51 protein-coding genes and 1 pseudogene (1 of these 52 cut by a window edge) are annotated in these 57,546 nt (G+C 69.4%); 25 read left to right on the top strand and 27 right to left on the bottom strand.

The window, feature by feature from the left end:
• Positions 1-13 precede the first annotated feature (13 nt).
• Positions 14-538: a hypothetical protein gene (locus GCN81_RS19465; RefSeq protein ID WP_156725885.1), complete on the top strand. Its 525-nt coding sequence runs from the start codon at positions 14-16 to the stop codon at positions 536-538.
• A 72-nt stretch (positions 539-610) separates the two neighbouring features.
• Here GCN81_RS19465 and GCN81_RS19460 read toward each other — a convergent pair whose 3' ends face one another.
• Positions 611-1,294, bottom strand: a complete 684-nt coding sequence (locus GCN81_RS19460; protein WP_156725884.1) for a class I SAM-dependent methyltransferase — start codon at positions 1,292-1,294, stop codon at positions 611-613.
• 26 nt (positions 1,295-1,320) lie between these two features.
• A pseudogene (locus GCN81_RS19455) lies at positions 1,321-1,470 on the bottom strand (DUF397 domain-containing protein); the annotation flags it as partial.
• A gap of 113 nt (positions 1,471-1,583) precedes the next feature.
• On the opposite strand from GCN81_RS19455, the gene GCN81_RS19450 reads away from it, so the two are divergent.
• Positions 1,584-1,961: a DUF6247 family protein gene (locus GCN81_RS19450; protein ID WP_156725883.1), complete on the top strand. Its 378-nt coding sequence runs from the start codon at positions 1,584-1,586 to the stop codon at positions 1,959-1,961.
• Entirely contained in the window at positions 1,958-2,140 is a 183-nt protein-coding gene (locus GCN81_RS19445) for a hypothetical protein (RefSeq protein ID WP_231626853.1), read from the top strand. The genes GCN81_RS19450 and GCN81_RS19445 overlap by 4 nt, the downstream gene beginning before the upstream one ends.
• 309 nt (positions 2,141-2,449) lie before the next feature.
• Here GCN81_RS19445 and GCN81_RS19440 read toward each other — a convergent pair whose 3' ends face one another.
• The 7 genes from GCN81_RS19440 to GCN81_RS19410 form a co-directional block, all read right to left on the bottom strand.
• Complete coding sequence (locus GCN81_RS19440; RefSeq protein WP_156725881.1) at positions 2,450-3,568, bottom strand: ABC transporter ATP-binding protein; 1,119 nt, start codon at positions 3,566-3,568, stop codon at positions 2,450-2,452.
• Positions 3,569-3,582: 14 nt separating this feature from the next.
• Positions 3,583-4,644 (bottom strand): ABC transporter ATP-binding protein, encoded by a 1,062-nt coding sequence (locus GCN81_RS19435; RefSeq protein ID WP_156725880.1) that lies wholly within the window; start codon positions 4,642-4,644, stop codon positions 3,583-3,585.
• A 10-nt stretch (positions 4,645-4,654) separates the two neighbouring features.
• The gene (locus tag GCN81_RS19430) at positions 4,655-5,632 is read right to left on the bottom strand and encodes an ABC transporter permease (RefSeq protein ID WP_156725879.1); all 978 of its coding nucleotides are present in this window, start codon (positions 5,630-5,632) and stop codon (positions 4,655-4,657) included.
• 107 nt (positions 5,633-5,739) lie between these two features.
• The gene (locus GCN81_RS19425; protein WP_156725878.1) at positions 5,740-7,548 is read right to left on the bottom strand and encodes an ABC transporter substrate-binding protein; all 1,809 of its coding nucleotides are present in this window, start codon (positions 7,546-7,548) and stop codon (positions 5,740-5,742) included.
• Between the two features lie 97 nt (positions 7,549-7,645).
• On the bottom strand, positions 7,646-8,683 hold the full coding sequence (locus GCN81_RS19420) for an ABC transporter permease (RefSeq protein ID WP_156725877.1): 1,038 nt from the start codon (positions 8,681-8,683) through the stop codon (positions 7,646-7,648).
• Between the two features lie 872 nt (positions 8,684-9,555).
• Positions 9,556-11,430, bottom strand: a complete 1,875-nt coding sequence (typA, locus tag GCN81_RS19415) for a translational GTPase TypA (RefSeq protein WP_156725876.1) — start codon at positions 11,428-11,430, stop codon at positions 9,556-9,558.
• 237 nt (positions 11,431-11,667) lie between these two features.
• Positions 11,668-14,019 carry an ABC transporter family substrate-binding protein gene (locus GCN81_RS19410; protein ID WP_156725875.1) on the bottom strand — a complete coding sequence of 784 codons (2,352 nt, stop codon included), beginning with the start codon at positions 14,017-14,019 and terminating at the stop codon, positions 11,668-11,670.
• A 326-nt stretch (positions 14,020-14,345) separates the two neighbouring features.
• Here GCN81_RS19410 and GCN81_RS19405 point away from each other — a divergent pair, with 326 nt between their 5' ends.
• The 5 genes from GCN81_RS19405 (at position 14,346) to GCN81_RS19385 (ending at position 20,058) form a co-directional block, all read left to right on the top strand.
• A complete protein-coding gene (locus GCN81_RS19405) occupies positions 14,346-14,669 on the top strand; it encodes a hypothetical protein (protein WP_156725874.1) in 324 nt (107 codons plus the stop codon).
• 78 nt (positions 14,670-14,747) lie between these two features.
• Complete coding sequence (locus GCN81_RS19400) at positions 14,748-15,581, top strand: hypothetical protein (RefSeq protein ID WP_156725873.1); 834 nt, start codon at positions 14,748-14,750, stop codon at positions 15,579-15,581.
• A gap of 27 nt (positions 15,582-15,608) precedes the next feature.
• A complete protein-coding gene (locus tag GCN81_RS19395) occupies positions 15,609-17,573 on the top strand; it encodes a fumarate reductase/succinate dehydrogenase flavoprotein subunit (protein WP_156725872.1) in 1,965 nt (654 codons plus the stop codon).
• On the top strand, positions 17,570-18,355 hold the full coding sequence (locus tag GCN81_RS19390) for a succinate dehydrogenase/fumarate reductase iron-sulfur subunit (protein WP_156725871.1): 786 nt from the start codon (positions 17,570-17,572) through the stop codon (positions 18,353-18,355). The genes GCN81_RS19395 and GCN81_RS19390 overlap by 4 nt, the downstream gene beginning before the upstream one ends.
• 62 nt (positions 18,356-18,417) lie before the next feature.
• The gene (locus tag GCN81_RS19385; RefSeq protein ID WP_156725870.1) at positions 18,418-20,058 is read left to right on the top strand and encodes a GumC domain-containing protein; all 1,641 of its coding nucleotides are present in this window, start codon (positions 18,418-18,420) and stop codon (positions 20,056-20,058) included.
• 79 nt (positions 20,059-20,137) lie between these two features.
• Here the strand turns inward: GCN81_RS19385 and GCN81_RS19380 are convergent, their stop codons facing one another.
• From GCN81_RS19380 to GCN81_RS19350, 7 genes are all read right to left on the bottom strand, one after another.
• Positions 20,138-22,705 carry a SpoIIE family protein phosphatase gene (locus GCN81_RS19380; RefSeq protein WP_156726284.1) on the bottom strand — a complete coding sequence of 856 codons (2,568 nt, stop codon included), beginning with the start codon at positions 22,703-22,705 and terminating at the stop codon, positions 20,138-20,140.
• Between the two features lie 218 nt (positions 22,706-22,923).
• On the bottom strand, positions 22,924-23,325 hold the full coding sequence (locus tag GCN81_RS19375) for an ATP-binding protein (protein WP_325065117.1): 402 nt from the start codon (positions 23,323-23,325) through the stop codon (positions 22,924-22,926).
• A gap of 196 nt (positions 23,326-23,521) precedes the next feature.
• Complete coding sequence (locus GCN81_RS19370; protein ID WP_156725868.1) at positions 23,522-23,923, bottom strand: (deoxy)nucleoside triphosphate pyrophosphohydrolase; 402 nt, start codon at positions 23,921-23,923, stop codon at positions 23,522-23,524.
• A gap of 43 nt (positions 23,924-23,966) precedes the next feature.
• Positions 23,967-24,146, bottom strand: coding sequence for an SPOR domain-containing protein (locus GCN81_RS19365; protein WP_156725867.1), 180 nt, complete (start codon positions 24,144-24,146; stop codon positions 23,967-23,969).
• 293 nt (positions 24,147-24,439) lie between these two features.
• Positions 24,440-25,192, bottom strand: a complete 753-nt coding sequence (locus GCN81_RS19360; RefSeq protein ID WP_156725866.1) for a GntR family transcriptional regulator — start codon at positions 25,190-25,192, stop codon at positions 24,440-24,442.
• 126 nt (positions 25,193-25,318) lie between these two features.
• Positions 25,319-26,260, bottom strand: coding sequence for a DUF4190 domain-containing protein (locus GCN81_RS19355; protein ID WP_156725865.1), 942 nt, complete (start codon positions 26,258-26,260; stop codon positions 25,319-25,321).
• Between the two features lie 187 nt (positions 26,261-26,447).
• On the bottom strand, positions 26,448-28,022 hold the full coding sequence (locus GCN81_RS19350; protein ID WP_156725864.1) for a S8 family peptidase: 1,575 nt from the start codon (positions 28,020-28,022) through the stop codon (positions 26,448-26,450).
• A gap of 275 nt (positions 28,023-28,297) precedes the next feature.
• Between GCN81_RS19350 and GCN81_RS19345 the strand changes: the two genes are divergently transcribed.
• A complete protein-coding gene (locus tag GCN81_RS19345; RefSeq protein ID WP_156725863.1) occupies positions 28,298-29,440 on the top strand; it encodes a pyridoxal-phosphate dependent enzyme in 1,143 nt (380 codons plus the stop codon).
• Between the two features lie 69 nt (positions 29,441-29,509).
• On the opposite strand, the gene GCN81_RS19340 is transcribed toward GCN81_RS19345, so the two are convergent.
• The gene (locus GCN81_RS19340; RefSeq protein WP_156725862.1) at positions 29,510-30,016 is read right to left on the bottom strand and encodes a MarR family winged helix-turn-helix transcriptional regulator; all 507 of its coding nucleotides are present in this window, start codon (positions 30,014-30,016) and stop codon (positions 29,510-29,512) included.
• 117 nt (positions 30,017-30,133) lie between these two features.
• Here GCN81_RS19340 and GCN81_RS19335 point away from each other — a divergent pair, with 117 nt between their 5' ends.
• The 14 genes from GCN81_RS19335 to fabD all read left to right on the top strand — a co-directional run bounded on the left by GCN81_RS19335 (position 30,134) and on the right by fabD (position 43,700).
• The gene (locus GCN81_RS19335; protein WP_156725861.1) at positions 30,134-31,363 is read left to right on the top strand and encodes an MFS transporter; all 1,230 of its coding nucleotides are present in this window, start codon (positions 30,134-30,136) and stop codon (positions 31,361-31,363) included.
• 90 nt (positions 31,364-31,453) lie between these two features.
• On the top strand, positions 31,454-31,951 hold the full coding sequence (acpS, locus tag GCN81_RS19330; protein WP_156725860.1) for a holo-ACP synthase: 498 nt from the start codon (positions 31,454-31,456) through the stop codon (positions 31,949-31,951).
• Positions 31,952-31,953: 2 nt separating this feature from the next.
• On the top strand, positions 31,954-32,415 hold the full coding sequence (locus GCN81_RS19325) for a hotdog domain-containing protein (protein WP_156725859.1): 462 nt from the start codon (positions 31,954-31,956) through the stop codon (positions 32,413-32,415).
• A complete protein-coding gene (locus GCN81_RS19320) occupies positions 32,412-33,698 on the top strand; it encodes a beta-ketoacyl-[acyl-carrier-protein] synthase family protein (RefSeq protein ID WP_156725858.1) in 1,287 nt (428 codons plus the stop codon). The genes GCN81_RS19325 and GCN81_RS19320 overlap by 4 nt, the downstream gene beginning before the upstream one ends.
• Positions 33,695-34,087 carry a 3-hydroxyacyl-ACP dehydratase FabZ family protein gene (locus GCN81_RS19315; protein ID WP_156725857.1) on the top strand — a complete coding sequence of 131 codons (393 nt, stop codon included), beginning with the start codon at positions 33,695-33,697 and terminating at the stop codon, positions 34,085-34,087. Before GCN81_RS19320 ends, GCN81_RS19315 begins: the two co-directional genes overlap by 4 nt.
• Positions 34,084-35,394 (top strand): beta-ketoacyl-[acyl-carrier-protein] synthase family protein, encoded by a 1,311-nt coding sequence (locus GCN81_RS19310; RefSeq protein ID WP_156725856.1) that lies wholly within the window; start codon positions 34,084-34,086, stop codon positions 35,392-35,394. Before GCN81_RS19315 ends, GCN81_RS19310 begins: the two co-directional genes overlap by 4 nt.
• The gene (locus GCN81_RS19305) at positions 35,391-37,874 is read left to right on the top strand and encodes a beta-ketoacyl-[acyl-carrier-protein] synthase family protein (RefSeq protein ID WP_156725855.1); all 2,484 of its coding nucleotides are present in this window, start codon (positions 35,391-35,393) and stop codon (positions 37,872-37,874) included. The genes GCN81_RS19310 and GCN81_RS19305 overlap by 4 nt, the downstream gene beginning before the upstream one ends.
• Entirely contained in the window at positions 37,871-38,647 is a 777-nt protein-coding gene (locus GCN81_RS19300) for a 3-oxoacyl-ACP reductase family protein (RefSeq protein ID WP_231626852.1), read from the top strand. Before GCN81_RS19305 ends, GCN81_RS19300 begins: the two co-directional genes overlap by 4 nt.
• The gene (locus tag GCN81_RS19295; protein WP_156725854.1) at positions 38,644-40,248 is read left to right on the top strand and encodes an acyl-CoA carboxylase subunit beta; all 1,605 of its coding nucleotides are present in this window, start codon (positions 38,644-38,646) and stop codon (positions 40,246-40,248) included. The genes GCN81_RS19300 and GCN81_RS19295 overlap by 4 nt, the downstream gene beginning before the upstream one ends.
• Positions 40,245-40,439 (top strand): acyl-CoA carboxylase epsilon subunit, encoded by a 195-nt coding sequence (locus GCN81_RS19290; RefSeq protein WP_156725853.1) that lies wholly within the window; start codon positions 40,245-40,247, stop codon positions 40,437-40,439. Before GCN81_RS19295 ends, GCN81_RS19290 begins: the two co-directional genes overlap by 4 nt.
• Before the next feature lie 135 nt (positions 40,440-40,574).
• Positions 40,575-40,976: an acyl carrier protein gene (locus GCN81_RS19285; RefSeq protein ID WP_156725852.1), complete on the top strand. Its 402-nt coding sequence runs from the start codon at positions 40,575-40,577 to the stop codon at positions 40,974-40,976.
• A gap of 14 nt (positions 40,977-40,990) precedes the next feature.
• Complete coding sequence (locus GCN81_RS19280; protein ID WP_156725851.1) at positions 40,991-42,076, top strand: 3-oxoacyl-ACP synthase III family protein; 1,086 nt, start codon at positions 40,991-40,993, stop codon at positions 42,074-42,076.
• An 11-nt stretch (positions 42,077-42,087) separates the two neighbouring features.
• Positions 42,088-42,603 carry a flavin reductase family protein gene (locus tag GCN81_RS19275; protein ID WP_156725850.1) on the top strand — a complete coding sequence of 172 codons (516 nt, stop codon included), beginning with the start codon at positions 42,088-42,090 and terminating at the stop codon, positions 42,601-42,603.
• A gap of 131 nt (positions 42,604-42,734) precedes the next feature.
• Positions 42,735-43,700 carry an ACP S-malonyltransferase gene (gene fabD, locus GCN81_RS19270; RefSeq protein WP_156725849.1) on the top strand — a complete coding sequence of 322 codons (966 nt, stop codon included), beginning with the start codon at positions 42,735-42,737 and terminating at the stop codon, positions 43,698-43,700.
• A gap of 308 nt (positions 43,701-44,008) precedes the next feature.
• Here the strand turns inward: fabD and GCN81_RS19265 are convergent, their stop codons facing one another.
• The 6 genes from GCN81_RS19265 to GCN81_RS19240 form a co-directional block, all read right to left on the bottom strand.
• The gene (locus GCN81_RS19265; RefSeq protein ID WP_231626850.1) at positions 44,009-44,686 is read right to left on the bottom strand and encodes an RNA polymerase sigma factor; all 678 of its coding nucleotides are present in this window, start codon (positions 44,684-44,686) and stop codon (positions 44,009-44,011) included.
• 506 nt (positions 44,687-45,192) lie between these two features.
• Entirely contained in the window at positions 45,193-46,566 is a 1,374-nt protein-coding gene (locus GCN81_RS19260; protein ID WP_197287705.1) for a cytochrome P450, read from the bottom strand.
• 2 nt (positions 46,567-46,568) lie between these two features.
• Positions 46,569-47,162: a DUF2867 domain-containing protein gene (locus GCN81_RS19255; protein ID WP_156725847.1), complete on the bottom strand. Its 594-nt coding sequence runs from the start codon at positions 47,160-47,162 to the stop codon at positions 46,569-46,571.
• The gene (locus tag GCN81_RS19250; RefSeq protein WP_156725846.1) at positions 47,159-49,438 is read right to left on the bottom strand and encodes an MMPL family transporter; all 2,280 of its coding nucleotides are present in this window, start codon (positions 49,436-49,438) and stop codon (positions 47,159-47,161) included. The genes GCN81_RS19255 and GCN81_RS19250 overlap by 4 nt, the downstream gene beginning before the upstream one ends.
• A gap of 11 nt (positions 49,439-49,449) precedes the next feature.
• Positions 49,450-50,976 (bottom strand): phytoene desaturase family protein, encoded by a 1,527-nt coding sequence (locus tag GCN81_RS19245; protein ID WP_156725845.1) that lies wholly within the window; start codon positions 50,974-50,976, stop codon positions 49,450-49,452.
• Between the two features lie 194 nt (positions 50,977-51,170).
• Positions 51,171-51,515 carry a Rieske (2Fe-2S) protein gene (locus GCN81_RS19240; protein WP_156725844.1) on the bottom strand — a complete coding sequence of 115 codons (345 nt, stop codon included), beginning with the start codon at positions 51,513-51,515 and terminating at the stop codon, positions 51,171-51,173.
• A gap of 146 nt (positions 51,516-51,661) precedes the next feature.
• Between GCN81_RS19240 and GCN81_RS19235 the strand changes: the two genes are divergently transcribed.
• Both GCN81_RS19235 and GCN81_RS19230 read left to right on the top strand, forming a co-directional pair.
• Positions 51,662-52,342, top strand: a complete 681-nt coding sequence (locus GCN81_RS19235) for a class I SAM-dependent methyltransferase (RefSeq protein WP_231626848.1) — start codon at positions 51,662-51,664, stop codon at positions 52,340-52,342.
• A 176-nt stretch (positions 52,343-52,518) separates the two neighbouring features.
• A complete protein-coding gene (locus GCN81_RS19230) occupies positions 52,519-53,091 on the top strand; it encodes an RICIN domain-containing protein (RefSeq protein ID WP_156725843.1) in 573 nt (190 codons plus the stop codon).
• 213 nt (positions 53,092-53,304) lie between these two features.
• Here GCN81_RS19230 and GCN81_RS19225 read toward each other — a convergent pair whose 3' ends face one another.
• From GCN81_RS19225 to GCN81_RS19210, 4 genes are all read right to left on the bottom strand, one after another.
• Positions 53,305-54,435 carry a tyrosine-type recombinase/integrase gene (locus tag GCN81_RS19225; protein ID WP_231626847.1) on the bottom strand — a complete coding sequence of 377 codons (1,131 nt, stop codon included), beginning with the start codon at positions 54,433-54,435 and terminating at the stop codon, positions 53,305-53,307.
• A gap of 418 nt (positions 54,436-54,853) precedes the next feature.
• Entirely contained in the window at positions 54,854-55,702 is an 849-nt protein-coding gene (locus tag GCN81_RS19220; protein ID WP_156725842.1) for an HNH endonuclease, read from the bottom strand.
• A 20-nt stretch (positions 55,703-55,722) separates the two neighbouring features.
• Positions 55,723-57,246, bottom strand: a complete 1,524-nt coding sequence (locus tag GCN81_RS32495; protein WP_156725841.1) for an ATP-dependent nuclease — start codon at positions 57,244-57,246, stop codon at positions 55,723-55,725.
• Positions 57,247-57,443: 197 nt separating this feature from the next.
• A protein-coding gene (locus tag GCN81_RS19210) for a M48 family metallopeptidase (protein WP_156725840.1) crosses the window boundary here: on the bottom strand, positions 57,444-57,546 show its final stretch. The gene runs 620 nt beyond the window's last position; only the last 103 of its 723 coding nucleotides appear in the window; the start codon falls outside the window, past its right edge; the stop codon is at positions 57,444-57,446.

Genomic DNA, 57,546 nt, shown 5'->3' with positions numbered 1-57,546 from the left:
GGACCGAACCCGCATGCTCTCCGCGATCGCGCCCGCGCTGCGGCGCCCCGGCCTGGCCCTCACCGCGATTCTCGCGGTGCTGTCGGTCGGCCTGCTGGCTCCGGCCTCCGCCACGCCCGCCCCAGGCACGACGGATCGACTCCCGCCACGGCAGCGGCTGGAGGTGATCCTGGCCGACACCGAGGTCGTCTTCGGGAACCCCGACAGCAGGCGGGCGGGGGAGGTCTGGCAGCTGACGCACACCGGCTTCCTGGGCGGTGCGCGGGCCGGGCAGGCGCAGACCCGCATCCGCTTCTTCGACGGCAGGTTCCTGCGGGACGACGCGCTGCAACTCGACGGCCTGGGCGACCTGCTGTTCTCCGGCGCCGCGGACAACGCCGACCTCGCCGGGCCCATGACCCTCGCCGTGACCGGCGGCACCGGACGCTTCAGCGGCGCCGCCGGGCACGTCGACCTCACGCCCACCCGGTTCGAGGGCCGGAACGCCACCAAGCTGGCCTTCCACTTCACCTCCGGGAGAGGCTACGGAAGCCACTGACCCGGACGGCTAGCCCCAGCAACAGCCCAGACCGCGCCATAAGACAACCGGCGGCGCCGGTAATCGGCGGACTTAGGACAGGGGAGCGTCCGCTTTGCCCGAATTCCGTGTCCCAAAGTCTCCAGTCACCCCTCGGCGGGCCAGCAGGTGGGCGTCGAGGAAGCCTCGTTCGGAGGCTGGGTCGTGGAGCAAGCGGGCGAAGGGGACGAGACCGGCATCGGCCAGCAACTCGGCGAAGCGGTCCACCGGCCAGCTGTAGGCGGGCGTCACCTTGTGGTCGAAGCGGACCGGCACCGGTCCGTCGGTCGCGAAGAACGAGACCAGGAGCAGGCCCCCGGGCGCCAGGACACGCACCTGCTCGGCGAGCAGCGCGGGCAATTCCGGGGGCGGCGTGTGGATCATCGAGTAGTGGGCCAGCACGCCGCCGAGCGCGCCGTCCTCGACCGGCAGGGCCTCCATCCGCGCCTCGTCGAACCGCAGCGCCGGATGGGCACGCCGGGCGTGGTCAACCATGGCCGGGGAGAGGTCGAGCCCGAATGCGTGCAGCCCCAGGTCGTGCAGCATGGCCGTCAGATGTCCCGGCCCGCAACCGACATCGGCTGCCCGTGGGTTGCCCGTCCCGCGCACCAACTCGGCGAAGGTGCCGATCATGTTCCGCGAGAACGGCTGTGTCTCCAGCCGGTCAGCGAACATCGACGCGTACAGCTCGACGATCCCGTCGTAGGCCGCCCTGGTCTCGTCCTGATGCTCCACCATGGGAACGAGGCTAACTGGCCTGGGTCTCAGCGGGACCGGTAGTCCCCCTTGCCGCCTGCGACGCTCCGCAGTAGGGCTCGGAGAGCGGTGGGCGTGGTCGCCAGCACCGTTGCTGGCACGTCACTCTCGCGCAGGCGGGGCGCGCCTGACGGCGCTACGGCGACCTCGACACAGTTCTCGGTGCCACCTTCAAAGGGGACCTCGCGTGAGCGCTCAGGCTTCCCGGCCGCCTCTCCAGAACGCTGGCGAGCAGTGGGAAGCCCGGCGTACCGAACCTAAGAGCCCGCGCATGAGCACCGCCGCACACTCCGCCGCCGACGAGCCTGTCACCCCGCAACCCGTCAGCACGCCCGAGGACCTGCGTGCCGCACTCGCGATGCTCGCCCCGGAAGCCCTCACGACCTTCGACGCCGAGCGCGCCGCCGCACTGGAACAGACACGTGAACAGGTCAGCGCCGCCCCCATGCGCCGCTTCGTGGGGCAGTGGGCCGTCTACGTCGCCGTGGAGCGCCATCCGGCTCAGGCCGCCCGCCTACGGGCCCTCGAAGCCCGCGCCTCGACGGTGGGCAGCGTCGAGGAAGCGCGCGCGATCGCGTCCGAGATCGGCCGCATCCTTGACACGGCCTGCGCGGAAGCCGGGATCGAGCGCGGGCAGGGAGTCGCGTGAGCGCCCTCGCCGAGGTCGGTATCGACGTCACAGATATCGGGGAAGGCCCACGCCGTGGAGTCCCTGGGGGCGTACGCCGGGTACCTCTGCTGTCCGACGGCTGGTTCTACGCACTGCCCGTGCCCCGCCTGCGGCTTATCGCGATCACCCGCGTGATCCCACCCTTCAACGAGCTCTAGGGGCTGTCCGGCGGATCAGGCCGGACTGGGCGCTCGGTGCGCTGTCTGTGCTGGTGAGCGGGGCGTGGTGCGTGCAGCTGCAAGGCGGAGGATTGAGGCATCGCGAATGGGGCCTCCCCTGCTCGAGCGGAGCCGAGAGCTTGGGGAAGATGGTGATTGACGACAACGCGGCAGATGCGCGTGCCACGCCCCGCGACCCCGGCATGATCCGCCGGACAGCCCCTAGGCCGCATCGGCCGGGGACGGACTACGGCCCGCCGCCTGGGAACCCCAGATGGCGGGCCGTAGCACGCGGTGACGTGGAAGAGGTCAGTCCTCGGTGTCCTCCAGCGCCGCCAGCGCCGGGTCAAGGATGACGTCCTTGCCGTGGGCCGTCACGATCGGGTCCTCCGGGAAGTGGCAGGCCGTCAGGTGGCCTTCGCTGTTGCCGGAGATCTGGACCAGCGGCGGGTCGTCCGTGGCGCACTTGTCCTGCGCCTTCCAGCAGCGGGTGCGGAAGTGGCAGCCGGACGGCGGGTTGATCGGGGACGGGACGTCGCCCGCGAGACGGATGCGCTCGCGCGGCGGGCCGTCGCCCTCGACCTCCACCTCGGGCACGGCCGAGAGCAGGGCGTGGGTGTACGGGTGGCGTGGGCGGTTGTAGATCGACTCGCGGTCGCCGACCTCCACCACCTTGCCGAGGTACATGACGGCCACGCGCTGCGAGAAGTGCCGGACGACGGCCAGGTCGTGGGCGATGAAGAGGAAGGCGATGCCCATCTCTTCCTGAACCTTCTTGAGAAGGTTCACGACCTGGGCCTGGATCGACACGTCGAGGGCCGAGACCGGCTCGTCGGCGATGATCAGCTTCGGTTCCAGGGCCAGCGCGCGGGCTACGCCGATGCGCTGGCGCTGGCCGCCGGAGAACTCGTGCGGGAAGCGGTTGTAGTGCTCGGGGCTGAGACCGACGGTCTCCAGCAGCTCGCGCACCCGGGTCTCACGGCCACCGGGCGGGTCGATCCCGTTGACCTCCATCGGGCTCTTGATGATGGAGCCGACCGTTTGCCGCGGGTTCAGCGACGAGTACGGGTCCTGGAAGATCATCTGGATCTCGGACCTGATCGGCGCGAGTTCCTTGCGCTTGGCGTGCGTGATGTCCTGGCCCATGTAGGTGATCTTGCCGTCGGTGGGCTCCAGGAGGCGGGTGATCAGGCGTCCGGTGGTGGACTTGCCGCAGCCGGACTCGCCCACCAGCCCGAGGCTCTCCCCCTTGTAGACGGTCAGGTCGACACCGTCCACGGCCTTGACGGCACCGACCTTGCGCTTGAACGGGAAGCCGCCGTAGATCGGGAAGTGCTTGGCCATGCCCTCCACGGTGAGGAGTTCCTCACCCGTGGTGGCAGTCGTGTCCGAGTGACCCTGCTTGGGCAGAGTGACGTTGTCGCTCATGTCTTAGCGTCTCCCTAACCAAGCCTGGGCTTGATCTGATCGATGAAGATGTCCTGCCGCTGGTCCACGGGAAGGTGGCACGCGGCGGCACGCCCGTCGGCGAGCGGCGGCCGCTCACTGGAGCACCGGCCGCCGCCGACCGTGTCCACGTAGGTGCAGCGCGGGTTGAAGGCGCATCCGGTGGGCGGGTTGAGCAGGCTGGGCGGGGAGCCCGGGATCGGCATGAGCTCCTCGTTGATGTCGCCACCGAGGCGCGGCATCGAGCTCAACAGGCCCCAGGTGTACGGGTGCTGGGGAGCCCGCAGGACCTCGCGGACGCTGCCGCGCTCCACGGCCCGGCCCGCGTACATCACCAGCAGGTCGTCGGCCATGTGCGAGATGACGCCCAGGTCGTGCGTGATGAAGACGATCGCCGAGCCGAACTCCTGCTGGAGGTCCTTGAGCAGGTCCAGGATCTGGGCCTGGACGGTCACGTCGAGCGCGGTGGTCGGCTCGTCGGCGATCAGCAGGTCGGGGTCGCAGATCAGAGCCATGGCGATCATGGCGCGCTGGCGCATACCACCGGAGTACTGGTGCGGGTAGTCGTTGAAGCGCATCGCGGGCTGCGGGATACCGACCCTGTCGAGCATCTCGATGGTCCGCGCCTTCGCCTCCTTCTTGGAGGCGCCGGTGTGCTTCATGTACGGCTCGGCGATCTGACGGCCGATGGTGTAGTACGGCGAGAACGCGGTCAGCGGGTCCTGGAAGATCATCGCGACCTTGTTGCCGCGCAGCTTCTCCATGTCCTTCTCGGACGCGGTGGTCAGCTCCTGGCCGTCCAGGACGATCTCGCCCTCGACCGTGGAGGTCTTGGGGTTGTGCAGGCCGAGGACGGTCAGGTTGGTCACGGACTTGCCGGAGCCCGACTCGCCCACGATGCCCAGCGTCTTGCCGCGCTCGACGTCAAAGGAGAGGCCGTCCACCGCTTTGACGATGCCGTCCTCGGTGGAGAACCGCACCCGCAGGTCGCGAACCGAGAGGAAGGCGTCCGACCCGGTCGGGGACGGTGTGTCTTCGGTCTTGGTCAGTGTGGTCACGGTCGTTCTCCTAGGCGAGGCGCACGCGCGGGTCGATGTAGGCGTAGCAGAGGTCCACGATGATGTTCAGGATCAGGATGAAGAACGCTCCGAACATCATCACGCCCATGGTCAGCGGCAGGTCCTTGGTCACCGACGACTCCACGGCGAGACGGCCGATGCCCGCCAGGTCGAAGGTGAACTCGGTGACCACGCCACCGGCGAGCAGCGAACTCAGGTCCATGCCGATGATAGTGACAATCGGGGTGAGCGAACCGCGCCAGGCGTAACGGAAGAAGACGTACTTGCGTCCCATGCCCTTGGCGCGCGCCGTGCGGACGTGCTCCTCCTGGAGCTGTTCGATCATCGTGGAGCGGGACATACGCGTGTACTGCGCGACGAAGATGGTGGCCATCACGGCCCAGGGGATGAGCAGGCCGACCGCCCAGGCGAGCGGGTCCTCGGTGAACTCGTGGTACTTGGGGTTCTCCATCCAGCCCGTTTGGTAGACGAGGAGACCCAGCACGATCGGACCGAGGAAGTAGATCTGGAACGAGCTCAGCACCATCGAGGCGCCACTGACCGTCTTGTCGACCGCGGTACCGCGCTTCCATGCGGCGAGCAGACCCGAGGCCAGGCCCAGGAACAGGAAGATGACCAGGCCGCCGATGGTCAGCGACAGCGTCAGCGGGAACCGGTCCATGATCGAGTCCCAGACGAACTCGCCCGAGGCGAAGGACTGTCCGAGGCAGGGGGCTGGGCAGCTCCCGGCGGCGAAGTCCCGGCCAGCCACGATGCCGACCATGAATTCCCAGAACTGCGTGGTGATGGGTTTGTCGAGGCCGAGGTTCTCTCGGATGACCGCGATGTTCTCCGGTGTGCAGTTCTTGCCACAGGAGAGCGCGGCGAAGTCCTGGGGAACTGTGTAGAACAGGAAGAACGTGAACGCGCCGATCAAGAACATGATCATGACGGCGCCGGTCAACCTGCGGATAAGAAACTGAAGCATGGCGGGCGGCTGCTCTCTTCGGAAGCGGCGGTGGTGAGGGGTGAAGTGGGTCCGTGGGGGTGCGCTCCGCCTGGCGCGCACCCCCACGGATCAGCCGTGGTCAGGCATTACGGCTTCTTCAGGTACAGGTCGTTGATGTTCACGTAGCTCGACTCGGTGCTGTACCGGGCACCGCCGATGTTCGAGCCGAAGAGCTGCAGCTGCTTGGCGTAGTAGATCGGGGCCGCGGGGTTGATCTCCTCGACGATCCGGTGGTGCGCCTGCTCCCAGGTCTTGGCCGCGACCTCGGGCTCCTCGGTCAGCGCCTGCTGGATGAGCTCGTTGACCTTGGGGTCGTTGATGTGGGAGTAGTTCGAGGCACCGTCGGAGATCAGGTCACCGTCGTAGACGGGGGTGACGACCGTGCCCGGGGACGGCCAGTCCTGGCCCCAGCCGGTGATGTAGAGGTCGTACGGGTTCTTGACCTTGCCGATCTGCTCGTAGTACGTGGCAGCGTCGATCGACTTGAGCTGGGGGTCGAAACCGAGCTTCTCCAGCGTGCGCTTGATGATGAGCTTCTGCTTCTCGGCGCGCGGGGAGTTGGCGTGGGCGTAGGTGATCTTGGTGCCTTCCTTGACACCCGCCTCCTTCAGCAGCTCCTTGGCCTTCTTCATGTTGCCCATCGGAGTCTTCGACTTCTCGAACGGGTCGTACTCCGGGTCGTAGCCCGGCAGGGTCGGGGCGAACAGACCACCGGCCAGCTCACCGCCGTACTTGCCGCCGTCGGCCCCGATCATGGACTTGTTCGGGATGGCGTAGGTGATCGCGTCACGGACCTTCTTGTCCTTGACGACGTCCTTGTTGAGGTTGAAGTTCATCTGCCACACGTAGGGCTGGAAGCCCTTGATCGTGCGCTTGTTGACCTCGGGGTCGGAGACGACGTCCTGGATCTGCCCCGGGTCGACGGAGGTCGTGAACTGGATGAAGTTCTTCGCCTCGCCCTGGTCGGCGACCAGACGCTTGGTCTGGCTGGCCTGCTCGACGGTGGTGGTGAAGTCGTAGCCGTCCACGTACTGGTGGCGGACCACGTCCGTCTTCGGGTCCCAGTGAGGGTTCTTCACCATCTTCAGGGACTTGCCGGGCTTACGCTCAGCGATCTTGTACGGGCCCAGCGCGGCCGGGGCCTTGTCGTACTTCTCCTTCGTGTCCCGCTTCTCGGGAACGATGGAGTAACCGGCCATCGCCAGCGCCTGCGGCAGGTCGGGGCGCGGCTGGTCGAAGTGGAAGACGATCGTCTTGTCGTCCGGGGTCTCCAGGACGTCGTCCGGCAGGTGCTTGCCCTTGTACGGGCCGTCCGGCAGCTTCTTGCGGTAGTCCTTGCCGGAGAGCCAGGTCTGGACGAAGCTCGGGCCGTCGAAGATGACCTTCGAGTACATCCGCTCGATGGTGTGGCGGACGTCGGCCGAGGTGATCTCGTTGCCCTCGTCGTCCTTGATGCCGTCCTTGAGGGTGAACGTCCAGGTCTTGCCGCCGTTCGAGGACTGGCCGGAGTCGGTGGCGATGTCACCGACGACGGTCAGGTTGCCGTCCTTGTCCTCGAGGAAGTTGGTCAGCTTGCGGTGGGTGAGCCGGGAGAACTGGCCCGCGTCACTCACGTAGATCTGGCCCGGGTCCAGGTGGCTCAGGTCGGACTGCAGGTAGACACCGATGGTGCCGCCGGACTGGGCTCCGGCCACCTCCTTGGCGGGACCGGTGGAGGCAGCGGCGTCACCGTAGGCGACGGGCTTCGACTGCTTCGCGGCGTCTTCCTTCTTCGCGGAGCCGTCCTTGCCGTTGTCCTTCTTGCCGTTGTCGTTGGAGCAGCCGGTGAGCGCCAGTGAGCCCGCCGCGACGGCGACGACTATGGCGCGCATGGAGCGCGATCGAGTGAGCTTCATGTGCTCGAGCACCTACCTGTCAGATTTGTTTACGAGAACTGCTGCCTGATCCGGTTGCCCGGCGCGAGCGGTGGCAGCCACCACCCGCTGAAGGACGTCACCGTCCGGTCTTGGGGTCAAACGCGTCGCGGACCGAGTCACCGAGAAGGTTGAAGGCCAGGACGAACACGAACAGAGCGATACCCGGGAAGAACATGTACGTGGGGTTCTGCTCGTAGTTCTGGGCACCGATGGCGAACATCCGGCCCCAGTCGGGCGTCGGTTCGACGAAACCGACACCGACGAACGACAGGAACGCGATGGACAGGATGGCGCTGGGCAGCATGTAGGTGCCCTGCACCAGGATCGGAGTGACGATGTTCGGGAGGATCTCCTTGCGGACGATCCGCCACCGGGACGCACCCGAGACCTTGGCGGCCTCGACGAACTCACGCTCGCGCAGCGACAGTACCGAGCTGCGCACCAGACGGGCCATGCCCATCCAGCCGAGGAACCACGTCACCAGGACCATCGCGACGGCGCGTAGATAGGTCGGGGTCTCGTCGGCCGGGTCGACGAACAGGGCGATCACGATCGGCATGAAGGCGATGAAGAACAGCTGGCTCGGGAAGGCCAGGAAGAAGTCCGTGGTCCGCCCCAGCCAGTAGTCGACCTTGCCGCCGAAGAAGCCACTGACCATGCCGATCAGTACGCCGGTGGCCACGCTCAGGAAGGTGATGATGAAGGCCATGAAGAGCGATGTCCGCATGCCGTACAGCAGCATGGTGAACACATCGCGCCCGATGACGGGCTCAACACCGAACCAGAACTCTCCGGACATACCGCCCAGATCGCCGGCAGGCATCTCGAAGTCGTCGAGCAGGAACGGGTAGTCCGGCTCCAGCGCGTACAGCGTGTACGGGTCCTTGCCGTAGAGCCAGGAGATCACCGGCGCCAGCAGCGCGATCGCGAAGTAGGCGATCACCACCCAGGCGCAGACCACGCCCGTACGGTCGCGCTTGAAGCGCGCCCACATCAGCTGGCCAGGCGAGCGGCCGGTATGGCCCTTGGTCTCCTTGCCATCCGCCTTCGACTCGGTCTCTTCGTCCAAGGCAGTGGACGCCTGGGCGTCCTCGGCCTCAACTGGACTCGTCATGATTTGTCCATTTCACAGGTGTTCAGCTGCCAACGACCCCGCGCCGACTGGCAGTTGGAGGATCAAGAGCTACGACACCACTCACCGAAACGCGCGGAGACAAACCCAGGAGGGCATTCTGGTCCGCCGCCCGGAGGGAGGTGAAGCGCTCTGAGGTCACAGATCGGCCGATGGGCCGGGGACCGTCAGAGCAGTCCGCCATGCACGCCAGCGCCGTTCGCCGAGACACACTGGATGAGACCGACCGCGGGTACCACAGGGGACTTCGCGGCCCACTGAGCGCTTGTGGCACTGGACATGGGCTTCCTCCTCTTGAGTCCACTCGTTCATTACGAGAGAAGGTGCCGTTCGCCTGACCGACACCCCTGACGGTCGAGGTAGGCACCTCTAGTGCTCGCGAGTCGACGCTCCCCCACGGCGCGTGACCCATTGACCCGAGCTCTACGCGCTCAACTATTAGCCATCGACTTCCGCCCGACCACAGTGTTTTGGTCTCGGTTCGATCACACCTGCTGGTTACTTCTTCCGAAATATGGACAAACCGATCCGAGATAGATGACCCCGAAACGGACTCGTTACACATCTATCGGTCAGGTAAATCCGACTACCGGACGTCTCGCGACGGAAAACCAGTTGCGGATCGGGCCACGGGGAGTGATCGTTCGTCGCCGACGGCGACAGCCGGCGCTCGTCATCGCGCGCTCGTAGCGCGCGGCACCCCCGGACGCAAACTGGCCCGACTCTACGCCGTGTCGGCGTGGAGTCGGGCCATGTCTGTGAGGAAACTGTGGGTCAAATCTCGCTGCCCACCTGGCAGATCAGTGGTGGGTCAGTGGCAGACCAGTCCGTCTCAGTGGCAGATCGGTGCCAGGTCAGCCGTGCTTGGCCTTGGAGGCCGCGCGGCCGCGCAGCTTCTGGTCCAGGACGACCTTGCGGATACGGACCGTCTCCGGGGTCACCTCGATGCACTCGTCGTCGCGGCAGAACTCCAGGGACTGCTCAAGCGACAGCTTGCGGGCCGGGACCACGTTCTCGGTGGTGTCCGCGGAGGCCGCGCGCATGTTGGTGAGCTTCTTCTCCTTGGTGATGTTCACGTCCATGTCGTCGGCGCGCGAGTTCTCGCCGATGATCATGCCCTCGTAGACCTCGGTGCCCGCCTCGGTGAAGATGACACCGCGCTCCTGCAGGTTGACCATCGCGAACGGCGTCACCGAGCCCGCGCGGTCCGCGACCAGCGAGCCGTTGTGACGGGTGCGCAGGTCGCCGAACCACGGCTCGTGGCCCTCGAAGATGGAGTGCGCGATGCCGGTGCCACGGGTCTGGGTCAGGAACTCCGTACGGAAGCCGATCAGGCCACGGGACGGGACGATCCACTCCATGCGGATCCAGCCCGAGCCGTGGTTGGTCATGGTCTCCATACGGCCCTTACGGGTCGCCATGAGCTGGGTGATGGCGCCGAGGTGCTCCTCGGGGCAGTCGATCGTCATGCGCTCGATCGGCTCGTGCGTCTTGCCGTCGATCTGCTTGGTGACGACCTCCGGCTTGCCGACGGTCAGCTCGAAGCCCTCACGGCGCATCTGCTCGACCAGGATGGCCAGCGCCAGCTCGCCACGGCCCTGGACCTCCCAGGCGTCGGGACGCTCGGTGTTCAGGACGCGGAGCGAGACGTTGCCGATGAGCTCCTTGTCCAGGCGGTCCTTCACCTGACGGGCGGTGACCTTGTGGCCCTTGCCGCCCTTGCCGACCAGCGGCGAGGTGTTCGTACCGATGGTCATGGAGATCGCGGGCTCGTCGACCGTGATCAGCGGCAGCGCGATCGGGTTCTCGGGGTCGGCCAGGGTCTCGCCGATCATGATGTCCGCGATGCCCGCGATAGCGCAGATGTCGCCCGGACCGGCCTTCTCGGCGGGCTTGCGGGTGAGCGCCTCGGTCATCATCAGCTCGGTGATGCGGACGTTGGACTGCGTACCGTCACGCTTGATCCAGGTGACGGTCTGGCCCTTCTTCAGCTCGCCCTGCTCGACGCGGCACAGCGCGATACGGCCGAGGAAGTTGTCCGCGTCGAGGTTGGTGACGTGCGCCTGAAGGGGGGCGCTCTCGTCGTACTCGGGGGCCGGGACGGTCTCCAGGATGGTGGTGAAGAACGGCTCCAGGTTGTCGCTGTCCGCCGGGACGGTGCCGTCCTCGGGCTTGGTCAGCGACGCTACGCCGTCACGGGCGCAGGCGTAGACGATCGGGAACTCGATCTGCTCCTCGGTGGCGTCCAGGTCGAGGAAGAGGTCGTACGTCTCGTCGATGACCTCGGCGATCCGGGAGTCCGGACGGTCGGTCTTGTTGATGCAGAGGATGACCGGCATCTTCGCCTGGAGCGCCTTGCGGAGCACGAAGCGGGTCTGCGGCAGCGGGCCCTCAGACGCGTCGACCAGCAGGACGACGGCGTCCACCATCGACAGACCACGCTCGACCTCGCCACCGAAGTCGGCGTGGCCGGGGGTGTCGATGATGTTGATCGTGATCGGCTCGCCGCCGTCCTTGGGGTGGTACTTCACCGCCGTGTTCTTGGCGAGGATCGTGATGCCCTTCTCACGCTCCAGGTCGTTCGAGTCCATCATCCGGTCGTCGAGGTTCTCAGCGGCGTGGGCGGCGAAGGCCCCGGCCTGCTTGAGCATGCCGTCGACGAGGGTGGTCTTGCCGTGGTCGACGTGGGCGACGATGGCGACGTTACGAATGTCGTGGCGGGTGGGCATACTTGCGGCGCTTCTCCCGGAATCGTGGATGCCACGCGTCCAGTCCGGTACGCGGGCCTCGCCGGGCAGACATGCCACGGCCGTACCCCATCGTACGTCGCCTTGACGGAGGTGGCCTCCGGGGGGCGTGTGAGATGGGGAAAAGCACAGGTCAATGGGTGTGGAAACGAGCTTGCCCGCCGGGTGGACCGGCGGGCAAGCGAATTGAGTGAACTCTGAGCTAAGGGATCTCCTCGCTCAGCCGTTTTCGGGCTTGCCTTCCTTCTTGTCCACCTTCTTGTCCACCTTCTTGGCCGGCTCGCCGCCCTGGGCTGGCTTGGTCCCCGGCTTCAGGAAGCCGATGTCCTGGTAGCGCGGCGACTCGAAGCCGAAGGCGCCCGCGTTCGCCAGCCGGGGCTTCGCCGCGACGAGCTCGGGGCGCTGGTAGAGCGGAATCGATCCGGCGGCGGCCCAGATACGGGCGTCGGCCTGCTTGACCAGGTCACGCGCCGCCTCCTCGTCCAGCTCGCTGATGGCCTGCTCGAAGAGCTGGTCGATGTGGTCGGTGCCGACCCGGGTGTAGTTCTGCTCGACGTTGAGGGAGCCGTCGGCCGCGGGCTGCGGCTTGGCGAAGATCGGACGGGCGTCGGTGGCCGGGAAGGCGGAGGCGGGCCAGGAGTACAGGGCCAGGTCGTACTCGCCGGAGGCGATGTGGTCCTTGAAGTAGCTGGCGTCCTTGACCTTGGCCGTCTCGGTGCGGATGCCGATGCGCTCCAGCATCTTCGACACCTTCGCGCCGACCGCGCGCAGCGTCTCCGAGCCGGGCCCGGAGGGAAGCACGAACCGCAGTGTCAGCGGCTTGCCCTCCTTGGTGACCGGACCACCTGCCGGGCTGGGGGCGGCGGTGCCCTTGGGGGCGTACGCGCCGGGGGCGCCACCCGGCTGCGCCTGCTGGTTCTCCTTGGCGCCCTCGGGCTCCTCGCTGCCGGGCTTGCCGTCCTCCTGGCCGACGATGTACCGGCCGTCGCCGGAGTCGGAGTCGGAGTCTTTGTCGGTCTTATCTGTCTTGTCGGACTCCTCTTCCTTCTCTTTCTTCTCCTTCTTCTCTTCCTCTTCTTCGTTCCCCTTCTTCCCCTGCTCCTCTTTCTCCTCTTCCTCCTTGTCGGACTCCTTCTTACTGCCCGCCGTCCCGTCCTTCGCCGCGCCGCCCTGCGACCAGCCCGCGTCCGCCAGCAGCGCCCGCGCCTCAGCCGTGTCCTGCTCGCCAAGCGCCCCGCTGTTGTCGGCGTACGCCCGCTGGCCCGCCAGCGCGAGATGGCTGCCGACCGGCTCGGCGGGCAGGCCGAGCGGTCCCAGTACCGCCTTGGCGATCTCGGTACGGTCGATCGCGCGGGCCACCGCGCGGCGCACCCGCTCATCGGCGAGGGGGCCGTCGGCGCCGTTCAGCGCCAGTTGCGTGTAGGCCGGTTCCAGGGACTTGCGGACCTTGAAGCCGCGTAGGGCGCGCTGCTCGTCGGCGTACTTCTTGATGGCGGCCTGGTTCTTCTCGCGCGCCTCACGTTCGGCTTCGGCCTTCTCGTCGGCTTCGGCGTCGTCCTCGGCACCCGCGCCGTTGGCGATCGCCCAGGAGCGCAGCGCCTGGGCCGGGGTGAGGTCGGTGCCGGGGCCGTGGGTGAGTGGGCCCTTGCGGCCCGCGTCCCGTACGGCCAGCGCGATCCGGTCGGCCACGCCGGTGCTGATGTCGGCCAGGTCGACGGTGCCCGCGGCGAGTGCGGCGGCCCGCTTCTCGGGCGGTACCGCGCGGAAGACCAGCTTCTCCAGCTTGGCGGGGCTGCCCCACCAGCGCGGGTTGCGGACGAGCGTGGTCTCGCCCTTCTTCCGGTCCATCTTGCCGATCCGGAAGGGACCCGCGGTGTTCTTGAGCTTGCGGCGGGCCCCGTCGTTGAAGGAGTCCGGGGTACCCATCACGTCCTTGGGGTACAGCGGGGAGAACAGCGACCGCCAGTCGGCGTACGGCTTGCGGAAGGTGACCCGGACCTCCAGGTCGTTGGCGCCGCGTTCGATCTTCTCGATCCGGTCGTACCCGGCGTTGCGCGCGGTCCAGTACGCGCTGTCCTTGCCGGACAGGGCGCGCCACTGGGCGGCGAAGTCGGCGGCGCCGATCTCCCGGCCGTCGCTCCAGACCGCCTCCTGGTTGAGCTGGTAGAGCACGACCTGCTTGGGCTCCTGCTCGACGACCTCGGCCTTCTCCAGGTAGTCGGCGTTGCGCTCGACCTGGCCCTTGCTGTCCATGGTGTACATCGACGGCAGTACGGCGCCCACGATGTGCGCGGTTGCCGAATCGGCGTCAGCCTGGAAGGTGTTGAGCGTCTCGGGCATCGCGTCGACCGCCCACGCCACCTTGCCCCCGTCCGCGACCAGACTCCGCGCGGCCGGTGCGATGTCCTGGGGCACCAGCGTGGCGTGGGACTCGCCGCCCGATCCACAGCCGGTCAGGGCGGGCAGGGCGAGCGCGCCCGTCGTGAGGAACGCGGCCGCTCTCCGGGCGCGTGTCCGGACTCCTGACGCGCCCCCTCGTACGGATCGGAGTCTGGCGCCGTCGTGGGACATGGGTGGTACCTCCGGGGCTGGCCCGGCCGCCACTACCGGTATGGGCCGGGTTGGTGCGTTATCGTAGGTTCTGTGACGATATAAGGGGTTGATCACACCTATCGCTCCACTGAAGGTGACCGGGACCCACGTGGGGCGGCGACACGTCGGCGGAAGCGCAGAACCCCACCCGTGCGGACCAATCACAGTCGCGACCCGTACACAAGAGCGCGTATGTAGCTCCGGAGGCGGTATTCCGCGCAGATCCCTTCACAACGGTGGATGTGAGGCGCAACACTCGCAGGCGCATGTCATCAGCACCGCAACTGCGGAAGGTAGGGCACATCATGTCCCTGCAAGATGATTTGACGGCGGTTCAGCGCAGCCTGGACGACCTGGTGCGCTCCGTCGGAAGGCTGGAGCAGCAGGTCGGCGCGAGCCTGGACATCCGTCGGGTACGCACCGACACCGACCATCTGCGCGAGAGCGTGGAGCTGCTGCGCGCGGCCACCGCCGCCGCCCCGGCAGCCCAGGGCGCCAAGGCCCCGGCGTCGTCGGCGTCCGAGGGGATGGTCACGATCCCCGACACCCCGTACGACCGCGCCATGTGGGCGGGAATCGACGACCTCGACGACGAGGGCCTGGGCGCCCGCGATCGCCACGCCCCCTGACCGGCCACCGCTGACCGGCCACCCCTGACCGGCAGTCCCTGACCGACTGGAGAACCAGGTTCCCCCCGGGAGAATTCGTTGGCTACCAGTACCGACCCCCAAGCCGATACCGGCCAAGGCCAGGGCGGCGTACGGGGCGCCTCGCGCGCCGCCATCGCCGCCCCTCATCTGCGTACCGACCGTTGGTGGCTGGCGCCCGCCGCGACCGCCGCCGGACTGCTCGCCTTCATCGTCTACTCGACCTGGCGGGCCTTCGCGAACGCCGACTACTACGCGGCGCCCTACGTGTCACCGTTCTACTCACCCTGCCTCGCGGACAACTGCGAGCCCATGCGCGGCGGGCCCAACTGGGCGCTCTTCGGGAGCTGGTGGGGCCTGTCCCCCGCGCTGATCATCCTGATCTTCCCGCTCGGCTTCCGGCTGACCTGCTACTACTACCGCAAGGCCTACTACCGCGGCTTCTGGGCCTCACCACCGGCCTGCGCGGTCGCCGAGCCGCACCAGCAGTACTCCGGCGAGACCCGCTTCCCGCTGGTGCTCCAGAACAGCCACCGGTACTTCTTCTACGCGGCCCTGCTGGTGGCCAGCATCCTCACGTACGACACCGCGCTCGGCTTCCGCAACGAGGACTACGAGTGGGGCCATATGGGTCTCGGCACCCTCGTCTTCCTGGTCAACATCGTGCTGATCTGGCTCTACACCCTGTCCTGCCACTCCTGTCGGCACATCATGGGCGGCCGGTTGAAGCACTTCTCCCAGCACCCCGTGCGGTACCGGCTGTGGGGCTGGGTCGGCACGTTGAACAACCGTCACATGCTGCTGGCCTGGGCCTCGCTCATCAGCGTGGCGCTCGCCGACTTCTACGTCTATCTCCTCGCCAGCGGCGCCTTCTCCGACCCGAAACTCTTCTAGAAGATTCAAAGGGATGGTGCGCCGTAGATGTCTCAAGTGGAGCGTCAGCAGTGGGACGTGGTCGTGGTGGGCGCGGGCGGCGCCGGACTGCGGGCCGCGATCGAGGCGCGGGAACGGGGGGCGCGTACCGCCGTGATCTGCAAGTCGCTGTTCGGCAAGGCCCATACGGTGATGGCCGAAGGCGGCATCGCGGCGGCCATGGCCAATGTCAACGAGGGCGACAACTGGCAGGTCCACTTCCGCGACACAATGCGCGGCGGCAAGTTCCTCAACCAGTGGCGGATGGCCGAACTGCACGCGCGGGAGGCCCCGGACCGGGTGTGGGAGCTGGAGACCTGGGGCGCGCTCTTCGACCGGACCGGCGACGGGAAGATCTCCCAGCGGAACTTCGGCGGGCATGAGTACCCGCGCCTGGCGCATGTCGGGGACCGTACGGGCCTGGAGCTGATCCGTACACTCCAGCAGAAGATCGTGTCGCTCCAGCAGGAGGATGAGAAGGAACTCGGGGACTACGAGGGCCGGTTGAAGATCTTCCAGGAGTGCACGGTCACCCGCGTCCTGAAGAAGGAGGACGGCTCGGTCGGCGGTGTCTTCTGCTACGAACGGGAGTCGGGGCGGTTCTTCGTCCTGGAAGCGCCGTCGGTGGTGATCGCCACCGGAGGCATCGGCAAGTCCTTCAAGGTGACGTCCAACTCCTGGGAGTACACGGGCGACGGGCACGCGCTGGCGCTGCTGGCCGGCGCCCCGCTGCTCAACATGGAGTTCGTGCAGTTCCATCCGACGGGCATGATCTGGCCGCCGTCCGTGAAGGGCCTGCTGGTCACCGAGTCGGTACGCGGCGACGGCGGGGTGCTGCGCAACTCCGAGGGCAAGCGGTTCATGTTCGACTACGTGCCGGACGTCTTCAAGGAGAAGTACGCCCAGTCCGAGGAAGAGGGCGACCGCTGGTACGACGACCCGGACAACAACCGGCGTCCCCCCGAGCTGCTCCCCCGTGACGAGGTGGCCCGCGCCATCAACTCCGAGGTCAAGGAGGGCCGTGGCTCCCCGCACGGCGGAGTGTTCCTGGACGTGTCGACCCGGATGCCCGCCGACGTGATCCGGCGCCGACTCCCGTCCATGTACCACCAGTTCAAGGAACTGGCGGACGTCGACATCACGGCCGAGGCGATGGAGGTCGGGCCGACCTGCCACTACGTGATGGGCGGTGTCGCGGTCGACTCCGACACGGCGGCCACCGTCGGCGTGCCCGGCCTTTTCGCGGCGGGCGAGGTGGCGGGCGGGATGCACGGCTCCAACCGGCTCGGCGGTAACTCCCTGTCCGACCTGCTGGTCTTCGGGCGGCGCGCCGGACTGCACGCCGCCGAGTACGCGGCTGAACATCCGACGGGGGATGAGGCACAGATCGACGCGGCGCAGATCGACGCCGCGGCGGCCGAAGCGCTGCGGCCGTTCTCCGCCGAGGGCCCGGCGCCCGGCAGCGCCGACGGCAAGCCGCCGGAGAACCCGTACACCCTGCACCAGGAACTCCAGCAGGTCATGAACGACCTGGTCGGCATCATCCGCCGCGAGTCCGAGATGGCCGAGGCACTGCACAAGCTGGGCGATCTACGGGCGCGGGCGCGCCGGGCCGGGGTCGAGGGGCACCGGCAGTTCAACCCCGGCTGGCACCTCGCCCTCGACCTGCGGAACATGCTGCTGGTCAGCGAGTGCGTGGCGCGCGCCGCCCTGGAGCGCACCGAGAGTCGTGGCGGTCACACCCGGGACGACTTCCCGGCGATGGACCGCGGCTGGCGCCGGGCCAATCTGCTGTGCCACCTGGCCGATACCGGCAGCGATCCGGAGGCAGCCGATCCGTTGGCCGTCGATCCGGCCCGCGGTCAGATCAGGCTCACCCGTAGCGAGACCGAGCCCATCCGTCCCGACCTGCTCGCCCTCTTCGAGAAGGAGGAGCTGGTCAAGTACCTCGCCGAAGAGGAGCTCTTCGAATGACCACGGCCGCATCGACCTCATACGACGCGACGTTCAAGGTCTGGCGTGGAGACACCCAGGGCGGTGCCCTGGAGGACTTCACGGTGGAGGTGCACGAGGGTGAGGTGGTGCTCGACATCATCCACCGGCTCCAGGCGACCCAGGCCCCCGACCTCGCGGTGCGCTGGAACTGCAAGGCCGGTAAGTGCGGGTCGTGCAGCGCGGAGATCAACGGACGGCCACAGCTGCTCTGTATGACCCGGATGTCGGTCTTCTCGCGGGACGAGACGATCACGGTGACACCGCTGCGGGCGTTTCCGGTGGTGCGGGACCTGGTGACGGACGTGTCCTTCAACTACGCGAAGGCGCGGGAGGTGCCGTCGTTCGTGCCGCCCGAGGGGGTGAAGCCCGGTGAGTACCGGATGTGGCAGGAGGATGTGGACCGCTCGCAGGAGTTCCGTAAGTGCATTGAGTGCTTCCTGTGCCAGGACACCTGTCATGTGGTGCGCGACCACGAGGAGAACAAGCGGGCGTTCGCGGGGCCGCGGTTCCTGATGCGGGTGGCGGAGCTGGATATGCATCCCCTGGACGCGGCGGACGAGGCCGGTCTGGACCGTAAGACCGCGGCGCAGGACGAGCATGGGCTCGGATACTGCAACATCACCAAGTGCTGCACCGAGGTGTGCCCCGAGAACATCCGGATCACCGACAACGCGCTGATCCCGCTGAAGGAGCGGGCGGTGGATCGCAAGTACGACCCGCTGGTGTGGCTCGGGAACAAGATCCGGCGGCGCGGGCAGTAGATCGGAGAGGAGGGACGGTCCCCCGGTCGCGACCGGGAAGATCCGGCCATACGCTCCGAAATGTGACGTCAACCCGTTCGCTGCCCCGCAGAGCCGTCCGGGCGGCCGGCGCGGCGCTGCTGGCGGCGGCGTGCTGGCTGGCGCCCGCCCCGGCCGTCGGCGCGCAGGTCAGCGAGGCGGCGCGGGTCGGCGGTCCGGCGCCGGTCAGCGGAGCGGCGCAGGCCCCGGGCCCGGCTCAGGGGCCGGGCGAGGAGCTCGGCGGCGATGTGGTGCTGCCCGTGATCGCGGTGGGGTGCGCGGGCGCGCTGGCGGCGTACGCGTACGTCAAGCGTCGCAGGCGGGCCGCCACCCGGACCACGCCGGGCGGGCAGGCCGGGGCCGTGGGTCCGCCGCCCGCGCCGGTGGCAGAGCTGGACGCGGAGTCCAGGCGGCTGCTCGTACGGACCGACGACGCGATCCTGACCAGCGCGGAGGAACTCGGCTTCGCCAAGGCGCAGTTCGGGGACGCGGCCGTGCGGCCCTTCGCACGGGCGGTGGCGCACGCGCGGGAGGAACTGACCGTGGCCTTCCGGGTGCGGCAGCGGCTGGACGACGCTCCCGGGGACGACCCGACCAGTCGGCGCATGCTCAGAGAGATCATCGCGCGCTGTGGGGAGGCGGGCGCCCGCCTGGACGCCGCGTCGGCGGGCTTCGACCAGCTGCGCGCGCTGGAGCGGACCCTGCCGGACGCGCTGGATCACGCCGAGCGGGTGTTCCGCGAGGTGGCGGGGCGTACGGACATCGCGGAGGCCACGTACGGCGCGCTGGCCGCCCGGTACACCGGGGCGGCGGTGGCGCCCGTGTCCGGCCGGGTCGGTGAGGCGAAGGCGCGGCTGGTGTTCACCACCGCCCAGCTGGGCGAGGCCCGGCAGGCGCTGGCAGCGGGCGACCGTGGCGCGGCCGCCGGACGGCTGCGCGCGGCGGAGAGCGCCGTGGACCAGGCGGGCACGCTGGTCGACTCCGTGGACCGGCTGGCCCGGGAACTCGCGGAGGCGACCGGCAGGCTTCCCGGCGCGCTGGCCGACACCGAGTCCGACCTCGCCGACGCCCGCGGCCTGCTGACGGGCACCACCACCGGCACCCCCAGCGCCGAGCTGCGCGAGCACATCGCGCGCGCCGAGGCGGCTGTCGCGGAAGTAAGGGAGGACCTGGCCGCGGGGCGGCACGACCCGGTCGGCGCGCTGCGGCGGGTCGCCGAGGCCGACGCGGCGCTCGACCAGGCGCTGGCCCGGGCGCGGGAGAAGTCGGATCCGGACCGCGGCGCCCGGCATGCCCTGCTCCTGCTCGACCGGGCGGTGCTCGTCGCGCGCAGCAACGTCGGCGCGGTGGCGGACCACGTCACGACGCATCGTGGCGCGGTGGGCAGCCAGGCCAGGACCCGGCTCGCGGAGGCCCGGCGGCATCTCGACCGGGCCGCCGCGCTCACCTCGTCCGCTCCGTGGGACGCGCTGGACCAGGCGCGCCAGGCGGACGCACTGGCCAGCCAGGCCGGACGGCTGGCGGCCCGCGACGTGACCGGGCACGCGGGCGTGAGCGGCGCCCCCTTGGGCGACGCGGGCACCGCCGCCGCGATACTCGGCGGCATCCTCCTGAGCGGGCACGCCCCGGCCAGCTTCGGCGGCAGCGAGACCCGCGCCCGCAGGGGCGCCCCCCTTTGCGCCTAAACCGGCGCCGCTCTCGCGGACGTGGTTCTCGCCGTTTGGGTTGCTCAATTGATGCTTGCGGTGATCGCGGGGCGATGACTCAGTACATGCTTAGCAGGGCTTCTACTGTGGGTTCGGTGGTGCCGTTGGCGTCCGGGAGGGGCAGTTCGAACCAGACCGTCTTGCCGCGTGGGGTGCGGCGTGAGCCCCAGGACGCGCTGAGCAGTCCGACCAGTTGCAGCCCGCGGCCGCCCTCGTCGGTGTCGCGGGCCCGGCGGCGGCGCGGCTGGACCAGGCCCGCGTCCCACACCTCGCACACCAGCGTGCGGTCGAGCAGCAGCCGGAGCCGGATGTCCCCCTCGCCGTAGCGCAGTGCGTTGGTGACGAGCTCGCTGACCAGCAGTTCGGTCGTGTCGACCAGGGGCCCCAGACCCCAGGAGTCCAGTCGGGTACGGGTGTACTCGCGGGCCCGGCCCACCGAGCGCGGCTCGCGCGGCAGCGTCCAGTCGCCGACGGCGTCGGCGGGCAGCCCCCGTACGCGGGCCATGAGCAGGGCGATGTCGTCCTCGCCGTGCCGGGTGTCGAGGGTGCTCAGGACGTGGTCGCAGACGTCCTCCAGGGGACGCGCGGGGTGGGTGAGGGCGGCGCGGAAGGCGTCCAGGCCCTCGTCGAGCGGGTGGTCGCGGGATTCGACCAGGCCGTCGGTGTAGAGCGCGAGGAGGGCGTCTTCGGGGAGTTCGACCTCCACCTCCTCGAAGGGTTCGCCGCCCACGCCGAGCGGCATGCCCGGCGGTACGTCGAGCATCAGCGCGGACTCGTCCGGTTCGACCAGGACGGGCGGCAGGTGACCGGCGTTGGCGAAGGTGCAGCGGCGGGTGACCGGGTCGTAGACGGCGTACACGCAGGTCGCGAGGTACACCTCGGCGGGGTCGGCGCCGTGCGGCTGGCGGGCGGCGCGGACGGCCTGCTGGGTGCCACCGGAAGCCCCGTCCGAAGCCCCGCCCAAAGCAGCCGAAGCAGTACCTGACGCGGCGCCCGTATCGCCGCGCTGGGCCCCGGTGCCCCACGGTGTGCCGAGGCCGCGCGCGACCTCGTCCAGGGCGGAGAGCACCTCGGCGGGTTCCAGGTCGAGCAGCGCCAAAGTGCGTACGGCGGTGCGGAGTTCACCCATCGCGACGGCGGCCCGCAGCCCGCGGCCCATGACGTCGCCGACCACCAGCGCCGTACGGTGTCCCGGCAGCTCGATGACGTCGAACCAGTCGCCGCCGACCTCGGTCGCGGCGTTGCCCGGCAGATAGCGGCAGGCGATGTCCAGGCCCGCGGCCTCCGGGTCACCGGGTGGCAGCAGGGAGCGCTGGAGGATCAGCGCCCGCTCGTGCTCGCGGCGGTAGAGCCGGGCGTTGTCGATGCAGACAGCGGCGCGGGCGGCCAGCTCCACGGCGAGCGAGCGGTCCCGTTCGCCGAAGGGCTCGCTCCCCTTGGTCCGGGAGAAGCGGACCAGGCCGACGACGGTGTCGTGCGCGACCATCGGCACGGCGAGCGTGGAGCGGACCAGGCCGCGCTCGTCGCCGGGGATGGTCACCGGGCGGGCGGTACGCAGCGCCCGCGCGCAGGGCGAGTTGAAGGCGTAGCGGTGGACGGCTCCGGCGGCTACCGGCTCCTCCTCCTCGTCCAGTGGCGCGTCCGACACAGCGCTGGCGAAGGCGACCCGGCGCAGCTCGGCGCTGCCGTCGACGAGTCCGGGCGGGGCCTCGTCGCCGTCGAGGAGGCCCTGGTAGAGGTCGACCGACGCCAGGTCGCAGAAGACGGGTACGGCCACGTCGAGGAGTTCGCGGGCGGTGGTCTCCAGGTTGAGGGAGTTGCCGATCCTGGCGCCGGCCTCGTTGAGCAGGGCAAGGTTACGGCGGGCGTGGGCGGCCTCGCGGGCGGCGGCGTGCCGCCGGGTGACGTCGATCCCGAGTCCGGCGACGCCGACCGGGTGGCCGCCGCCGCTGTGGACGCGGTACAGGTTGATCGACCACTGACGGCGTTCGGAGGATCCGGGCGCCGGGCCGACGAGCTGCATCTCGGTGACCGCTTCGCCGGTCCGCAGGACGCGCTCCAGGGCGGCGGCCATCCGGTCGGCCTCCTGGCGGGGCAGATAGTCGTGGACGGTACGGCCCCGGTGATCTTCGGCCGCGCCGCCGAAGACGGTGGCGAACCGCCGGTTCGCCCGCTGCACCCTCAGGTCCGTACCAAACAGGAGAAATCCGAACGGGGATTGTCCGAATATCGCCTGCGAAGCGGCAAGATCGGTCTCGATGCGACGCAGCGCCCGGACATCGACGACGATGCAGACGGCGGCCCGCTCACCCTCGGGCGTCTGGGTCGGCATCACATAGACCTCGGCGACGCCGTCCAGGTGGCCATCGGCGGCCAGCCGGAAGGGTACGACGCCGGTCCACTCCTTGCCGTCGAGAATCTCGGCGACCTTGCGGTGCCCGAGATCGCGCAGCTCGGCGGGGACGAACGCCTCGATCGGGTCCTTGCCGACGGCGTCCTCGGCGGGCACGGAGAACAGCTGCTCCGCACGCCGCGACCACTGGTCGATCAGCCCGTCGGCGCTGAGGGAGAAGGAAGCGACCTTGATGTAGTCGTAGATCGAGCCGGGCGGGCTGACCTGCCACATGATGTCGCCCGGCGGCTCCCCGGGTGCCCACGACCCGGCCGGTATTTCGCTCACGCGCCCGCCTTCCGCTTCACAGCCACGGACCAGGAACCACCACCAGCGGCTTGCCCGCAGTATCCAGCACTACGGCCGCATACAACACCGCGTTCACACCACCCGTCACTTCCGTCTATTTTGAGCCGAGTGGCCGAGAGCAAGTCAACCGGGCCCTCTCCCCATTACTCACCAGTCAACGGCAGCTCGAACCACACCGCCTTGCCGGTCTTGCCGCGCCGGGTCCCCCAGCGACGCGCGGAGCAGGCGACCAGCCGCAGCCCGCGGCCACCCTCGTCCTCGGCTGCGGCGTCGCGTTCGTGCGGCGGGTCGGGAAGCGGGTCGGACACCTCGACCAGGAGCGATCCGGTGGGGCTCGACGGCCGCTGAAGACGTACGCCGATGGGGCCTGACGCGTGCCGCAGAGAGTTCGTGACCAGCTCGCTTACCAGCAGGACCGTCACATCGGTGAGCCCTTCGAGGCGCCAGGCGAGGAGTTGCGCGCGGACCCGGTGGCGAGCGGTGCGCACGACCCCCGGGTCGGCAGGGAAGGTCCACTCGGCGCAGTCGCCGTCGGTCTCGAGCACGCCGACCACTTCCCAAGATCAGCAAGAACCTGTCCGGTTTCATGGGGTTAATCAGCACATACCCGATATCAGGAAGCGTCTACCGCATGTGTGGGCGCACTGTGGCACGAAAGGCGTACGAAGAGCGCGGCACTCGGCCCCTTGCGCCGGTCGGCCACGGCTAGGCCCTGTCTCCCCCCTCGCTCATCTCCGCGGATCAGGCGCGCCGCAGCCTGCGCGCGGCCTCCGCCACCGCGGGGCGGTCCTGGTCCAGCCAGTCCACCTCGCCCACCTGGTCCGGAGTCAACCAGCGCAGCGCGTCATGGTCCTGCAACGGCCGCGCCTCGCCGGACACCAGCTTGGCCGTCCAGACCCACAGCACATAGCCGGGCCTGCCCAGCGGCCACGCGCCGGGAATCCGCTCCAGGGGCTCCACTTCGACCCCGAGCTCCTCGCGCAGTTCGCGCACCAGCGCCTGCTCGGGCAGCTCACCCGGCTCGACCTTGCCGCCCGGCAGCTCCCAGCGCCCCGCCAACTCCTCGGGGGCGCTACGCCGGGCGGCCAGCAGGCGCCCCGCGTCGTAGAGGGCGGCGCCGACCACGATGATCCGTTCGGTCATGCGCCGGAGCATACGACGTCCGGCGACGGCCCCCGGGGGCGGATCAGCCGGTCCGCTGACCGATGCGCTCGACCCAGTACAGCTGCTTGTGGCGTCGGTCCCGGAAGCTGTCCGCTATGCGCTGGGCCTCGTCCTTGGTGGCGTACCTGCCCACGCGGTAGCGGTTTCCGCTGTCATCCTGCCTGATGACCTGCCATGGGAGCGTGTTCTCGCCGTCGTTCATCGTGCCCCTCCCGCCACCGGCTGTCCGCACTGCGCCCCGCCCGATAAGGAAACCCCGATACGCATATGCCCGACCCTACGCCCGGCCTTCACTCAGCGGATACGTCTTTGCACGAAGAGGTACGCATCCAGCCAGGGAAAGGGGCGCACGCCGACGAACGCGCCCCCAAGGAGAGGCACTTGACGTGGCTACGGAGGGGAAATGGGGGGCGCGTGGGGCATGCGGGGTGCGGCAGATACACAAGGGGGCGCGAGGAGGCGCAAGGAGACGCGACGCGACGCGAGGGGGCGCCGTTACCTCACCGGCAGGTGGTACGCGATGCGGTAGCGGTCCGCCGGGACCACGATGTCGGCCGTCTCGACCGGCCGCCCGGAGGCGAAGTACGTCCGGGAGATGACCAGCACCACATGGCCCGGCGCCCCGCCGAGCGCGAGCTGCTCCTGAGCCAGGCCGGGGCGGGCGCCGACCTCCTCCGCGACGTTGTCCACGATCACGTCGATCGCGGCCATCCGCTCGGCGACCCCGCAGCCGCCCAGCGGCCCCTCCTCGGGGAGCATCACCGGGGTACGCCCGGTGATGGCGAGGGGCTCCCAGGAGGTGGAGAGCATCATCGGCTCACCCGCGTCCCGGAAGACGTACCGGGTGCACATCACGCGGTCGCCCGGCTTGATGGAGAGCCGCTCGGCGATCTCCTCGCTGGCGTCCACCTGCTCACTGCGGGACTCCCACGTACCGCGAGCACCGCTGGCCACCTGCTCCTGCCGAAACGGCGACGAGCCGCCCGCCGGGCGGTACCCGGAGCGGGCGATCTGGCGCGGCACGGGGCGCTCGCGCACATACGTACCGGACCCGGAGCGGCCCTCGACCAGCCCCTCGGCCATGAGCACCTTCCGCGCCTCGAGGGCGACGGTGTCCGAGACCCCGTAGTCCTCGCGGATGCGGGCCTGCGAGGGGAGCCGGGTGTGCGGCGGCAGCGAACCGCTCACGATCTTCTTCCGAAGGTCGTCCGCGACGCGCAGATACGCAGGCTGCTCACCGAAGACCACAAGCCACTCCCATCAGGTTGACAGACAGCAACAGCGTGGCAACCTACGGTTGTTGGCCGCAACCTTAGGCCACGGAATCACCCGATGTGATGACTTAGGTTTAGGCGTGAGCGCCTCTTCAGATACTCAGACCTCGGCACCCACACCGGAGCCGCCAGAATCATCGGAGCCGTCAGAGCCGCCAGAGCCGTCGGAGCCTCCGGAGCCCTCGCCCACCGAGTTCCGCAGGGACCCCCGCGACTTGCCGCCGCCCGCCTCGCCCAGGAGGCAGGAGACGTCCCGGTCGCCCTGCCGCCAGCTCTCCGCGCTCGGCGCGTAGACGAAGGGCCTGATGGTGGCCGGCAGCTCGGTGATGTCTCCGCCGATGTATGCCCTCACGAGCGGCTCGCACCTCGCCCCAGCGAGGCTCAGGATGCGGTCCTCGCCCGGGTAGCTGCTGTTGGTCAGCGTGATGGTCGCGAACACCTCGGCGTGGTGCGGGGTGTCGCACGGGACGATCTGGGCCCCACGCACCTCGCCCTCCAGCTTGCCGTCAGGGGTGTTGAGGCAGTCACCCTTGTCGAACTCGGTGTCGCTGTACTTGCTGGCCTCCCGCACACCCTCCATGAACGCGCTCGCGCCACCCGTGACGAAGAACAGCGTGAGCAGCACCGCGCCGATCGAGGACAGCGTGATACCAGCGACGGCCAGGCCCTTGCCGCGCTCCCCCTTCTTCTTGATCTGCGACAGCGCGACGATGCCGAAGACCAGACCGATGACCGGCAGACAGCACAGGATGCCCAGCACCAGCGAGGTGATGGCCAGCCCGTTCATCGGAGGCTGCTGCGGCGGTGGCGGGTAGGGCGCGCCCCAGCCGCCACCGTACGGAGACGGGGACGGGGGCTGGCCGTAGGCCGGTTGCCCGTACGCGGGCAGGCCTTGCGGAGGCTGGCCGTGCGGCGGCGAGCCCTGCGGAGGCGGGCCGTAGGGCGGCTGGCCCTGCGGAGGCGGGCCGTATGCGGGCTGGCCGTACGGCTGCTGCCCGTACGGCGGGGGCGATGCCCCCTCGGGCGGCGGCGGTGTGGCCATGGGCTGCGTACTCCTCGACGGATCATGCGAACGACTGCGCGAATCGTACGCCGAGGCTGAGACAGGCGCTGCGGCAGACAGTGCCTTGTCCCCGCCGCGGCCGGAGCCACAGCGGGGACAAGGGGCGAATCGTGGTGACGTCTGGTGCTGAGTGACCGTTTGGTGCTGAGCGACCGTTACCTCAGCGTCAGAACTGCAGCGCCCAGGCGTCGATCTTTCCGGTGTCCCACCAGGCGTTGTCGCGGACCCGGAGCTTCCACGTTCCGTCGGCCGTCTTCGACGAGGCGTCGACGGTGTAGGTGGTGTTGATGTCGTTGCTGCTGCCGCCGGTGCCGTAGCCCTTCAGCAGGAAGGTGCCACCGTCCGGCGCGACCAGCTCGACCCGCAGGTCACCGATGTAGGTGTGCTTGATGTCGACCTCGACCTTCAGGTCGGAGGGCGCGTTACCCGAGACACCGCTGACCGTGACGGGGGACTCGGTGGTCTGGTGGTCGTTGATCGCGTAGTCGGTGGTGTTCTCGAAGCGGCCGTCGCCCGGGTCACCGGGGTCGCCCGGGTCACCCTCGCCGACCTGGAGCAGCTTGTTCGGCGAGCCGGAGCCGACACCGCTGAGCTTGCCGGTGGCCGCCGCGGAGTCCAGCGCCGAGCCGACCTGCGACGGGGACGAGCCGGGGTTCTCGCCGAGCACCAGCGCGGCCGCACCCGCGACGTGCGGGGCCGCCATCGACGTACCGGAGATGGTGTTGGTCGCCGAGTCACCGGTGTTCCACGCCGAGGTGATGGACGAGCCCGGCGCGAAGATGTCCAGTATGGAGCCGTAGTTGGAGAACGAGGAGCGGGCGTCGCCGCTGGTGGAGGAGCCGACGGTGAGCGCCTCGGCGACACGGGCCGGGGAGTAGCCCGAGGCGTCGGCGTTGGAGTTGCCCGCGGCCACGGCGTAGGTGACGCCGGAGGCGATGGAGTTGCGGACCGCGTCGTCCAGCGTGGAGTTGGCGCCGCCGCCGAGGCTCATGTTGGCGACCGCGGGCTTCTGGGCGTTCTGGGTCACCCAGTCGATGCCGCCGACGACGCTGGCGATGGAGCCCGAGCCGTTGTCGTCCAGGACCCGCACGGAGACCAGGTCGGCCTTCTTGGCGACGCCGTGGGCGCTGCCCGCGACCGTACCGGCCACATGGGTGCCGTGGCCGTTGCCGTCGTTGCCGCCCTCGTTCCAGTAGTCGTAGCCGAAGCTGGCGCGACCGCCGAAGTCGTTGTGGCTGTGCCGGATGCCGGTGTCGATGATGTAGGCGGTGACGCCCTCACCCGCCGAGTCCGGGTAGGTGTAGCTGTCGTCCATCGGGAGGTCCGGCTGGTCGACCCGGTCCAGACCCCAGGAGGGCGGGTTCGGCTGGGTGGCGTCGATCGAGATCTTCTGGTTCTGTACGACGGACTCGACCGCGCCGTCCGCGGCGAACTTCTTCGCCTCCTTTTCGGTGAGTTCGACGGCGTAGCCGTTCAGCGCGGCGTCGTAGGTGTCCTCGATCTCGGCACCGTACTTCTTGGCGAGCGCCTTGCCCTGCTTGGACGACGCGTCGACCTCGTCCAGGGTCACGATGTAACTGCCGGCTATTCGATCGGGAGCTCCGGCGTTGGCGATCACGCCTTCCGCGTCCTGACCTGCGGCGCCGGCGGGCAGTGCGGTGACGACTCCGATCGCGAGCGCCGCGACAGCGGTCGCACCGAGGTGGGCGAATCTTCGTCCAACGGGACGCTTGACTGCCATCTGAGGGGTCCTCCTCGTTGATGGTGCACTGGTGGGGGGTCGCGACGCCCGCACGGCTGTGGGTGCGGGTCGCACGGTGCCGCGACAACGGTGCAACGGCAGGGGCATGACAAGTGGAGGTGTCCAACTCCTGGCCGTCAGCGAAAGATTGACCCACCCATAGGAATCCCACAAGACTTGTGCACGGATGTAACACAGAGTCCACAGAGACGACATGACGCTTCGTCACTAAATGGCACGAAAGTCCCCTACCGGGACTGGCCTACCGTGCCCGCATGACCTCGTCGACTTCATCCAACTCACTGCCCGACTACGTCTGCCCGGCCGACGGCACACGGGTCGCCCCCCAGTCACTGGCCTGGTGCTGCCCGGTCTGCCGCGGCCCGCTTGACCTGGACTTCCATCCGACACCCACGCCGCTCAAGCGGCTATCGGGTCGTGTCAACTCACTCTGGCGCTACGCCGAGTCGCTGCCGCTGGGGCCGCCGACGGCCAGCCTAGGCGAGGGGCGTACACCCGTCGTCGAACTGACCCCCCACATCTCAGCCAAACTGGACTTCCTGCTCCCGACGCTCTCCTTCAAGGACCGCGGCGCGGTGCTGCTCGCCGAACTGGCGCTACGGCTCGGCCCGGAGCGGGTGATCGCGGACAGCAGCGGGAACGCGGGAACCGCACTCGCCGCGTACGGCGCTCGCGCGGGCCTGGACTGCACGGTGTACGTTCCGGCCGGTACGTCACCGAAGAAACTGGAGCAGATCCGGGCGCACGGGGCGCGGCTGGAAGTGATCGCCGGTGACCGCGAGGCCGCCGCGGCCGCGGCCCGCTCCGCGGCGGACGCGCCCGGCACCTTCTACGCCTCGCATGTGTACAACCCGTACTTCCTGCACGGCACCAAGACGTATGTGCACGAGCTGTGGGAGGACCTGGGCGGACGGCTGCCCGACGCGCTGGTGGTCCCGGTCGGCAACGGCACCCTGCTGCTGGGCGCGGCGCTGGCGCTGCGGGAACTGCACGCGGCGCGGCTGATCGACCGGGTGCCCGCGCTGTACGCGGTGCAGGCGGCGGCGGTCGCGCCGTTGGCGGCCGCGTGGCGGGCGGGCGCCGACGACCTGCTCGCGCCCGCGCCCGGGCTCGCGCCCCAGCCGTCGACGTACGCGGAGGGCATCGCGATCGCCCGGCCGCCGCGGGCCCGCCAGATCCTTGCCGCGGTACGGGCGTTCGGCGGCGGCTTCCTGACGGTGCCGGAGCCCGCGATCGCGGCGGCCCAGCGGGACCTGGCGTCCCGTGGGCTGTACGTCGAGTCGACGGGGGTGGCCTGCTGGGCGGCGGTGCGGGGCGGCGCTCTGGGGGACCGGAGCGCGGTGGTGCCGCTGTGCGGGGCGGGGGCGAAGACGGGGCTGGCGGAGGCGGCCGAGTAGGCGCCTCTCCTGGGGCGGGGCGGTGCGAGGCGGGCCGGGTTAGGTCGCTGTGGGCCGCGTCAGGTCGTGTCAGGTGAGCGTGGTGTCTCCATGCGCCTCAAGCAGCTTGCGCAGCACGGCGGCGACCTGGTCCATCTCCGCGCGGTCCAGCGACTCGGCCAGTCGCGCGTAGTTGCGCAGATGTTCGCCCATGACGACGTCGATCACCTGGCGGCCCTGCTCGGTGAGCCGGATCCGCACCGAGCGCCGGTCGGCGCCGTCCCGCACCCGCTCGACCAGCCCCTTGGCCTCCATCCGGTCGATCCGGTTGGTGATCGCCCCGGAGGTGACGAAGGAGGCCTTGACCAGGGCACCGGCCGTCATCGTGTACGGAGCACCACAGCGCCGCAGCGTCGTGAGGACGTCGAACTCGCCCATCTCCAGGCCGTGTTCGGCGGTGAAGGCCTTGACCTCCTTGGTGATGATCAGCGCCACCCGCTGAATCCGGCCCAGCATCTCGACCGGCCACAGGTCGTCGACCAGGTCGGGTCGCTCGCTGGCCCATTGGCCGACGATCTGGTCCACCGCATCGCTCATCGCACTCTCCCACTCAACGTAGAACTTCTCAATCTTAAGACACTTGACGCTGAACTAGCCCCCTGCTTTTATTTCAACGTTGAGATTGTCAACCCTGAAGCAGTGAGGGGACCTTCCATGGCCACCACCCAGCGCATCCCCGACGCCACCGCGTCCGCCACCGCGTCCGTCACCTCACCACCCCGCCAAGTCCCTGTTCTGTGGCTGGCGTTGCTGGCGACACCGATGGCCGCCGGGGCCAACGCCCCGGTACTGATCCTGCCGGACATGGCGCGCTCACTCGGCGTGGCCACCCCGACCGTCACCTGGCTGGTCACCGCGTTCGCCTGGGCGATGGCGGTGGGCACCCCGCTGCTGGCCGGGCTGCTCAGGCAGCGCGGGGTGGGGGCGACGCTGAAGGTCAGCTCGGCGCTGGTGGTGGCGGGGACCGCGCTGGTGGCGACCGTGCCCTGGCTGCCGCTGGCACTCGTCGGCCGGGCCGGGCAGGCGCTCGGCGGGGCGGGCCTGGTGGCCGTCGCCATGAACCTGGCGGGGTCGACCCGCCGGATGGGCGTGATCACGTCCGGGTTCGGCGTGCTCGGTGCCTCCGGGCCGCTGCTCGGTTCGCTGATTGGCGACGCGGTGTCCTGGCACGCGGCACTGTCCATCTCCGCCGTGTCGCTGCTCGCGGTTCCGGTGGTGGCGCGGTACGCCAAGGGCACCCCGCCGCTCGCCCAGCCGTTCGACACCCAGGGTGCCGGGCTCCTGGTGGCTCTCGCCTCGGCGCTGATCCTCCTCCCGCACACCCCGCTCCCGGCCCTGGGCGCCGCCCTCGTCGCGGGCGCCCTGCTCGGCCAGCACCTCAGGTGGCGCCCGGAGGGCTTCGTGCCCGCGGCCGTGCTGCGCTCCCCGCTGTTCCTGGCCTCGGCGCTGACCGGTGTCGCCCTGTCGACCTCGTACTTCACGCTGCTCTTCGCGCTGCCGCGGCTGATCACCGACCGTACGGGCTGGTCCACTTCGGCCATCGGCACCGGCCAGCTGATCGCGCTGCTGGCGGGCTCGGCGCTGTCCCTCCTGTTCGCGGCGGCCGCGGCCCGGCTGGGGCGGCGTACGGTCTTCGCGGCCCTGATCACGGTGGGCGCGCTGGCCCCCGCCGTCGCCGCCTTCGCGACCTCGGCCCCGGTGCTGCTGCTGACCGCCACGGCCGCGGTCTTCGCCGCCACCGGGAGCAACGCGGTCCTGGCGGTCTACGCGGGCGGCACCGCACCAGCCGCCCAACGCCCCTCCGCGATCGGCCTGTTCGTCCTCTGCTACCAGCTGGGCGGCGCCTTCGGGCCGGCGATCGCGGCGGTGCTCGTACTGGCCTGAGCACAGCCGCGCGCGACCTGCCTGTATCCAGCGCCCCTCGCCCGGGATCTCTTGAAGCAGTGCCGGAACGGACGACACGGCGGAGGAGCAGTGGCGCAACGGATCGCGGTCGGCGTGGACCTGGTGCGGGTGGACCGGGTGGACCGGCTGCTCGACGACAACCCCGAGGCCGAGCAGGACATCTTCACCGAACGCGAGCGCGCCTACTGCGCGGGCAAGCGCAACGGCATGGCCCACCTCGCGGCGCGGTTCGCCGCCAAGGAGGCCGTACTGAAGGCGCTCGGCACCGGGCTCGGACCCGGCACCCGGTGGCACGACGTCGAGGTGGTCAACACCCCACTCGGCCGCCCCCGGGTGCGGCTGAGCGGCGGGGCCGGGGCGCGCGCGGCGCGGTCCGGGGCGACGTCGGTCGAGCTGTCGCTCTCGCACAGCGGGGAGTACGCCATCGCCCACGCCGTACTGCTGCTTGACGAGCCCGTCGACCTCGCCGACCCCGCCGAGCCCGCCGACCCCGCCAACTCCGGTGCCTCCGGCGACGCAGCCAAAGCCGCAGCCGATGCCGCCGACAACGCCTCAGGCAAGGGATGACGATGCGTTTCCATCTGATCGACCGAATCGACTCCTGGGATGCCGGGCGCTCCATCAAGGCCCGCAAACTCACCTCCTGGTTCGAGGACTTCTGGCGGGACGAGGGCGACGGGCCCGCGATGCCCGAGCCGCTGGTGCTGGAGGCGCTCTGCCAGGCCGGGACCTGGCTGATCATCGCGACGACGGACGTACGGCAGCGCGCCGCGCTGCTCTCGGTGGACGGGGTGTCCTTCCACGGCGCGGTGCGCCCCGGGGACGTACTGGTCCTGGAGGGCACGGTCGAGTCGATGGGCGACGAGACCGCGGTGATCTCGGGCACGGCGTCGGTGAACGGCGAGCCGGTGATGAAGGCCGAGGCCGTGATGTGCGCACTGCTGCCCGCCGAGGATCTCCAGGACCCGGTGGAGACCCGGCGGATGCTGGAGCAGCTGACCCGCGAGCCGGTCGGGGGCGGTGCCCGATGAGCACCACGACGACAGCGGTACGCCGGGTCGCCGTCACGGGCGTCGGCGCGGTCACCCCGCTCGGCAACACCGCGGCCGAGACCTGGCGCGGGCTCGCCGAGGGGCGTAGCGGGGTGAGCCGGCTGGAGACCTTCGACGCCTCGACGTTCCCGGTCCGTATCGCGGGCCAGGTCAAGGACTTCGACCCGAAGGCCGTGGCGCCCGCCAAGCGGCGCCGCCATCTGTCGCGGGCCGCGCTGTTCGCGCTGGCCGCCGCCCAGGAGGCGGTGGCGGACGCGGGTGAGGGCTGGCACGACGCCGATCCGTACGACCGGGGCGCGGTGGTCGCCGGGACGGTCGGCAGGCCCGAGCTCCAGGAACTGGTCGACATGTCGTACCAGTTGAGCAGCAGCGACTTTCACGACCTGTACCGGCAGGCGCCCTCAGACGTCCTGCTGCGCAACCAGAACGTCGGCGTGTCGGCGGTCGCCGGGGCCGGGGACTGCCGGGGTCCGGTGGTCAGTGTGTCCACCGCCTGCGCGGGCGCCGCACACGCGATCGGTGAGGCGTACCGGCGCATCCAGGAGGGCGAGTGCGCGCAGACGCTCGCCGGTGGCTTCGACGCGCTGACCACCTGGATGGACGTCCTGGGCTTCTCGTTGCTCGGGGCCATCACGGACCGCTGGAACGACGAGCCGGAGCGCGCCTCGCGTCCCTTCGACAGCGACCGCTCAGGCTTCGTGCTCGGCGAGGGCGCGGTGATCGTCGCCCTGGAGGAGTGGGACAGCGCGGTGGCGCGCGGCGCCCATATCCATGCCGAACTAGTGGGCTACGGCTCGACGTTGAACGCGTACCGGATCACCGACTCGCCGCCGGACGGCGGCGGCGCGGTCACCGCGATGCGGGACGCGGTCGCCGAGTCGGGCCTCGGCCCGGAGGGCATCGACTACATCGCCGCGCACGGCACGTCCACGCCGGGCAACGACGCCAGTGAGACCACCGCCATCCGGGGGCTGTTCGGCGAGCACGCGGAGCGGCTGTGCGTCAGCTCACCCAAGTCCATGACCGGCCACCTCACTTCGGCCGCGGCCGGGGTCAACCTGATCGCCGCGCTGGGCGCGCTGCGGGAGGGCGTGGTGCCGCCGACCATCAACCTCGACACCCCGGACCCCAAGCTCGGCCTGGACTACGTGCCGAATAGAGCGGCCCGTCGCCCGGTGCGTGCGGCGCTCGTCAACGCCTTCGCGTTCGGCGGCACCAATGCCTGCTTCGTGGTCAAGTCCCCGGAAGGAGCTGCGGCATGACAGCGTTCGATGAGGTTCTCGACGTGCGGCCGGGGGTGAGTGCCCGCGCGGTGCGCCATGTCGCTGGCACGCTCCCGGTGTTCGAGACGCACTTTCCCCGCTTTCCGGTGCTGCCGGGTGTGCTGATCCTGGACGACGTCGTGCAGGCCGCCCGGCTCGCGGCGCCCGCCGCGCCCGCCGGTTCGCGCTGGGCCCTGGCCGAGGCGCGGCGGGTGCGCTACCGCCACTTCGCCCGGCCGGGAGACCGGCTGGAGATCAGCGTCACGGTCACCGAGGCGACCGAGGACGCGGTGACGCTCAAGGCGGTGGCGTCCGTGGACGGCAAGGACGTGACGACAATCCGCCAGCTGCGTCTGGAAGCACGCGAGAAGAAGGCGGTGGCGGCATGAGGCGCGTCGCGGTCACCGGTATCGGAGTCCTGACCGCGCTGGGCGAGGGCCGGGGCGAGACCTGGAAGGGCCTGCTCGAAGGGCGTAGTGCCGTCGGCCCCATCCAGGGCTACGACGCCTCGTCGCTCACGACCCGGCTCGCGGCCGAGCTGCCGGATTTCCGGGCCACCAGGTACGCCCCGCGCAAGTCGCTGCGGATGACCACACGCAATGACCAACTGGCCATCTCCGGCGCCGCGCTGGCCGTCGAGGACGCCGGGCTCGACCTGGCGGAGGCCGGGTTCGACCCGGAGCGCGCCGGGGTGTTCGTCGGCGGGAACAAGGAGATCTCGAACCCCGAGCACCTGCTCACCGGCTCTCTGGCGGGCCGGGCCGAGGACGGCAAGGCCGATCTGCGTCAGCTCGGCGAGCGCGCGTCATCGGCGTTCTACCCGCTGTACTTCGTCGAGGGGCTACAGTCCGCGTCGCTCTTCCACCTCTCGCACGCGCATGGCTTCAAGGGCGCCAACTCCTACTACCACGGCACCGCGGACGCCGGTCTCACCGCGCTCGCCCGGGGCTACCGCTCCATCCGGGGCGGCGAGTCCGACGTGGTGATCGCGGGCGGCTTCGACGACGCGGCGTCCTGGTGGGTGATGACCAAGATGGACGGCCTCGGGGTGCTCACCACGCGCAACGACGCCGGGGCGGACGCGTTCCGCCCGTACGACAGGGCGCGCAGCGGCTCCGTACTCGGCGAGGGGGCGGCCTTCCTCGTACTGGAGGAGTGGGAGGCCGCCGAGCGGCGTGGCGCGCGGATCTACGCGGAGGTCGGGGGCTTCGGGGCCACCCAGGACCCGGAGTTGGTCACCCCGCACCCGCTGGGTGAGCCGCTGGCCGCCGCCGTACGCAAGGCGCTGCGGGAGGCCCGGCTTGACGCCGGTGCGGTGGATTACGTGGCCACGCACGGGTGTGCGACGCGGCTCGGGGACCTGACCGAGGCGCGGGCGCTGACCGCCGTGTTCGGCGGGGCCGATGGCAAGGCGTCCGGCACGGCGGCGGGCAGCGTCAAGCCCGCGACGGGGCATCTGGTGGCGGGCGCGGGCGCGCTCAACGCCGCGGTGTGCGCGCTGGCGATCGACGGCGGGGCGCTGCCGCCGACGCTCGGCCTCACCGAACTGGACCCCGAGTGCGCGGGGATGGACTGGGTGGCGGGGGCCGCCCGCGAGGAACGGGTGCGGCACACCGTGGCGATCGGCCGCGGACTGGAAGGACAGCAGACGGCGCTCGTACTGAGCGCTCCGGGTGCGAACGGGGAACACGCATGACGGACACGGACACGGCCACGGCCACGGCCACGGCCACGGCCACGACAAGGACAACCACGGATACCACTACCAGCGAGACCGCGTCGGCGAGCGGTGTGACCGTCGTCGGTACGGGCGCGATCTCGGCGCTCGGCCCCACGGCGCGGCACCTGTGGGAGGGCGCGCGCCGCGGGCAGGTCGGCATCGGCCCCGTACAGGCGCTGTCCATGGACGGGCTCGACACCAAGGTCGGTGGCGAGGTCACCGACCCGGTGGAGCCGCGGCGCGGCTACCTCGCACCCGAGGGCTTCCGGGAGCGGGCCATCGAGCTGGCCCTGGTCGCGGCGGATGAGGCCCTGGCGACGCTGCCGGAGGGGCTGGTGGCGGCTGAGCGGTTCGGCGTGGTCCTGGGCACCTGCAACGCCGGTCTGCTCTCGGGGCGTGAGTGGCTGCGCGCCGTACGGGACGGCGAGACGCCGGACCCCAGGCTGGCGCTGCTGGTCACTCCGCAGGCGCTGGCCGAGTCGGTCGGGGCGGCCTTTGGGCTACGGGGCCCGGTGCTCGCGGTGAACACCGCCTGCGCGTCGGGCGCGAACGCCATCGGTCTCGCCGCCGACCTGCTGCGCGCGGGGCGCGCGGATGCGGTGCTCGCCGGGGGCAGCGATGCCTTCTCGGACGTCTGCTTCGCTGGTTTCCACGCACTCCAGTCGCTGTCGCCCGAGCCTGCCGCGCCCTATGACGCGGGCCGCCAGGGCCTGTCGCTCGGCGAGGGCAGCGGCATGGTGCTGCTGGTCCGCTCCGACTTCGCCCGCGAGCACGGGCTGACGGGCCTCGCCGACGTCGCCGGGTACGGGCTGTCCGCCGACGGCTTCCACTCCACGGCCCCGCAGCCCGAGGGCAAGGGCGCCGCCCGCGCCATCACCTCGGCGCTGCGGCTCTCCGGGGTCACGCCCGAGGAGATCGGGTACGTGAACGGGCACGGCACCGGCACCCCCAAGAACGACCCGGCCGAGACCAACGCGATCCGTCTCGCTCTCGGCGAGGCGGAGGCGGCCCGTACGCCCGTCTCCTCCACCAAGTCGATGATCGGCCACATGCTGGGCGCGGCCGGTGCCGCCGAGGCGATCGTCACCGCGCATGCCCTGAACGAGCAGCTCGCGCCGCCCACCGCCGGGTACACCACACCCGATCCCGAGTGCCCGCTGGACTACATACCGGGCGCGGCCCGCCCGCTGGACTCCGGCGCCGCGCTGTCCAACAACTTCGCCTTCGGCGGGGCCAACGCCTCCCTGGTGCTGACCCGCAGCGCCGACGCGCACCGGCCGCCCGCCCCGGACACCGACCGTGTGGTGATCACCGGCATCGGGCTGCTGAGCCCGGCCGGAGGCAGCGCGGCCGAGGTCTGGTCGGCGTACACCCGTGGCCAGGTGCCGGTGACCGTCGCCGACGGGGTGCGGCGGAGCGCGGTGGACTTCGACCCCGAGCCGTATCTGACGAAGCGCCAGCGGCGGCGGATGGACCGGCTCGCGCAGTTCGGCATCGCCGCCACCAGCAAGGCGCTCGCGGACGCCGGGGTGGAGCCCGGCAGCCCCGAGGCCGAGGCGATCGGCATCGTCTTCGGCACCGGCACGGGCCCGATGGAGGCGATGCAGAAGTTCACCGACCCGCTGCTCGCCGAGGGCCCGGCCGCCGCCGATCCGTCGGTCTTCCCGAACACCGTCTACAACCAGGCGGCCGGCCAGATCGCCATCCACCTCGGGCTGCGCGGCCCCACTTCCACCCTCTCGGTGGGCCACGCCACCGGTGCCGCGACGCTCGCCTACACCGCCGACCTGCTGGCCGCCGGGCACGCCGACGCGCTGGTGTGCACGGTCACCGACACCCTCACCGAGCAGGTCGGCCGGGCGTACGCGGCGGTCGGCGCCGCCTCCACCCGCGCCGACGACGAGCCCGCCGACGGGAAGTTCACGCTCGCCGAGGGCAGCGTCGCCGTCGTCCTGGAGCGCCGCTCGGCGGCGATCGCCCGGGGCGCCACCATCCTCGGCGAGATCCTCGGCCACGGCATGGCGTCCGACGCCAGCCGGGCCCGCCGTTGGGACGCACGCGGCCGGGGGCTGGAGCGCGCCATGCGGGCGGCCCTTGACGACGCCGGGCTCGCGCCGACCGGGGTGGGCGCGGTGTGGCTGGCCGCCGCCGGGCTGAGCACGGCGGACGCCGCCGAGAACCTGGCTGTCTCCCGGCTGTTCGGCCCCCATCCGGTGCCCGCCCTGCACGCGCCCAAGACCGTGCTCGGCGAGCCGATGGGCGTCGGCGGCGCGCTGACCCTGGCGCTCGCGCTGCACCAGGGGCGGTTCGGCGGCGGCCTGCCGGTCCTGCTGAACAGCTCGTCGCTGGGCGGCAGCCATGTCTCCGTCGCCGTGCGCTGCGGAGCCGATTCCCCCCGTACCACCACCACTCACGACGTATCTGACGTATCTGACGTATCTGGAGAGAACCGATGAGCTCGCTGAAGCTGCAAGGACAGGTCGCGCTGGTCACCGGCGGTTCCCGGGGCATCGGCGCCGCCATCTGCCGCAAGCTGGCCGCCGACGGGGCCGCCGTGGCCATCAACTACCGCAGTTCCGAGGGCCCGGCGAAGGAGCTGGCCCAGGAGATCGAGGCGGCCGGGGGCAAGGCGATCACCGTGCACGGCGACGTCGCGGACGCGGCGGCGGCCCAGGACATGGTGCGGCAGACCGTCGAGAGCCTCGGCGGCATCGACATCCTGGTCAACAACGCCGGGGTCGCCCAGGACGCCCTCGTCTACCACATGGAGATGGACGACTGGGTCGACGTCATGAAGGTCAACTTCGGTGGCGTCTTCCACTGCACCAAGGCGGTACTGCCGCACTTCATGAGCAAGGGCGCGGGCGTCATCGTCAACGTCTCCTCGGTGATGGGCGAACGCGGCTGGATCGGCGAGTCCAACTACGCCGCGTCCAAGGGCGCGGTGAACGCCTTCACCCGCTGCTGCGCCATGGAGTCGGCGCGCTTCGGCATCCGCGTCAACGCCGTACTGCCCGGCTTCGCGCCGACCGACCTGGTGGCGGGGCTGACCGAGGGCACCACCGGGCGCGCCATCAAGAAGCAGATCCCGATGCGGAAGTTCGGCGAGGTCGAGCAGATCGCGGATGTGGTCCGCTTCCTCAGCGGCCCCGAGTCCTCCTACATGACCGGCTCGCTGGTGAACGTGGACGGTGGCGCGATGACCGCGCTGGGTCTGGGGCGGCCATGAGCAGCCCCAGCGACACCGCGCTGCGCAGCACCGTACGAGGTGAGCTGCCGCGCGAGACGATGGAGCAGCGCGCCGACGAACTGCGCGTCATCAAGGAGGAGTTGCACGCGGGCGACGCGGCGGCCACCGAACGGCAGCACGCCAAGGGCAAGCTGACCGCCCGGGAACGCATCGCGCTCCTGCTGGACGAGGGCTCCTTCGCCGAGATCGAGCCGTTGCGCAGGCACCGGGCCACCGACTTCGGGATGGACCAGCGGCGCCCGCACGGCGATGGCGTCATCGCCGGATGGGGCCGGGTGCACGGCCGTGAAGTCCTCGTCTACGCCCATGACTTCCGGGTGTTCGGCGGCGCGCTGGGCGAGGCCCACGCACAGAAGATCCACAAGGTGATGGACCTGGCCGAGGCGAGTGGCGTGCCGCTGGTCTCGCTGTGTGACGGGGCGGGCGCCCGCATCCAGGAGGGCGTCACGGCGCTCGCCGGGTACGGCGGCATCTTCAGCCGTAACGTCCGGGCCTCCGGGCTGATTCCGCAGATCAGCGTGGTGCTCGGGCCGTGCGCTGGCGGCGCGGCCTACTCCCCCGCGCTCACCGACTTCGTGTTCATGGTGCGCGGCACCTCGCAGATGTTCCTCACCGGGCCCGATGTGGTGCAGGCGGTGACCGGCGAGAAGCTCACCCAGGACGAGCTGGGCGGCGCCGATCTGCACGCGCGGGAGTCGGGCCTCGCGGGGTTCGCCCACGACGACGAGGAGTCGGCCTTCGAGGACGTACGGCATCTGCTGTCGCTGCTGCCGCAGAACAACCGGGAGATGCCGCCGGCCGAGGTCACCGCGGACCCGGCGGACCGTTCCTGTGACGCGCTCATGGATCTCGTACCGGTCGATCCGCAGGCCGCGTACGACATGCGCGCGGTGATCGGGGAGATCGTCGACGACGGGGACTTCTTCGAGGTCCACGAGGACTGGGGCGCCAGTCTGATCTGCGCCCTGGCGCGGCTGGACGGGCAGACCGTGGGCATCGTCGCCAACCAGCCGATGCGGCTGGCCGGGGTACTGGACATCCAGTCATCGGAAAAGGGCGCGCGGTTCGTGCAGACCTGCGACGCCTTCAACATCCCGCTGGTGACGCTGGTGGACGTGCCCGGCTTCCTGCCGGGTGCCGACCAGGAGCGCGGCGGCATCATCCGGCACGGCGCGAAGCTGCTGTACGCGTACTGCAACGCGACCGTGCCCCGTATCCAGGTCATCGTGCGCAAGGCGTACGGCGGCGCGTACATCGTGATGGACTCCCGCTCCATCGGCACCGACCTGTCCTTCGCGTGGCCCACCAACGAGATCGCCGTGATGGGCGCCGAGGGCGCGGCCAACGTGGTCTTCCGTAAGCGCATCGCGGCGGCCGACGACCCCGAGGCCGAGCGCGCCGAGGTCATCGACACGTACAAGCGCACCCTGATGCACCCGTACTACGCGGCCGAGCGCGGCCTCGTCGACGACGTGATCGACCCGCGCGACACCCGCGAGGTACTGATCCGCTCGCTGGCGCTGCTGCGCGCCAAGTACGTACCGCTGGCGCGCCGCAAGCACGGGAACCAGCCGCAGTGAGCGCCACCCGCCCACCGGCCGGGCTGCGCGTCACGCACGGCGCGCCGACCGCCGAGGAGCTGTGCGCGGTGCTGGTGGCGCTGCGGCTGGCCACCACGCCCGCTCCTGCGCCGAAGGCGCGCCGACCGCGAGCCCCGTGGTCCGTGCCGCGCGCCGCTGCGGATGCCTCGCCCGTCTCCTGGGCGAGCTAGGAACTGTCTTCCCGCGAACGTCACCAAGGCCGAAATCGAGGACGGGGCGCGCCCGGTGTATCCGACCGCCCCGTCCGCGGATCTGAACGTACGAGACACACAGGCCACATATCTCACCAGTCCGGAGGGACCACCATGGACCGCAACACCATCGTCAAGGCCGTCACCGAGGCCGTGATCGACGCGCTGGGCGCCGAGGACGACGAGGTCGTGCCCGAGGCGACCCTGCTGGATGACCTGGGCGCGGAGTCGATCGACCTGCTCGACATCCTCTTCCGCCTGGAGCGCTCGCTGGGCATCAAGATCCAGGCGGCGGAGCTCGCCGCGTACGTCCAGGGCGGCATCCCGGACGAGGAGTTCGGCGACGAGAACGAGATCGTCTCGGCCGTCGGCCTCGCCCAGCTGAAGAAGGTCATGCCGCAGATCGACACCGACGCGCTGGCGGGCAAGCTGGAGGCCACCCAGGTCATGGGCCTGTTCACGGTGGAGAACCTGGTCGGCCTCGTCGAGCACCGCGCCGCGCTCGCCACGGTCTGAGGAGGCCACACCAGATGACCGCGATACAGATCATCGGCACCGGGGGCTATCAGCCCGGTGACCCGATCTCCACCGAGGAGATCGCACGCCTCGTCGGGCCGCTGCCCGACGAGGTGCGCGAGGGCCTCTCCATCGAGCGCCGGTTCTGGATGATCGACCCGGCTACCGGTGAACACCGCGAGAACAACTCGGACATGGCCTACAAGGCGGCCGTCCAGGCGCTGGACTCGGCCGGGCTCGAGGCCGGGGACGTCGACCTGATCATCCTCGCCACCGGCACCCCGGACTTCCCGCTGCCGCCGCTGGTCAATCTGGTGCAGGAGCGCCTGGGTCTGACCCGCTGCGCCACGCTGGAGATCCGCTCCGGCGGGGCCGGGGTGGTCCAGGGTCTTGATGTGGCGCGGATGTACCTGGAGTCCGGCGTCTACCGGACCGCGCTGGTCATCGGCAGCGAGGCCATCTCGCCGGTGCTCGCGCCCATCTTCCTCGGCAAGGACCCGTACAAGATCCGGATGCGGGACCGGATGCCGGTCTACATGTTCGGCGACGGCGCGGGCGCGATCGTGCTCCGTGCCGAGGAAGGCGGCGAGGGCGGTCTCCTTGGCGCCGCGATGGAGGCCATCGGCGGTGACCGCAAGCCCGGCATCCACTCGGTGGGTGGCGGCACGCACGCCCCGATCCACGAGCAGCTCAAGGCCAAGCGGCTGGTTGACCTGAAGGTCGACGTGGTCGGCGCGGGCGACTTCACTCCGGTGATGGTCACCGAGGCGATCAGCAGCACGCTGCGGCGGAGCAAGGTGGATGTCGACTCCGTCGACCTCTGTCTGGTCCCGGAGGGGAACGTCGGCTGGATGCTGGACGCCCTCCACGAGCTGGGCCTGGACACCGCCGAGTGGAAGGCGCTGGACGGGAAGGTGTTCGACAGCCTCTCCACCATGGGCGCCGTCGGCTGTGCGGCGGTGCCGCTGTTCCTGGACGACGCCTGGCGCTCGGGCCAGGTCAAGCCGGGCGACCGGCTGATGCTGGTCGGCGTCGAGTCCACCAAGTGGATCTACGCGGGGGCGGTCGTGGACTGGACCGCGGCCACCCCTGCCGGCTGAGAGGGGCCACCATGACGTCCCGCAGCACCACACCGGTGGCCTCCGCCGTCGGCCCCAGGGAGTTCCGGCAGGCGATGGGGCGCTTCGTCACCGGGGTCGCGGTGGTCACCTCGTACGGGCCCGGCGGGCCGTACGGGACCACCGTCTCCTCTCTGACCTCGGTGTCGTTGGAGCCCCCGATGCTGCTGATCTGCCTCGGGCACGGCTCGCAGGTCGCCGAAGTGATCGATGCCTGCGGGGTGTTCACCGTGAACGTGCTGGGTCGCGAGCAGTCCTCGCTGGCCTCGCGGTTCGCCGCGTCGGACCGGCCGCGTGGCGCCGCGGGCTTCGCCGGGGTGCCACACCGCGTCGGCGCGGCGGGCACCCCGGTGCTGGACGGGGCCGTGACCCATCTGGACTGCTGGGTGGCCCAGCGGGTCACGGCGGGCGACCACACCGTCTTCATCGGTGAGGTCACCGACATCGGCTGCTCCCCCGACACCGATCCACTCGCCTACCACCAGGGGAAGCTCCTCGGCCTGCGCTGAGCGGCCGGGGCGCCATAGCGGTACGGGACGGGGGGCTGACGCGGATCGCGCGTCAGCCCCCCGTTCACACCGCCCGCCACTCCTACCTCCCCTCTCCCCCCCTCTACCACCCCTCTACGCAAGGGAGATCCATGCAGAACATCGCTTTCCTCTTCCCCGGTCAGGGCTCCCAGCGCCCGGGGATGGGACGGGACCTGGTCGAGCGCCACCCCGAACTGATCGAGCGCTACTACCGGCCAGCCGACGAGCTGCTCGGTTTCGAGCTGTCCCGGCTGTGCTGGGAAGGCACCGCCGACGAGCTGGTGCCCACCGAGATCACCCAGCCCGCCGTCTTCCTGACCAGCATCGCCGTCCTGGACGTGCTGCGGGGCCACGGCATCACCCCGTCGGTCGCCGCGGGGCACAGTCTGGGCGAGTACGCGGCGCTGGTCAGCGCGGGCGTGCTGGAGTGGACGGACGCGCTGCTCCTGGTCCGCAAGCGCGGCGCGTTGATGGCCCAGGTCAACGAGCACACCCCGGGCGCGATGGCGGCGGTGATCGGCCCGGAGGCCCGGCAGGTCGAGCGGGGCTGCTCGGAGGTGGCGGAGCGGACCGGGGCGGTCGTCGAGGTCGCCAACTACAACGACCCCGCGCAGCATGTGGTCTCCGGTGAGCGGGACGCGGTGCGCGAGGTGGCCACGATGATGAAGGCGGCTGGTGCCGAGCGCGTGGTGATGCTGGGCGTGGGAGCACCGTTCCACTGCAGCCTGATGGCCGAACTGGAGGAGGAGTTCACCGCGGAGCTCGACCGGGTGGAGTTCCGGGATCCGGCGTTCCCGGTGCTGGCGAACGTGACGGCGAGCCGTCTGCTGGACGGCGCGGAGGCACGCCATATGCTGCGCCGTCAGCTGGCGGGCGCGGTGCGCTGGTCGGACACCTTGCAGGTGATCTCCGAGAGCGGTGTCGGCACCTTTGTGGAGGCGGGTCCTGGGCGGGCCCTGAGCGGGTTCGTCCGCAATACACTGCCGGGCGCGGTGTGCCATCCCGCGAGTGACGCTCGACGCATCGACCGGATACTTAAGTCTGTCGGATCGCTCGACCCGAGCCTGACCGCCTGAGGGTGTGGCTGAAATGGAGGTCCCGCGAAACGCTACTCAACCGTATTGTCGTTCGCGGGACTTTGCCTTACTCTACGGGTGATTAAACATCGAACTAATTGGCAGAGGTGAGCAGAGTGGACGACACTGCCAGAGAGGCACTGGAAGAGCTCGCGAGTGCCCTCAGATCACCCTCTGACAGGGCGCTGGAAGACGCGAAGGCACTCTTCCCTTTCGTCTTGCACGAAGCCTCACTGAATGAGCAGGTGGACGAGCCGCAGGACAGCCGGGGCGACGAAGCCGCCCCGGCTCCTGAGGCGACGCCGGATTCAGTCGGCCGACACCCTGTCACCCCGCACTGCTACTGAGCTGGGCTCCGGTGCGCTCTCCAGGGCATAGGCCCTGAGGCCCATCGTCTTGATGGACTCGAACAGCACCCTCGCCTGCTCGGTGCGCCCGACCTCGGCCTCGATTGCGCGCTGCAGATGCTTCAGGCACCGGCCCCGGATGGGCCCGATTGAGCCGCGCGCCATCCCGAGCGTGGCGCTGACCTCGTCGTACGACATGGGCGGCTCCGCGACCAACAGGCCGAGCAACGCCTGGCACTTGGGCGAGAGGGAGCAGTAGGCGAGCAGGACCTCGTCGCGTGTCTCGCGCTGGAGCGCGGACTCCTCCGGCTGGTTCGCCGAAGGCAGCGGCCGGTCGAAGACCTCGGGGTCCTCGGTGGGCGCGCTACGGCTCGACTTCTGGATGTGCTTGAGGCTCTCACGGCGGGCCGAGACGGAGATCCAGTGGGCCAGCTTCTCCGGCTCCCTGAGCTTGCCCAGGTGCTGAATGACGCGCATCCAGGTCGTCTGGCTGACATCCTCACAGTCGGCGGGCGAGAGCCTGTGCCCGCGGGCTATGGCCCATATCAGTGGCGTGTACCGATCGACAATGCGATTCCAGCTGTCCTGATTACCGGACAGGCATTCGTCTACGAGTTTATGCAGAGAAAGCGCTTCCATTTAATCCCCCGTCGCTCTCATCGATACCTCGCACATCGTCACGCGACTTGCGCGGTAACGACTGACAGCAGGATGAGTACTGACTCAATACCACTGCCGCGAGGCTCTACAGGCGCCAACTATACGGCCGGGTCGCGGCGTGTCAACTTCCCAATTCGCCGACCCGGCACCTGAACAGACACCGCCGCGGGGGTGCGCGGTTCCCAGGTGACACGACATGTACTGCAATTAAAGTCACACGCCGGAACGGCGGGATCCAGTTAAGCGGAACGTCATTTTCCACCTGCCTGCCAGACCCTTACCTATCCGACCTGACCTGCACTCTTGGCAAGGTTCATACCTTTACCCGGAAGTTTGGATACTCGCTGGAAACATACTGTTGACGCCGCGTCGAATTATTTTGTGACAGCATCCGTACGTCAGCGTTGACCACGACGGCCACCCAGGACAACGCGCTGCGCGGGGTGCGCCTCAGCGCCACCCCGCGAGCCGATCAGCGCAGGCCCTCACGTCCGGGCATGGATGGTCATCGGCAGCCCGTGCGCCACCCGCAGACTGATGCCTGGGGCGGGCTCCACCGGGTGACCGGGAACAAGCTGGAGGCGATAGTGCTGGATGACCCGGGCGATGAGCAGGGGCATCTCCATCATCGCGAAGGCGTCCCCGATGCACTTGCGCGGGCCGCCGCCGAACGGGAAGTAGGCATAACGGTGGCGTTCCTTGACCGCGGCGGGCAGGAAGCGGTCCGGGTCGAAGCCCTCGGGGTTGTCCCAGAACTCCGGGTGCCGGTGAGTGACGTACTGGGAGAGCAGGACCACGGAGTCGCGGGGGACGCGGTAGCCGCGGATCTCGGTGTCTTCGGTGGGCATGCGGCCCATGACCCACAGCGGTGGGTACAGCCGCATCGACTCCTGGATGACCCGGCTGGTGTACTCCAGGCTCGGCAGGTCTTCGAAGGTGGGGGCGCGGTCGCCACATACGGCAGCAACCTCGGCGGCGACGCGGGCCTCGGCCTCCGGATGCCGGGAAAGGAGATACCAGGTCCAGGTCAGCGCCGTGGAGACGGTCTCGTGGCCGGCGATCAGCATCGCCATGACCTCATCCCGCACCTGCTGGTCCGTCATCATCTCGCCGGTGTCGGCGTCCTGGGCGGAGAGGAGCATGCCGACCAGGCTGCTGTCGTCGGCCCCGCTGGCGCGGTGGGCGGCGATCAGGCGGTAGACCACCTCGTCGACGGCGTCACGGCTGCTCCTGAAGCGCCGGTTCACCGGGGTCGGCGCCCACTCGGGCAGCGCGAAAGGCGAGAGCATTCCGGTGAAGGTACGTTCCAGCAGATAGGTGACGTGGACGCCGAGTTTCTCGACGTCCCGGCTCCAGTCCGCGCTGAACAGCGCCCGGGCCAGCACGTCGAGCGTGACCCGCATCATCTCCACGCGCAGGTCGAGCGGCTCGCCGGACATGCTGTTCGGGCGCCAGCGCTCGACCAGCTCATCGGTGGTGGAGACCGTGAGGTCGGCAAAGTCGGCGATGCGCCGCTTGTGGAAGGCGGGCTGGGCCAGGCGCCGCTGCCGACGCCAGTACGTGCCCTGGCTGGCCACCAGCCCCTGCCCGACCACGGCGCTGAACGTGGCACGCTGCAACGGCGGGTGGCGGAAGGTCTGGTGGGCCTCCTGCAGAACGAACTTCACGTCGTCGGGGTGCGTGATCAGGTAGTCCGGCACGCCGCTGAAGGGCGAGCGGAAGCGCACGACATCGCCGTGCTGGCGCCACTGCGACACCAGCGTGCCGATGATGTCCTGGCGCAGGTCCAGGGCGGTGCCGAAGATCGGGTGCCCCCGGGTGGCGGGAGCTTGCCGGGGAACAGCTGTCGGCGCGGTCACGGTCACAGATTCTCCTCGCGGACGGGACCCGCTGGCGGTGTGCCGGGGGGCGTGGGTGAGTTCGGAGTCGTACGGGCCAGAGCGCGGCGCAGCAGCAGGCGCAGCAGCAGCGGGTGGGCCACCCTGACGGGCAGCAGGTAGAGGCGGCCGAAGGTGTTGTGCGCCTGGGCGACGGTGGAGACAGTGACGCGGGGGCGGACGGCGCTGGAGGAGTCGGCGGCGCACTCGGGGTGCTCGACCTGGACCGACGAGCGGAAGTCCAGGTGCTTGTCGTCGAGGCCGAACACGACTTCTGTAGCGGCCCGCTCGATCACAGGGAAGGGGCCGACCCGGTCCTGGTGGCCGTCCGGCTTCCCAGGGATGACGGTGTGCAGGCGCAGGGCGCGGGCCAGCACGTCCCGGGCGCGGATCAGCGCACGCATCGCCGATGGCGGGTCGTTGAAGAGCGCACCGGCCCAGTAGTCGGCGTCATCGGGCGCGCCTGGCGGCAGCGGCGCGCCGGTGGCATGGCGCAGGCCGGCGGCGGGGCGGTACGCGGAGAGCTGGCTACTCCGGGGTACGGGGCAGTCCTGTACGGCGTGCGAACGGCGGGTCACAAGGCGTCCTCTCGCTGAGCCCCGACCCCGGCGCGGACGCCGGCGTCAGCACCGGCGCCGGTGGCTTCCCGTACCGGCTTCGACGGGGCTGGGTGAAGTGCTGTCCCCTCACTGATACCGAACCGGTCGTGGAACCTGCGCAGCGGGGCCGGTGCCCACCAGTTGGCGCGTCCGGTAAGCCGCATGAAGGCGGGCACCAGGAGCGGCCGGATGACCGCGGCGTCCACCAGCACCGCGATGGCCACGCCCAGGCCGAAGAGCTTGATGACCGCTACTCCGGAAGCGGCGAAGGAGAGGAAGACCACCGACATCACCAGCGCCGCCGCGGTGATGATCCGGCCCGTGTGCTCCAGGCCCCTGGCAACCGACTCGGTGTTGTCCCCGGTACGCAGGTACTCCTCCCGGATCCGGGAGATCAGGAAGACCTCGTAGTCCATCGACAGGCCAAAAGCCATACAGAACATCAGAACGGGGATGGCGAGGTTCAGCGTGCCGGTGGCGGTGAAGCCGAGCAGATCCGCCAGATGACCGTCCTGGAAGATCCACACCATCGAGCCGAACAACGCGGTGAGGCTCAGCAGGTTGAGGACCATCGCCTTCAGCGGCAACAGCAGGCTGCCGAAGGCCAGGAAGAGCAGGACGAAGGTGGACACCCCGACGACGAGCAGCGCCCACGGCAGATGGCTGCCGATGGACTGCTTGGCGTCGACCAGTTCCGCGGAGGGTCCACCCACCAGGACCGGATACGGCGCCTGTGTCTCTCGTACGTCCCTGACCAGGGCCTCGCCCTGAGGTGACATCGGCTGCACGTCGGGGACGACCGACAGATGGGTGGCGTCGCCGCGGGTCCTGCGGTCGGCGTCGGGGCCGGGCTCCGCGATCCGCTGGCCGTCCGCGTAGGCGCCGGTCGGCGCCTCGACGCGGGCGACACCGCCAAGGCGGGAGAGCCGCGTCGCGTACTCCCCGGTGGCGCGCTGGCCGGCGCCCGCGGTGTCCGTGGCGACGACGTGCAGGGCCCCCGCGCCGTCCCCGCTGAACTCCTTGCCGATGGTCTCCGAGACCTGGCGCGCCGAGGCGTTCTCCGGGAGCACCCGATGGTCGAAGAGCCCGAACTCCACGCGCTGGAAGGGCAGGCCGAGCACGATCAGTAGCGCGGCGACCCCGGTGCCCACGAGCACCGGGCGGCGCATCACGCGGTGCGCCGTGCGGTACCAGAATCCGTCGCCGCGCGGCGTGGCCGTCCGGCGCCGGGTGGGGACCGCGAACTTGTTCACGCGGCCCTTGAGTACGGCCAGCAGGGCGGGCAGCACCACCACGCCGGCGAACGCCGACAACAGCACCACCGCGATCCCCGAGTACGCGAAGGAGCGGAAGAAAAACTGCGGGAAGACCAGCAGGGCGGAGAGCGAGACCGCGACGGTGGCGGCGCTGAAGACGATGGTGCGGCCCGCCGTGCACACCGCGCGCACCACGGCCTCGTGCGGATCGTCGGTGCCCTGGAGCTCCTCCCGATACCGGGACACCATCAGCAGCGCGTAGTCGATGGCCAGGCCGAGCCCGAGCGCGGTGGTCAGATTGAGCGCGAAAACCGATACATCGGTGAGTGCCGTGATCCCGGCGAGCACTCCGAGGGTGCCGAGGATCGCGATCAGCCCCATGCCGAGCGGCAGCAGCGCGGCGGTCACCGCCCCGAAGACCAGCACCATCAGGATCAGCGTGATCGGCATGGCCACGCTCTCGGCCTTGGTGAGGTCCGACGCGATGGTCTCCTCCAGCTCCCGCTGGATCTGCAGGGAGCCCGCGAGGCGTACGGTCAGCGGGCCGCTGTCGCTCGCGTACGCGGGGTCCAGCGTGCCGAGCCTGCGCAGCCCCGTGGTCTCGTCGCCGTCGACCCGCGCCAGCACCAGCGCCGACGCGCCGTCCTTGGCCCGCATCGCCGGGGACCCCGAGGTCCAGTACGAGGTCACGTTGGAGACCCCGGCCTCTCGGCTGAGCCGTTCGGTCAGCTCACGCCCCGCAGCGGCGCTGGTCGAGCCGTCGACGTCGCCTTCCGCGCTGCGGGCCAGCAGGATCAGGTTCTGGCTTCCGCCGTCGAACCGGTCGACAAGTTCCCGCCCGGCCCGGCTGGACTCCGATGCCGGGTCGGTCAGCCCGCCGCCCTTGAGACGGTCGACGCCGCCGCTGCCGACCGCCCCGGCGAGCAGGGCCAGCAGCACGGTGGTGAGGAGTACGGCGATCCGCCGCCGTACGACGAAACGCCCGATGCGCTCGTACATCACAAGGCTCCTTACAGCGCGATTACGGGGATGTCGTCAGGCTTGAAGGTGGGCACGTCGATGCCCGTACCGAGGTGCTTGAGCACCTCACGCGCGGTGTTCATGCCGGAGAGGATCACCCGGAAGGAGGCGGGACCCTCCTCGGTCCAGTGACCGGAGAGGAAGAGGCCGGGCACCGGGGTCTCGTGGGCGAGCCGCTTGCCGCCGATCTGATGCGGCGTCAGGGCCCAGCCGTAGGTGGCGCCCTGGCTGTTGCGGGTGAACCGCTCGATGGTCTGCGGGGTGCCCGCCTGGAGGAAGGTCAGGTTCTCCCGTAGCCCGGGGAAGACCGATTCGAACTCACCGAGCAGCGCGTCGGCGAACTGCTCCTTGTGCTCGCTCCACGGGACACCGTCCGGCCGCTGGTAGGGGGCGACCGCGGTGCCGATCAGCAGATGTTCGCCCGGCTTGCCGAGCTCCGGGTCGAGCATCGTCATCACCGAGAGGGACATCCCGCCGGGACGGCCGCCGAGCACATCCTGCCAGGTGTCGTCGTGGTCCCAGTGGTTGTACTTGAACGTCTCGTGGGCCGGGTTCTCGGCCAGCAGGTCCTGCTCGGTGGCCGCGTAGACGACGCAGGCCGACATCGAGGGCTTCAACCGGGCGAGCCGCTTGGCGTACTTGCTCGGCAGCTCGTCGGCGCCGACCAGCTCGTCAAAGGTCTGGCGGGCATCGGCGTTGGAGATGACGACCGGCGCGGTGTGCACCTCACCGTCGGCGGTACGGACCCCGGCGGCCCGTCCGTCCTGGAGGAGGATCTTCTCCACGGCCGTCCCGGTCAGGACCTGGCCGCCGCCACGCTCGACCGCTACCACGAAGGCGTCGACCAGCTTCTGGAAGCTGCCCTTGCAGTACGAGGGGCCGTCGATGAGCACGCCGATGAACTGGGCGTACGCGAAGAACGACAGCTGCGAGGGCGGGGCGCCCATATAGGGCCACAGCGCCGAGCACATCGCCTTGAGCCGCGGGTCGCGCAGGTACTCGTCCATGACGTCGGCGAGGGTCGCCTTGCGGTACTTCATGAGGGTGGGCAGCAGGTCCGTCAACTGCCCGAGTGCGGAGGGGTCGGTGACGCGCATCGGCGCCTGCGCCGTCTCCAGGAACATCTGCCGACGCAGCTGGAAGAACGCCCGGATGCCGTCCGCCTCCTGCGGGAAGAGCTCGATATGCGCCTCCATGAACTCTTCCAGACCGGTCGGCGCGAAGACGCTCAGGTCCGGGAAGTCGGCCCGGTAGAGGTGATCGATGACGGTCAGTTCGCACTCGTCCTGGACGCCGAGCCAGTCCAGCAGCCCCTGCACCATCTCGCCCTCGGCGAGCACCCGGATCGCCGAGTCGAAGGTGCGCCCGTCGCGGGAGAAGGCGTGCGCGAGGCCACCGATGCCCTCGCTCTGCTCGCAGACGAGAACCTTCTGGCCGCAGTGGGCCAGGATGGCGGCGGCTGACACACCTCCCAGCCCGCTGCCGATGACGATGGCATCCCACTCTCCTGTGCTCATCAGGGCATTACCTCCACGCGGGCGTCAGATCCACCTTTCAGATCTGCGAACCGGACCGCTGGATACAGTCACGGCCCGACGGACTCGTGGCCCTGGTCGCTTCCGTCGCCCTCATCGCGCATACCGTCCTCGCCGCGGCAGCGTGGCAACCTTCAGGGACCGGTACACCGTCCCCTTCGGCAGCTCACTCTCGCTCACCGAGCGGCCCCGCCAGCCCCGCCAGCCCTGGAGAGCAGCACCTCCCCGTCAACGACCCGTACCGCGTAAGTCTCGATCGGGTCGTACGCGGGTGCGTCGAGAGCCGCCCCGGTGCGCAGGCAGAAGCGGCTGAAGTGCCAGGGGCAGGTGACGGTGCCGTCGTCCTCGATCTCCCCGTCGGAGAGCGGGGCGTCCTCATGGCTGCACTGATCGCGCACGGCGAACACCGTGCCGCCAGACCGCGCCAGCAGCACCTGCACCCCATCCAACTCCACGCTGAGCAACTCACCCTCCGGCACGTCCGCCAGGCTCGCCACCCGAATCTCTTCCTTGATATCCACAGCGCTCTCCCTCTAGGTGCGTTTCCTGGCCCGTTCCCGGGCCCGGCCCATGGCGACAGCCGCCCGCACACACCTGATCCGCGCCAAGCCCGCCTGGATACACCAAACTTCCCTAAGATCGACGACACCGACCAGGGGAGGTACGGATGACCCGTGAGCCCGAGCGGCAGAGCCCGGTGGCGGCCGCGACCGCCGTCTACTCGGCGTCCATGCTCCGGGTGTACGACGCCTTCGTCCTGGGAGGAGTCTGCCCGGCGGTGTGGCGCTGCCCGCGCGGGGTGATGGCGGCACAGTACGACCGGCACATCTCCGACCGGCACCTGGACATCGGCCCAGGCACCGGCTACTTCCTGGACCGCTGTCACTTCCCCACGGACCACCCCCAGTTGGCCCTACTGGACCTGAACCCAGCGGTCCTCAAGGCGGCCTCCCGCCGCGTGGCGCGCTACCACCCCACCACCCACCGCCACAACATCCTGGAGCCCTACGACCTCAGCGGCCTCCGCTTCTCCTCGGCCTCCCTCAACTTCGTCCTGCACTGCCTCCCGGGCCCGATGTCCGCCAAAGCGGCGGCCTTCGACCACCTAATCCCCCACCTCACCCCAGGCGCCCAGGTATTCGGCAGCACAGTCCTAGGCGAAGGAGTACCCCACACCCCAGCGGCCTCCGCCCAACTCGACCTCCTCAACCGCAAAAAGGTCTTCAACAACCGCAAAGACTCCCCAGAATCCCTAGAAGCCGAACTCACCACCCGCTTCTCCAAGGTCACCGTCACCCTCCGAGGCTCAGTAGCCCTCTTCACAGCCCAAACCCACAACCTGACCTAACCAGCGGCACCTTCCTGCACGCCGCCGTCCCCCAGCACACAACCCCCCTGAACCGGCGGTACATCCGCCCACCTCCCCGCCGCTAGCTTTCGGGTCGGCGCCGGTGTCGACGAGTCACCACATCACCGCCAGGCGCCACTCCTCATGCCGGAATCCGGACAGAGAAGGAAGCCACAGTGGCCCGAACCGCTCGCGCAGGAATCCTGGTCGCCGCCTTGGCGTCGTTGTTGGCCATGCTGATACCCAGCACGGCCAGCGCCGCCGACCCGCCGATCCGCTACACCACCTCACTGCGGAACGCCGCGATCTACGAGATGCGCGCCTCGTACTCGTGGCAGTGCATGGACATCCGCGGCGGCTCCACCAACCCGGGCGCGATCATCCAGCGCTACGACTGCAAAGGCAGGCTCCACCAGCGCTTCTACTTCACACAGTCCGGCACACCGGGGCTGTTCACCATCGGCACCCTGGGCAGGTACTGCATCGGCGCCAACCTCACAGCCGGCCCCGACTACTACAAGACCGTCGTCACCGGCCACTGCCAGGGCCCGGGCCAGCTGTTCCGCTGGGTCGACCGGGGCAACAACCACTGGGAGATCGTCGAGGCCCAGTCCGGACGCTGCCTCCACGACACCGGCCGCCGCAACCCCCTGGAACTCCGCGCGTGCGGCAACATCACCGAGCCATACCCAAGCCTGTGGACCCCGCGCTACCACCGCCAGTACGACTACGGCAGCATCTGGGGCTAACCCCCAACCAAACCCCGAAGGGCGGGCCGGAGAACACCCCTCCGCCCCGCCCTCCCCGCTGCCCGAACGCCGCTTTGGTCACACGTTGAAGCGGAATCTGTAGTATAGAGCTCCCACCTGCGAAAACGCGGGTTCTGCACGGGTCATCCCAGCACCATCCCAGCACGGGCGTTCTATCCCAGCACCATGCAGGCCAGGCGCCCCCTCGTACACCTACGCAGCTCGGGCGCTGCCGCTCGAGCTCTCCGCCTCTGCCGGCTGGGACGTCGCGTCTGGGGAGACAGGCCGCATGGCGCACTGCAGAACATCCCGGAAGCGATCCCACGCGCTGGGCAGCAGATGCCCGTAGATGTCGACCGTCGTCTTTACAGACCGGTGCCCCAGCCAGCGCGAGACCTCGTGGATCGGCACACCGTTGGCCAGGGCCGTGGAGGCGAAGAAGTGCCGCAGGCTGCGGGGCGTGTACTTGGCGTTGCCGTCAAAATCGACAAGGCCAGCCGACAGGCATGCCTTCTTGAACTGGTGGCCGTAGGACGAGATGGACGGCATCACGCTAGCGCCAGGCTGACGCGGGCCGAAGAAGGTCTCAAGCCGAATCCGTTTCCCCTTCTGCCCAGTGAAAACGACAGGCACCGGCTTCCACTTCATAAGATGTGCGTCGATCTCCTGCTCAATGAACAGGGCAGTTGGGACGTCTCGGCACTCCTTCTCCAGCCGATGCTTGAGGGGCACGAAGGGGGTGGAGCAGTCCTCCTTATGCGCCTTAGCGCTGACCTGCCATCGGATCCTGACGTAGCCAGGCCGCCTGCACTCGGTGGAGAAGGCCAGGGCTTCGCTGGGGCGCTGGCCTGTGCCGGACTGAAGGTAGACGGTGAGGCGAAACTGTGGCGCGATATGCGCAGCGATCAGATCCACTTCGGCTGACGTCGGAACCTCGTCCTCGTCCACCGCCAGCGCGTCCCTGCGGGAGATCCGGATACCCCGGGCAGGGTTCTCCGTGATGCGCTTGTCGACTACGGCCGCCTCCATGATGGCGGCCACCATCACCATGCGGTCGTTCACCGTCGATGCAGCCAGCCCTGCACCGCCTCGGTAGATGTCCTTAACGAACTTCTCAAAGTCCCGGTGCGCCAGCCCAGCCAGGGGCTTACGACCAAGGCTCGGCACGAGATGATTGCGGATGAACCCTTCGTAGTTGCGGCGGGTCACCTCACCGATGGTTCGTCGCTCCAACCACTCCCCAGCCCAGACCGATAAGGACACGGCGCCGCGCGCAGGATCGATGCAGACACGGGCCTTCTTATCCTTCTCCACGAGGGCGGCGAAGGCGTCCGCACCGTCCAAGCCGATCCTCCGCGGAAACGACTTCTCCCGCTGCCGCCCTCGCCTGCCACCTGGCTCCCGATACCGCACGGTCCACGCGTGACCGCATCTTGGGCGCATGCAGGGATAGTTCCGATCGCGGACATCCCGCTGAAAGACGCTCGCCACCCAAGTCCCCGATCTTCAGCCGGACCCAGCACCTGAGATCGTCGCCAGCGCCTCACAACGGGACAAGCCGTTCGTCACAAATCCGCTCGTTTCAGCGATCGCGCCCCCTCGATCCCAGACCGCATGAACGGCGTTGCCGGTCTGGCCGTTCTCCTCGACATCAAGGGCACCACGGCCTGTGGAGCGCAAGGGTATGCGGGTCAGAAGACTCCAGCCGCCAGACAGCAACCGGATCGACGAAGGTCTGCGTCGCCACACCCAATCTGGTTGGTCACAGTGAGCCCACCGAGCTGGGACTGTCTTGCCCGGAGGAGCCTTGGCAGTAGAGGTCGTCGGCTGCGAGTGTCCGGTACGTAATGCCTTCGCAGCTGTTGAGGTCTACGGCGAACCGGCTCTCCGCTTCATCCCCTAGGTAGACCCGGACCATACGTGCGCCGCCGCGTTTACGCTGCCTCTCGACGCTATACGTCACATCGGAGATCGCGCGGTTGGCTTCGATGGCGTAACGCCTCCCCAGCTCGAAGAGCCGGAAGTGGTTCTCGACCCGCGCAATCAGCGTGGCATCCCAGGATGCCGGCGGGCTGACGAAGAAGCGCAGCCGCACCGTGCCCGAATCGTGGATCGGCCGTGCATCTAACCAGCCGTCATGGGATACCCGGTCGAGATATGGGTGCAGGAGGGTGTTCTCGGCTCTGTCCGGCCGTTTGTTTCCCTTGATTAGATTGCACCGCTCGCAGACGGGGACGAGGTTGAGCGGATCGACGCACAACGCAGGGAAGTGACTCTTCGGCATGAAGTGGTCAAGTTGGCGAACAGTGCCCTGTCTGCACAACGGACATCGCTCGTTGAGCGGGGCGGCCATCAGCTCGTCACGTATCACCCGCCCCCCGACGGTCTGCATGCCGTTCTCGTAGGCCCAGTCCACGAAGTGGTCGTCGGCGATCTCGGGAACCTTAAAACCCTTCGGGTCAAGGTCATGCAGCTTCTTGGAAGCCGCAGCCTCACGAAGTGCCTGGCCGGCCTGCTGCACAGCGTTGGCCGCGTTGAGCAACTGGCCACGCCGCTCTTCCGCCTTAGTACGAGCGACGCACGCCTGGTAGCTGTCACTCGCCTTCCGCATGGGAACCTTCAGGGGCCACATCAGAGGAGACCATCCGACTTCTCTGCGAGAAGGATCCGGACCAACCCCTTTGCCTCTCCGCCGAGCTTGCCGTCGAAGTGAGCAAGAACCTCTTCGTATGTATCCAGCGCGGCCGCTGCCCTGCCGATTTCCGCGTAGAAGCCGGACTCCATCACTTCCAGCCCGAACACCTCGTGGGTGAGCACTCCCACGTTCTCCCCGTACGTCTCAATCAGCGGGCGCTCGGAGCGGCTGCTCTCGCCCTGGCGTATGAGCTTGTATACGCAGGACTGCGGCACCGTCTGAAGCACAACGGGCGAATGTGTAGCAACTACTGCGACGCCGTTACGCGCGGACAACAAGTTAGAGAGCGCCTGCATGAAGGAAGCCAGCAGCGGCGGATGCAAATGGGCTTCAGGCTCGTCCAGTAGGACCAGAGACTGCTCAGCCACGAGATGCACGAGCTGTGTCATGGTCAGCGTCACGATCGCGTGGCCTGAGCTCATCCGCCCGAAGGCAGAGGTTAGGTCCCGCACGTGGGATTCCGTAACTTTCATACCGGCTCGTATGTCGCGGGCGTAGGCCGCGATGGCGGAATTCGCAAACTGCGGGTCACGGCTCAACAGCATCATGGCCTCGCGCCAGCGCATGAGGCCGCGTGAGTTGATGACGGCATGGATTCCGCCGCTGAAGGCTGCTTGCAGTCGTTGCTGGGTCCCGGTGGGCAGATCATCGAGCGAGGAACTTTGGAGGCCAACGTAGGTGTACTTCACCGCTTGGGGATCGCAATCCTCTACCACTTCAATGAAGGGATCGAAGGCACTAAAGGTGACCGAGACCACGTTCACGAACCGCTCGCCGGTCGCGGACGTGGACGTCGGGAGCACATCCACGCGGCCGAATTCCCCGCGTCTCTCAGGCCAGACCACCGCAGCGGCAAGATTCCTCAGCAGGGTCGTCTTGCCAACCCCGTTGCGGCCGATGAGGACGTGGATATTGCTAGACGGCGTGGACTCAGGGGCGATCTTGAAGTCGAGAGTGCTCTCAGCCCCATGCCCCGGTGCTGTGTAGCGGAACCGGTACTCGGTCAGCCGGACTCCGCCACGTGCGATCCGGTTGAACTGGGCCCTGACCGTCTGCTCCTCGATCGTCCGCAATAGTGATGAGCGTGTCACTGGGTACTGCATAGCGGTCTCAAGAAGGTCGGGGTTGTAGGCCACGTCAGAAAGCCCTCGGAGGATCTCTTCGCGCCTGTCGCGTCCAAGCTTCTTGATGTTGTCGTAGTAGCGATCACTCTGCCCGAGGGAGAAGAGTTCACCCGGCGGCGAGCCATCGTAGACCCCGGCACGGATGGGGCTGGGGCCGTCCTCCTGCCCGGCGACGGCAACCTTGACGAAACCCAGGTTCGTCTGCGTCTGTGAGTCTCTGTACCAAAGCGTGTAACCGGTGCGAAAGCCGAAGTCATCCCAGTCATCGGCTACCAGGACCACAGCCTCGGGGCCTGAGCGCACCAGCGTGTCTTGGGGTAGGACAATGAACTTCACCGGGTCGAGCCTCCGGATCTGCGGCGGACACCCGCACTACGGTCGAACTGAGTTCGGACCCTACCGCCTCGCTCTGACAGGACGATCGCGGCGCCGTCGACTCAAGGCCGTGCGCCCGCCTGGCGGCTCATGCTGCCGACCGCGCGGTGAACCTGTTTGCCCAGGTACGTCATGCGACGGGGCTCCTCCTACCGCCCTTAGGCCCACTCTTCCTCTGCTAGCGGGGCGTCATTTAGCTGGTCACGAAGGCTTCGCCAGTTCGGCATGAACCTCTCCAGGAGCTTGGTGAAGCGCTCATCG

Source organism: Streptomyces apocyni (assembly GCF_009739465.1).
In the GTDB taxonomy this organism is placed as follows: domain Bacteria; phylum Actinomycetota; class Actinomycetes; order Streptomycetales; family Streptomycetaceae; genus Streptomyces; species Streptomyces apocyni.
This window is presented reverse-complemented; position numbering and strand designations above follow the sequence as displayed.

Bases quoted from the DNA above. Each gene is read 5' to 3' on its own strand.
- GCN81_RS19340 (WP_156725862.1), bottom strand. From the start codon at position 30,016: ATGAGCGATGCGGTGGACCAGATCGTCGGCCAATGGGCCAGCGAGCGA.
- GCN81_RS19350 (WP_156725864.1), bottom strand. From the start codon at position 28,022: ATGGCAGTCAAGCGTCCCGTTGGACGAAGATTCGCCCACCTCGGTGCG.
- GCN81_RS19310 (WP_156725856.1), top strand. From the start codon at position 34,084: ATGAGGCGCGTCGCGGTCACCGGTATCGGAGTCCTGACCGCGCTGGGC.
- GCN81_RS19355 (WP_156725865.1), bottom strand. From the start codon at position 26,260: ATGGCCACACCGCCGCCGCCCGAGGGGGCATCGCCCCCGCCGTACGGG.
- GCN81_RS19405 (WP_156725874.1), top strand. From the start codon at position 14,346: ATGTCCCTGCAAGATGATTTGACGGCGGTTCAGCGCAGCCTGGACGAC.
- GCN81_RS19440 (WP_156725881.1), bottom strand. From the start codon at position 3,568: ATGAGCGACAACGTCACTCTGCCCAAGCAGGGTCACTCGGACACGACT.
- GCN81_RS19265 (WP_231626850.1), bottom strand. From the start codon at position 44,686: ATGGAAGCGCTTTCTCTGCATAAACTCGTAGACGAATGCCTGTCCGGT.
- GCN81_RS19300 (WP_231626852.1), top strand. From the start codon at position 37,871: ATGAGCTCGCTGAAGCTGCAAGGACAGGTCGCGCTGGTCACCGGCGGT.
- GCN81_RS19420 (WP_156725877.1), bottom strand. From the start codon at position 8,683: ATGACGAGTCCAGTTGAGGCCGAGGACGCCCAGGCGTCCACTGCCTTG.
- GCN81_RS19395 (WP_156725872.1), top strand. From the start codon at position 15,609: ATGTCTCAAGTGGAGCGTCAGCAGTGGGACGTGGTCGTGGTGGGCGCG.
- GCN81_RS19325 (WP_156725859.1), top strand. From the start codon at position 31,954: ATGCGTTTCCATCTGATCGACCGAATCGACTCCTGGGATGCCGGGCGC.
- GCN81_RS19305 (WP_156725855.1), top strand. From the start codon at position 35,391: ATGACGGACACGGACACGGCCACGGCCACGGCCACGGCCACGGCCACG.
- GCN81_RS19345 (WP_156725863.1), top strand. From the start codon at position 28,298: ATGACCTCGTCGACTTCATCCAACTCACTGCCCGACTACGTCTGCCCG.
- GCN81_RS19390 (WP_156725871.1), top strand. From the start codon at position 17,570: ATGACCACGGCCGCATCGACCTCATACGACGCGACGTTCAAGGTCTGG.
- GCN81_RS19285 (WP_156725852.1), top strand. From the start codon at position 40,575: ATGGACCGCAACACCATCGTCAAGGCCGTCACCGAGGCCGTGATCGAC.
- GCN81_RS19235 (WP_231626848.1), top strand. From the start codon at position 51,662: ATGACCCGTGAGCCCGAGCGGCAGAGCCCGGTGGCGGCCGCGACCGCC.
- GCN81_RS19465 (WP_156725885.1), top strand. From the start codon at position 14: ATGCTCTCCGCGATCGCGCCCGCGCTGCGGCGCCCCGGCCTGGCCCTC.
- GCN81_RS19320 (WP_156725858.1), top strand. From the start codon at position 32,412: ATGAGCACCACGACGACAGCGGTACGCCGGGTCGCCGTCACGGGCGTC.
- typA (WP_156725876.1), bottom strand. From the start codon at position 11,430: ATGCCCACCCGCCACGACATTCGTAACGTCGCCATCGTCGCCCACGTC.
- GCN81_RS19275 (WP_156725850.1), top strand. From the start codon at position 42,088: ATGACGTCCCGCAGCACCACACCGGTGGCCTCCGCCGTCGGCCCCAGG.
- GCN81_RS19450 (WP_156725883.1), top strand. From the start codon at position 1,584: ATGAGCACCGCCGCACACTCCGCCGCCGACGAGCCTGTCACCCCGCAA.
- GCN81_RS19315 (WP_156725857.1), top strand. From the start codon at position 33,695: ATGACAGCGTTCGATGAGGTTCTCGACGTGCGGCCGGGGGTGAGTGCC.
- GCN81_RS19425 (WP_156725878.1), bottom strand. From the start codon at position 7,548: ATGAAGCTCACTCGATCGCGCTCCATGCGCGCCATAGTCGTCGCCGTC.
- GCN81_RS19295 (WP_156725854.1), top strand. From the start codon at position 38,644: ATGAGCAGCCCCAGCGACACCGCGCTGCGCAGCACCGTACGAGGTGAG.
- GCN81_RS19280 (WP_156725851.1), top strand. From the start codon at position 40,991: ATGACCGCGATACAGATCATCGGCACCGGGGGCTATCAGCCCGGTGAC.
- GCN81_RS19380 (WP_156726284.1), bottom strand. From the start codon at position 22,705: ATGTGGCAGGTCAGCCCGCCCGGCTCGATCTACGACTACATCAAGGTC.
- GCN81_RS19250 (WP_156725846.1), bottom strand. From the start codon at position 49,438: ATGTACGAGCGCATCGGGCGTTTCGTCGTACGGCGGCGGATCGCCGTA.
- GCN81_RS19460 (WP_156725884.1), bottom strand. From the start codon at position 1,294: ATGGTGGAGCATCAGGACGAGACCAGGGCGGCCTACGACGGGATCGTC.
- GCN81_RS19335 (WP_156725861.1), top strand. From the start codon at position 30,134: ATGGCCACCACCCAGCGCATCCCCGACGCCACCGCGTCCGCCACCGCG.
- GCN81_RS19410 (WP_156725875.1), bottom strand. From the start codon at position 14,019: ATGTCCCACGACGGCGCCAGACTCCGATCCGTACGAGGGGGCGCGTCA.
- GCN81_RS19370 (WP_156725868.1), bottom strand. From the start codon at position 23,923: ATGACCGAACGGATCATCGTGGTCGGCGCCGCCCTCTACGACGCGGGG.
- GCN81_RS19430 (WP_156725879.1), bottom strand. From the start codon at position 5,632: ATGCTTCAGTTTCTTATCCGCAGGTTGACCGGCGCCGTCATGATCATG.
- GCN81_RS19245 (WP_156725845.1), bottom strand. From the start codon at position 50,976: ATGAGCACAGGAGAGTGGGATGCCATCGTCATCGGCAGCGGGCTGGGA.
- GCN81_RS19220 (WP_156725842.1), bottom strand. From the start codon at position 55,702: ATGCGGAAGGCGAGTGACAGCTACCAGGCGTGCGTCGCTCGTACTAAG.
- GCN81_RS19365 (WP_156725867.1), bottom strand. From the start codon at position 24,146: ATGAACGACGGCGAGAACACGCTCCCATGGCAGGTCATCAGGCAGGAT.
- fabD (WP_156725849.1), top strand. From the start codon at position 42,735: ATGCAGAACATCGCTTTCCTCTTCCCCGGTCAGGGCTCCCAGCGCCCG.